General features: G+C 65.0%; 52 protein-coding genes and 3 pseudogenes (1 of these 55 running past the window's edge). 24 read left to right on the top strand and 31 right to left on the bottom strand.

The window, feature by feature from the left end:
* On the bottom strand, positions 1-649 hold the 5' portion of the coding sequence (gene recG, locus ALC15_RS32290) for an ATP-dependent DNA helicase RecG (RefSeq protein WP_050630783.1). Its footprint begins 1,460 nt before the window's first position; 649 of the gene's 2,109 nt are visible here — the first part of the coding sequence; it begins with the start codon at positions 647-649; the stop codon falls past the left edge of the window.
* Between the two features lie 143 nt (positions 650-792).
* On the opposite strand from recG, the gene ALC15_RS32285 reads away from it, so the two are divergent.
* The 4 genes from ALC15_RS32285 (at position 793) to ALC15_RS32270 (ending at position 7,258) form a co-directional block, all read left to right on the top strand.
* A complete protein-coding gene (locus tag ALC15_RS32285) occupies positions 793-1,083 on the top strand; it encodes an FAD assembly factor SdhE (protein ID WP_050630782.1) in 291 nt (96 codons plus the stop codon).
* On the top strand, positions 1,080-4,598 hold the full coding sequence (gene mfd / locus ALC15_RS32280) for a transcription-repair coupling factor (RefSeq protein WP_050630781.1): 3,519 nt from the start codon (positions 1,080-1,082) through the stop codon (positions 4,596-4,598). Before ALC15_RS32285 ends, mfd begins: the two co-directional genes overlap by 4 nt.
* A gap of 285 nt (positions 4,599-4,883) precedes the next feature.
* Positions 4,884-6,593 (top strand): caspase family protein, encoded by a 1,710-nt coding sequence (locus tag ALC15_RS32275; protein ID WP_050630780.1) that lies wholly within the window; start codon positions 4,884-4,886, stop codon positions 6,591-6,593.
* Between the two features lie 278 nt (positions 6,594-6,871).
* Entirely contained in the window at positions 6,872-7,258 is a 387-nt protein-coding gene (locus tag ALC15_RS32270; RefSeq protein WP_050630779.1) for a hypothetical protein, read from the top strand.
* A gap of 103 nt (positions 7,259-7,361) precedes the next feature.
* Here ALC15_RS32270 and ALC15_RS32265 read toward each other — a convergent pair whose 3' ends face one another.
* From ALC15_RS32265 to ALC15_RS32255, 3 genes and pseudogenes are all read right to left on the bottom strand, one after another.
* A complete protein-coding gene (locus ALC15_RS32265; RefSeq protein ID WP_050630778.1) occupies positions 7,362-8,588 on the bottom strand; it encodes a nucleotidyl cyclase domain-containing protein in 1,227 nt (408 codons plus the stop codon).
* Between the two features lie 106 nt (positions 8,589-8,694).
* Complete coding sequence (locus ALC15_RS32260; RefSeq protein ID WP_050630819.1) at positions 8,695-10,206, bottom strand: AMP-binding protein; 1,512 nt, start codon at positions 10,204-10,206, stop codon at positions 8,695-8,697.
* A gap of 58 nt (positions 10,207-10,264) precedes the next feature.
* Positions 10,265-12,000 (bottom strand): annotated as a pseudogene (locus ALC15_RS32255) (extracellular solute-binding protein).
* A gap of 395 nt (positions 12,001-12,395) precedes the next feature.
* Here ALC15_RS32255 and ALC15_RS32250 point away from each other — a divergent pair.
* Together ALC15_RS32250 and ALC15_RS32245 are read left to right on the top strand one after the other, a co-directional pair.
* Positions 12,396-13,232, top strand: coding sequence for an invasion associated locus B family protein (locus ALC15_RS32250; protein ID WP_050630777.1), 837 nt, complete (start codon positions 12,396-12,398; stop codon positions 13,230-13,232).
* Positions 13,233-13,613: 381 nt separating this feature from the next.
* Positions 13,614-14,897 (top strand): MFS transporter, encoded by a 1,284-nt coding sequence (locus ALC15_RS32245; protein WP_200914712.1) that lies wholly within the window; start codon positions 13,614-13,616, stop codon positions 14,895-14,897.
* Positions 14,898-14,926: 29 nt separating this feature from the next.
* Here the strand turns inward: ALC15_RS32245 and hspQ are convergent, their stop codons facing one another.
* The gene (gene hspQ / locus ALC15_RS32240) at positions 14,927-15,259 is read right to left on the bottom strand and encodes a heat shock protein HspQ (RefSeq protein ID WP_050406639.1); all 333 of its coding nucleotides are present in this window, start codon (positions 15,257-15,259) and stop codon (positions 14,927-14,929) included.
* A 121-nt stretch (positions 15,260-15,380) separates the two neighbouring features.
* Between hspQ and ALC15_RS32235 the strand changes: the two genes are divergently transcribed.
* Positions 15,381-16,334, top strand: coding sequence for an AEC family transporter (locus tag ALC15_RS32235; RefSeq protein WP_050630776.1), 954 nt, complete (start codon positions 15,381-15,383; stop codon positions 16,332-16,334).
* 7 nt (positions 16,335-16,341) lie between these two features.
* On the opposite strand, the gene ALC15_RS32230 is transcribed toward ALC15_RS32235, so the two are convergent.
* Positions 16,342-17,526, bottom strand: a complete 1,185-nt coding sequence (locus ALC15_RS32230; protein WP_050630775.1) for a UbiH/UbiF family hydroxylase — start codon at positions 17,524-17,526, stop codon at positions 16,342-16,344.
* 132 nt (positions 17,527-17,658) lie between these two features.
* On the opposite strand from ALC15_RS32230, the gene pcsA reads away from it, so the two are divergent.
* From pcsA to ALC15_RS32215, 3 genes are all read left to right on the top strand, one after another.
* Complete coding sequence (pcsA, locus tag ALC15_RS32225) at positions 17,659-18,387, top strand: phosphatidylcholine synthase (protein ID WP_050630774.1); 729 nt, start codon at positions 17,659-17,661, stop codon at positions 18,385-18,387.
* Positions 18,384-19,109 carry a TerC family protein gene (locus ALC15_RS32220; RefSeq protein ID WP_050630773.1) on the top strand — a complete coding sequence of 242 codons (726 nt, stop codon included), beginning with the start codon at positions 18,384-18,386 and terminating at the stop codon, positions 19,107-19,109. The genes pcsA and ALC15_RS32220 overlap by 4 nt, the downstream gene beginning before the upstream one ends.
* An 81-nt stretch (positions 19,110-19,190) precedes the next feature.
* Positions 19,191-20,165 (top strand): quinone oxidoreductase family protein, encoded by a 975-nt coding sequence (locus tag ALC15_RS32215; RefSeq protein WP_050630772.1) that lies wholly within the window; start codon positions 19,191-19,193, stop codon positions 20,163-20,165.
* 122 nt (positions 20,166-20,287) lie between these two features.
* Here the strand turns inward: ALC15_RS32215 and ALC15_RS32210 are convergent, their stop codons facing one another.
* Positions 20,288-21,484, bottom strand: coding sequence for an acetylornithine transaminase (locus ALC15_RS32210; RefSeq protein ID WP_050630771.1), 1,197 nt, complete (start codon positions 21,482-21,484; stop codon positions 20,288-20,290).
* 310 nt (positions 21,485-21,794) lie between these two features.
* Between ALC15_RS32210 and ALC15_RS32200 the strand changes: the two genes are divergently transcribed.
* Positions 21,795-22,106 carry a hypothetical protein gene (locus tag ALC15_RS32200; protein WP_050630769.1) on the top strand — a complete coding sequence of 104 codons (312 nt, stop codon included), beginning with the start codon at positions 21,795-21,797 and terminating at the stop codon, positions 22,104-22,106.
* Here ALC15_RS32200 and ALC15_RS32195 read toward each other — a convergent pair.
* Together ALC15_RS32195 and rimO are read right to left on the bottom strand one after the other, a co-directional pair.
* On the bottom strand, positions 22,091-23,320 hold the full coding sequence (locus ALC15_RS32195) for a tetratricopeptide repeat protein (RefSeq protein ID WP_210168612.1): 1,230 nt from the start codon (positions 23,318-23,320) through the stop codon (positions 22,091-22,093). The two genes, ALC15_RS32200 and ALC15_RS32195, sit on opposite strands and share 16 nt — an antisense overlap.
* 162 nt (positions 23,321-23,482) lie before the next feature.
* Entirely contained in the window at positions 23,483-24,802 is a 1,320-nt protein-coding gene (gene rimO, locus ALC15_RS32190) for a 30S ribosomal protein S12 methylthiotransferase RimO (protein ID WP_050630767.1), read from the bottom strand.
* 195 nt (positions 24,803-24,997) lie between these two features.
* On the opposite strand from rimO, the gene ALC15_RS32185 reads away from it, so the two are divergent.
* From ALC15_RS32185 to ALC15_RS44955, 4 genes are all read left to right on the top strand, one after another.
* Positions 24,998-25,900 (top strand): hypothetical protein, encoded by a 903-nt coding sequence (locus tag ALC15_RS32185; RefSeq protein ID WP_128089642.1) that lies wholly within the window; start codon positions 24,998-25,000, stop codon positions 25,898-25,900.
* A 169-nt stretch (positions 25,901-26,069) separates the two neighbouring features.
* Positions 26,070-26,660 carry an ANTAR domain-containing response regulator gene (locus ALC15_RS32180; RefSeq protein ID WP_028332037.1) on the top strand — a complete coding sequence of 197 codons (591 nt, stop codon included), beginning with the start codon at positions 26,070-26,072 and terminating at the stop codon, positions 26,658-26,660.
* Positions 26,657-27,814 carry a CmpA/NrtA family ABC transporter substrate-binding protein gene (locus ALC15_RS32175; protein WP_050630765.1) on the top strand — a complete coding sequence of 386 codons (1,158 nt, stop codon included), beginning with the start codon at positions 26,657-26,659 and terminating at the stop codon, positions 27,812-27,814. Before ALC15_RS32180 ends, ALC15_RS32175 begins: the two co-directional genes overlap by 4 nt.
* 264 nt (positions 27,815-28,078) lie before the next feature.
* Positions 28,079-28,231 carry a hypothetical protein gene (locus ALC15_RS44955; RefSeq protein WP_167350185.1) on the top strand — a complete coding sequence of 51 codons (153 nt, stop codon included), beginning with the start codon at positions 28,079-28,081 and terminating at the stop codon, positions 28,229-28,231.
* A gap of 74 nt (positions 28,232-28,305) precedes the next feature.
* On the opposite strand, the gene ALC15_RS32170 is transcribed toward ALC15_RS44955, so the two are convergent.
* From ALC15_RS32170 to pxpB, 4 genes and pseudogenes are all read right to left on the bottom strand, one after another.
* Positions 28,306-28,728: a hypothetical protein gene (locus ALC15_RS32170; protein WP_050630764.1), complete on the bottom strand. Its 423-nt coding sequence runs from the start codon at positions 28,726-28,728 to the stop codon at positions 28,306-28,308.
* Positions 28,729-28,877: 149 nt separating this feature from the next.
* Positions 28,878-29,651: a LamB/YcsF family protein gene (locus ALC15_RS32165; protein WP_050630763.1), complete on the bottom strand. Its 774-nt coding sequence runs from the start codon at positions 29,649-29,651 to the stop codon at positions 28,878-28,880.
* 86 nt (positions 29,652-29,737) lie between these two features.
* Positions 29,738-30,770 (bottom strand): annotated as a pseudogene (locus ALC15_RS32160) (5-oxoprolinase subunit C family protein).
* Positions 30,767-31,498 carry a 5-oxoprolinase subunit PxpB gene (gene pxpB / locus ALC15_RS32155; protein WP_050630762.1) on the bottom strand — a complete coding sequence of 244 codons (732 nt, stop codon included), beginning with the start codon at positions 31,496-31,498 and terminating at the stop codon, positions 30,767-30,769. The pseudogene ALC15_RS32160 and the gene pxpB overlap by 4 nt, the downstream one beginning before the upstream one ends.
* 213 nt (positions 31,499-31,711) lie before the next feature.
* Here pxpB and ALC15_RS32150 point away from each other — a divergent pair, with 213 nt between their 5' ends.
* Together ALC15_RS32150 and ALC15_RS32145 are read left to right on the top strand one after the other, a co-directional pair.
* The gene (locus ALC15_RS32150) at positions 31,712-32,410 is read left to right on the top strand and encodes a ribonuclease activity regulator RraA (protein WP_050630761.1); all 699 of its coding nucleotides are present in this window, start codon (positions 31,712-31,714) and stop codon (positions 32,408-32,410) included.
* Between the two features lie 23 nt (positions 32,411-32,433).
* Entirely contained in the window at positions 32,434-32,838 is a 405-nt protein-coding gene (locus ALC15_RS32145; protein ID WP_029081862.1) for a (R)-mandelonitrile lyase, read from the top strand.
* Between the two features lie 69 nt (positions 32,839-32,907).
* On the opposite strand, the gene ALC15_RS32140 is transcribed toward ALC15_RS32145, so the two are convergent.
* Positions 32,908-33,714, bottom strand: coding sequence for a DUF2147 domain-containing protein (locus ALC15_RS32140; RefSeq protein ID WP_050630760.1), 807 nt, complete (start codon positions 33,712-33,714; stop codon positions 32,908-32,910).
* A 184-nt stretch (positions 33,715-33,898) separates the two neighbouring features.
* Positions 33,899-34,672 (bottom strand): transporter substrate-binding domain-containing protein, encoded by a 774-nt coding sequence (locus ALC15_RS32135; RefSeq protein ID WP_050630759.1) that lies wholly within the window; start codon positions 34,670-34,672, stop codon positions 33,899-33,901.
* A gap of 86 nt (positions 34,673-34,758) precedes the next feature.
* On the opposite strand from ALC15_RS32135, the gene ALC15_RS32130 reads away from it, so the two are divergent.
* Positions 34,759-35,283, top strand: coding sequence for a DUF1993 domain-containing protein (locus ALC15_RS32130; protein ID WP_050630758.1), 525 nt, complete (start codon positions 34,759-34,761; stop codon positions 35,281-35,283).
* Here the strand turns inward: ALC15_RS32130 and ALC15_RS32125 are convergent.
* The 7 genes from ALC15_RS32125 to ALC15_RS32095 all read right to left on the bottom strand — a co-directional run bounded on the left by ALC15_RS32125 (position 35,280) and on the right by ALC15_RS32095 (position 43,147).
* Positions 35,280-35,948 (bottom strand): hypothetical protein, encoded by a 669-nt coding sequence (locus ALC15_RS32125; protein ID WP_050630757.1) that lies wholly within the window; start codon positions 35,946-35,948, stop codon positions 35,280-35,282. The genes ALC15_RS32130 and ALC15_RS32125 overlap by 4 nt on opposite strands.
* Before the next feature lie 168 nt (positions 35,949-36,116).
* A complete protein-coding gene (locus ALC15_RS32120) occupies positions 36,117-37,541 on the bottom strand; it encodes an amidase (RefSeq protein WP_050630756.1) in 1,425 nt (474 codons plus the stop codon).
* A 158-nt stretch (positions 37,542-37,699) separates the two neighbouring features.
* Positions 37,700-38,689 (bottom strand): hydroxyacid dehydrogenase, encoded by a 990-nt coding sequence (locus ALC15_RS32115; protein WP_050630755.1) that lies wholly within the window; start codon positions 38,687-38,689, stop codon positions 37,700-37,702.
* A gap of 29 nt (positions 38,690-38,718) precedes the next feature.
* Positions 38,719-39,819: an ABC transporter ATP-binding protein gene (locus tag ALC15_RS32110; protein WP_050630754.1), complete on the bottom strand. Its 1,101-nt coding sequence runs from the start codon at positions 39,817-39,819 to the stop codon at positions 38,719-38,721.
* A 21-nt stretch (positions 39,820-39,840) separates the two neighbouring features.
* Positions 39,841-40,752, bottom strand: coding sequence for a carbohydrate ABC transporter permease (locus tag ALC15_RS32105; RefSeq protein WP_021082228.1), 912 nt, complete (start codon positions 40,750-40,752; stop codon positions 39,841-39,843).
* Complete coding sequence (locus ALC15_RS32100; protein ID WP_050630753.1) at positions 40,752-41,690, bottom strand: carbohydrate ABC transporter permease; 939 nt, start codon at positions 41,688-41,690, stop codon at positions 40,752-40,754. The genes ALC15_RS32105 and ALC15_RS32100 overlap by 1 nt, the downstream gene beginning before the upstream one ends.
* A 116-nt stretch (positions 41,691-41,806) precedes the next feature.
* The gene (locus tag ALC15_RS32095) at positions 41,807-43,147 is read right to left on the bottom strand and encodes an ABC transporter substrate-binding protein (protein WP_050630752.1); all 1,341 of its coding nucleotides are present in this window, start codon (positions 43,145-43,147) and stop codon (positions 41,807-41,809) included.
* A gap of 452 nt (positions 43,148-43,599) precedes the next feature.
* Here ALC15_RS32095 and ALC15_RS32090 point away from each other — a divergent pair, with 452 nt between their 5' ends.
* Positions 43,600-44,349 (top strand): Spy/CpxP family protein refolding chaperone, encoded by a 750-nt coding sequence (locus tag ALC15_RS32090; RefSeq protein ID WP_050630751.1) that lies wholly within the window; start codon positions 43,600-43,602, stop codon positions 44,347-44,349.
* Positions 44,350-44,597: 248 nt separating this feature from the next.
* On the opposite strand, the gene ALC15_RS32085 is transcribed toward ALC15_RS32090, so the two are convergent.
* The 4 genes from ALC15_RS32085 to ALC15_RS32075 are packed head-to-tail and all read right to left on the bottom strand — an operon-like array spanning position 44,598 to position 47,627.
* Positions 44,598-44,999: a VOC family protein gene (locus tag ALC15_RS32085; protein WP_050630750.1), complete on the bottom strand. Its 402-nt coding sequence runs from the start codon at positions 44,997-44,999 to the stop codon at positions 44,598-44,600.
* A gap of 24 nt (positions 45,000-45,023) precedes the next feature.
* Positions 45,024-45,953, bottom strand: coding sequence for an acyl-CoA dehydrogenase family protein (locus ALC15_RS32080; protein WP_128089641.1), 930 nt, complete (start codon positions 45,951-45,953; stop codon positions 45,024-45,026).
* On the bottom strand, positions 45,946-46,209 hold the full coding sequence (locus ALC15_RS43610; RefSeq protein WP_128089640.1) for a hypothetical protein: 264 nt from the start codon (positions 46,207-46,209) through the stop codon (positions 45,946-45,948). The genes ALC15_RS32080 and ALC15_RS43610 overlap by 8 nt, the downstream gene beginning before the upstream one ends.
* A gap of 11 nt (positions 46,210-46,220) precedes the next feature.
* Positions 46,221-47,627, bottom strand: a complete 1,407-nt coding sequence (locus ALC15_RS32075; RefSeq protein WP_050630748.1) for an MFS transporter — start codon at positions 47,625-47,627, stop codon at positions 46,221-46,223.
* Between the two features lie 267 nt (positions 47,628-47,894).
* Here ALC15_RS32075 and ALC15_RS32070 point away from each other — a divergent pair, with 267 nt between their 5' ends.
* Both ALC15_RS32070 and ALC15_RS32065 read left to right on the top strand, forming a co-directional pair.
* On the top strand, positions 47,895-48,146 hold the full coding sequence (locus ALC15_RS32070) for a PilZ domain-containing protein (protein WP_050630747.1): 252 nt from the start codon (positions 47,895-47,897) through the stop codon (positions 48,144-48,146).
* An 82-nt stretch (positions 48,147-48,228) separates the two neighbouring features.
* Positions 48,229-48,960, top strand: a complete 732-nt coding sequence (locus ALC15_RS32065; RefSeq protein ID WP_050630746.1) for an adenylate/guanylate cyclase domain-containing protein — start codon at positions 48,229-48,231, stop codon at positions 48,958-48,960.
* Between the two features lie 137 nt (positions 48,961-49,097).
* Here the strand turns inward: ALC15_RS32065 and ALC15_RS32060 are convergent.
* A pseudogene (locus tag ALC15_RS32060) lies at positions 49,098-51,166 on the bottom strand (ATP-dependent helicase).
* Between the two features lie 113 nt (positions 51,167-51,279).
* Between ALC15_RS32060 and ALC15_RS32055 the strand changes: the two are divergent.
* Positions 51,280-51,537, top strand: a complete 258-nt coding sequence (locus ALC15_RS32055) for a hypothetical protein (protein ID WP_050630745.1) — start codon at positions 51,280-51,282, stop codon at positions 51,535-51,537.
* 180 nt (positions 51,538-51,717) lie between these two features.
* Here the strand turns inward: ALC15_RS32055 and ALC15_RS32050 are convergent, their stop codons facing one another.
* Positions 51,718-51,972, bottom strand: coding sequence for a hypothetical protein (locus ALC15_RS32050; RefSeq protein WP_021082218.1), 255 nt, complete (start codon positions 51,970-51,972; stop codon positions 51,718-51,720).
* A gap of 110 nt (positions 51,973-52,082) precedes the next feature.
* Positions 52,083-52,283 (bottom strand): DUF3072 domain-containing protein, encoded by a 201-nt coding sequence (locus tag ALC15_RS32045; RefSeq protein WP_050423694.1) that lies wholly within the window; start codon positions 52,281-52,283, stop codon positions 52,083-52,085.
* Between the two features lie 61 nt (positions 52,284-52,344).
* Here ALC15_RS32045 and ALC15_RS32040 point away from each other — a divergent pair, with 61 nt between their 5' ends.
* Positions 52,345-52,665 carry a hypothetical protein gene (locus ALC15_RS32040; protein WP_050630744.1) on the top strand — a complete coding sequence of 107 codons (321 nt, stop codon included), beginning with the start codon at positions 52,345-52,347 and terminating at the stop codon, positions 52,663-52,665.
* Positions 52,666-52,714: 49 nt separating this feature from the next.
* Here the strand turns inward: ALC15_RS32040 and ALC15_RS44295 are convergent, their stop codons facing one another.
* Both ALC15_RS44295 and ALC15_RS32030 read right to left on the bottom strand, forming a co-directional pair.
* On the bottom strand, positions 52,715-52,936 hold the full coding sequence (locus ALC15_RS44295; protein ID WP_157860957.1) for a hypothetical protein: 222 nt from the start codon (positions 52,934-52,936) through the stop codon (positions 52,715-52,717).
* 94 nt (positions 52,937-53,030) lie between these two features.
* Complete coding sequence (locus tag ALC15_RS32030) at positions 53,031-55,019, bottom strand: PAS domain S-box protein (RefSeq protein ID WP_050630742.1); 1,989 nt, start codon at positions 55,017-55,019, stop codon at positions 53,031-53,033.
* Positions 55,020-55,302: 283 nt separating this feature from the next.
* Between ALC15_RS32030 and ALC15_RS32025 the strand changes: the two genes are divergently transcribed.
* On the top strand, positions 55,303-56,360 hold a 1,058-nt coding region (locus ALC15_RS32025; protein WP_430649213.1), incomplete at its 3' end, for a HAMP domain-containing protein.

Raw genomic sequence — 56,360 nt, 5'->3', positions numbered from 1 at the left:
TGTCGCTCAGCTCGACTGGGACATGGACGCGGGTCAGCGCCTCCCGGATCGGCGGGAAGTTGCAGCGGCGCACCACCTCGGGGCTGATCCACTCCGGCAGATCCGGCAGCTTGGCCAGCGCCTGCGCGATCGCGCGGCGGAGCGAGCCGATCGCCAGCCCCTCGGTCAGCGGATAGACCGGATCGATGCCGGAGAGTTTTGCAAAGCCCGCTTCGTCGACCACGCGATCGGGATGCACGATCTGCGGGGTGCCGTCGTACATCGCCAGCGTGCCCGAGACGTAACGCTTCTCGCCGACCGGCAGCAGCTTCTCGACATAGCCGGGCTGGGCGCGGAAGAAGGTCAGCACGACATCGCCGGTGTCGTCGCTGGCATAAACAAGGTAGGGCGCGCGCGAATTGCGCGGCGGCGGCGGGCGATGGCGGTCGACGGAGACCTCCAGCGTCACCATGGTTCCGACCACAGCATCCCGGATCTTCGGCCGGGCACGGCGGTCGATCACGCTCGCCGGCAGATGCAGCAGCAGATCGACCAACCGAGGCGTCTCGCTGCGGTCGAGCAGGTAGCGCAGCAGCCTGTCCTGCTTCGGGCCGACGCCCGAAAGCGTCGTGACCTGGGCAAACAGCGGATTGAGCAAAGCGGGGCGCATCGCAGCCCTTTACACACGACTCACGTCATGCGCGCAAGGAAACCCCAAAACGCAGCGAATGAGGGCTGACATCGGCCGTCGCCGTCGCTATATCAAGCCCGCCCGGCACGTCCGGGCTTTTCGCGTTGAACGGATTTTGGGACATGACGGGATCGACACGATCGAGCCAGGGGCTCGATGACCGCCGCAAGCGGCTACTGTTTCGCTGCTGGCACCGCGGCACCCGGGAGATGGACCTGATCCTCGGCCGGTTCGCAGACGCGACCATTGGCGAGCTGTCCGATCAGGAGCTCGGTGAACTCGAGCAACTGATCGAGGTTCCGGATCCCGACCTCTACGCCGCGCTGACCGGCGACAAAGTGCTGCCGGCGGAATATGCGACCTCGCTGTTTGCTCGCATCAAGGCGTTCCGGGTCGCGGATCCCAGCGCATGAAACAGCCGATGAAATCGCCGGCCGCGATGCTCGCGCCCGGCCGCGTGCTGACCATCGCCAACGTCGCCGAGGGCGCCGAAGGGCTCGTCATTTCCGATCTGGCGCGCGCCATCGCCGCGCAGCCGAAGCGGCCGGCGGTCAGCCTCGCCGTGGTCTGCCGCGACGGCGCGCGGATGCAGCAGCTCGCCCGCGCGCTGGAGTTCTTCGCGCCGGATATCGCTGTCATGCAGATCCCGGCCTGGGACTGCCAGCCCTATGACCGCGTCTCGCCGCATTCCGGCATCCTGGCGCAGCGCCTGACCGCGCTCGCCAAGCTGTCGCGGCTGACGGGCTCCGACAAGCCGCTGATCGTGCTGACCACGGTGAACGCCGTCGTGCAGCGGGTGCCGGCGCGCGACCAGGTCGCCGCCCAGGCGCTGTCGGTCGCACCCGGCAACGTGGTGCCGATGGATTCGGTCGTGGCCTGGCTGGAGCACAATGGCTACACCCGCTCCTCCACGGTGCGCGAGCCCGGCGAATACGCCGTGCGCGGCGGCATCCTCGATTTGTATCCGGCCGGCCTCGACCAGCCGGTGCGCTTCGACTTCTTCGGCGACTCGCTCGAGTCGATCCGCACCTTCGATGCCGAGACCCAGCGCACGCATCTGGACATGCGCGGGCTCGACCTGGTGCCGGTCTCCGAATTCCAGCTCACAACCGAGACCATCCGCCGTTTCCGCATGGGCTATGTCGCGGCCTTCGGCGCGCCCGAGCGCGATGACCAGCTCTATGAAGCGGTCTCCGAGGGACGCCGCCATCCCGGCATGGAGCACTGGCTGCCGCTGTTCCAGGAGCGGATGGACACGCTGTTCGATTATCTCGACGGCGCAACCATCGCGATCGAGCCGCAGGGCGAGGACGCCGCGCGCGAGCGCTTCACGCAGATTGCCGACTACTATGACGCACGGCGGGAGGCGCTGGAGCATCCGGGCAGCGGCGCGATCTACAAGCCGTTGCCGCCGGACAAGCTCTATCTGACCGAAGCCGAATGGACCAAGCTGCTCGGCGACGCGCCGCTGGCGCGGCTGACGCCGTTCGCGGTGCCCGAAGGCACGGCCGACCTGTTCGACGCCGGCGCGCGGCAGGGCCGCAATTTCGCCCCCGAGCGTGCCGACAGCAATGTCAACGTGTTCGAGGCCGTGGTCGGCCATATCGGCGCGCTGCAATCACAGCGCAAGAAGGTCATCGTCGCGCTGTGGAGCGAGGGCTCGCGCGACCGCATGGGCGCGATGCTACGCGACCACAAGCTGCTCAACACGACCAGCGTCAACACCTGGCGGATCGTGCAGGCAACGCCGCGCAACGAGACCATGCTGGCCGTGCTCGGCATGGAGTCCGGCTTCGAGACCGACGAATTTGCCGTCATCAGCGAGCAGGATATTCTCGGCGACCGCCTGGTGAGGCCGCGCAAGGCGAGCCGCAAGCTCGACAATTTCATCTCGGAGGTGACCAGCCTTACGACCGGCGATCTCGTCGTCCATGTCGAGCACGGCATCGGCCGCTTCGTCGGCCTCCAGACGCTGGAAGTGTCCGGCGCGCCGCATGACTGTCTCGAGCTGCACTATGCGGCGGAGACGAAGCTGTTTCTGCCGGTCGAGAACATCGAGCTGCTGTCGCGCTACGGCTCCGATAGCGCCAATGTCGAGCTCGATCGTCTCGGCGGCGGCGGCTGGCAGGCGCGCAAGGCCAAGCTCAAGAACCGCATCCGCGAGATCGCGGGCGAGCTGATCAAGATCGCGGCCGAGCGGCAGCTGCATGAGGCGCCGAAATTCCCGCTGCAGCCGCACGTCTACGACGAGTTCTGCGCGCGTTTCCCCTATGAGGAGACTGAGGACCAGCTGGGGGCCATCACCTCGACCCTGAAGGACCTCGAGATCGGCCGCCCGATGGACCGGCTGATCTGCGGCGACGTCGGCTTCGGCAAGACCGAGGTCGCATTGCGCGCGGCCTTCGCCGTGGCGCTCGAGGGCCGGCAGGTCGCCGTCGTGGTCCCGACTACGCTATTGGCGCGGCAGCATTCGCGCACCTTCACCGAGCGCTTCAAGGGGTTCCCGGTCAATGTCGCGCAAGCGTCGCGGCTGGTGTCGACCAAGGAGTTGAACCAGACCAAGAAGGGGCTCGCCGACGGCAGCGTCGACATCGTCGTCGGCACCCACGCGCTGCTCGGCAAGGCGATCAAGTTCAAGGACCTCGGCCTCTTGATCGTCGACGAAGAGCAGCATTTCGGCGTCAGCCACAAGGAGCGGCTGAAGCAGCTCCGTGCTCAGGTCCACGTGCTGACGCTGTCGGCGACCCCGATCCCGCGCACGCTGCAGCTGGCGCTGACCGGCGTCCGCGAGCTCTCGATCATCGCTTCGCCGCCGGTCGATCGCCTTGCGGTACGCACCTTCGTCGCGCCGCACGATCCCCTGATGATCCGCGAGGCGCTGCTGCGCGAGCGCTATCGCGGCGGGCAGGCATTCTACGTCGTGCCGCGGATCGAGGATCTCGCCGGCGTCAAGGATTTCCTCGACAAGAACGTGCCGGAGATGAAGGTCGCGGTCGCCCACGGCCAGATGCCGCCGACCGTGATCGAGGACATCATGTCGGCGTTCTACGACGGCAAATACGACATCCTGCTGTCGACCACGATCGTCGAGTCCGGTCTCGACATCCCGAATGCCAACACGCTGATCGTGCACCGCGCCGACATGTTCGGCCTCGCCCAGCTCTACCAGCTGCGCGGCCGCGTCGGCCGCTCCAAGCTGCGCGCCTATGCGCTGTTCACGCTGCCGGCGCAGCAGAAGATCACGGCGCAGGCGGAACGGCGGCTCAAGGTGCTGCAGTCACTGGAGACACTGGGCGCGGGCTTCCAGCTTGCATCGCACGACCTCGACATCCGCGGCGCCGGCAATCTCTTGGGCGAGGAGCAGTCAGGCCACATCAAGGAAGTCGGCTTCGAGCTGTACCAGTCGATGCTGGAGGAGGCGATCGTCAACCTCAAGGCCGGCGTCGCCGAGCCCGCCGCCGACCGCTGGTCGCCGCAGATCACGATCGGCATGCCGGTGTTGATCCCCGAGGATTACGTCAACGATCTCAGCGTGCGGCTGTCGCTGTATCGCCGTCTGGCCGACCTCGACACCGACGAGGACATCGATGCCTTCGCCGCCGAGATGCGTGACCGCTTCGGCGTGCTGCCGGATGAGGTGCGCTACCTGTTCAAGGTCGCGGCGATCAAGGCCTATTGCCGCCGCGCCAATGTCGGCAAGGTCGATGCCGGTCCGAAGGGCGCCGTGATCGCATTCCGCGACAACAGCTTTGCGCATCCGGAGCGGCTCGTGACCTTCATCCGCCAGCACGGCCAGGCCGCCAAGGTGCGGCCGGACATGAAGGTGGTGTTCTTCCAGGACTGGGATACGCCGGAAGAGCGGCTCGCCGGCACGACAGAGATCCTGCGCCAGCTCGCCAACCTCGCCGAGAGCAAGAAGGCGGCGTGAGACGTCGCTCGCGGCGCCAACCGGTTTGGCGCACACGCTGGCGCGACTGTGCAGAGATCACACATCGCGTGCTGATCTTGTCATGAGTGAACTGCACGATGCTGTGTGTGCGGTTCCGTGCACACGGCAGCGGTCATCTTCAAGCGCCTTTGGTTTCAACACAACGTCGTGTTGGATCGGGGTTTTGACTGACATGGGTGTTGCCGGTATGGTTTGCATCTCAAAGTCGTTCGCAGTCGGTACTAAAGGCCGCAAGCAAGCACGATGCATCAACTCCTTTGCCGGTTGCTTTTCATCGGGCTTTGCCTTGCGTTGACCATCCTGCCGATCGAGGCCTTCGCCGGCACCCGCCTGGCGCTGGTGCTTGGCAACAGCAAATACCAGGCCGTTCCCGCCCTCGATAATCCCGCCAATGACGCAGCCGATCTCGCGACGGCTTTGCGCGGCATGGGCTTCACCGTGATCGAAGCGCGTGACGGGACCCGGGACGCCATGGCTAACGCAGTACGCGATTTTTCCGCGCGGCTGAGCGGGGCCGACGTCGCGTTGTTCTTCTACGCAGGTCACGGCCTGCAGATGAACGGCGAAAACTATCTGGTCCCGGTCGACGCGAAAATCGAAACGCCGGCGGATGTGCGCTTCAACACCGTGAACCTGACCGACATCCAGCAGGAGATGGAAGGGACGGGGCGGGCCAACATCATCGTCCTCGACGCTTGCCGCAACAATCCCTTTCTCGACAAGCTCGCGCGCGGCAGTCGCGCGGCGCCCAGTCGCGGGCTCGGCCGCGTCGATGCCAGCGGGCAGGGCTCGCTGATCGTCTATTCGACGCAGCCGAACAACGTCGCGCTCGACGGTGCCGGGCGAAATTCGCCATTCACCGCTGCGCTCCTGAAGCATATCGCGACACCCGGCATCGAAGTGCGCCAGATGCTGTCCAGGGTTCGCGGCGACGTGCTCGCGGCAACTGATCAGAAGCAGACGCCCTGGGACAGTTCCTCCCTGGTCGGCGACGTCTATCTGGCGGGAGCGCCGTCTCCGGTCACCACAGCCTCGCCGACTTCCACTCCGGCGCAACCGGCTCCTTCAGCCCTATCGGCGGCAGGCGATGTGGCGCAAGCGACCGCCGGCGCAGCGCCGGTGACGCCACAAGCCGACGCGCAGCGCGTCGCAGCCCAGACACCGCCGCTTGCCGCCGGCGGCCCTGATGGCGACTGCGAGCGCGCGGCCGCACCGGCGCCGCCATTCGCCAGCCCTGAGCAATTGAGAATCGACAACACGCATGATTTCGCGGCCGCGATCCCGATCTGCGAGGCGGCGCTGCGCGCCAATCCCGATCAACCGCGGCTCGAATTTCTGCTCGGCCTCGCCTATGGCGGAACGAAAAACTATCTGGTCGCGCAGCGCTATCTGGCCAAGGCCGCGGATGCCGGCTACGCACCGGCGCAAGGCAAGCTCGGGGTCTATTTCGCGACCGGGCGCGGGGTCGTCAAAGACATGCCGCGCGCTTTCGAGCTGTTCAGCAAGGCGGCCGCAGCGGGAGAGCCGGGCGCGATCAGCAATCTCGGCGCAATGTATTCCAATGGCAATTTCGTCAAGAAGGACGAGGCGAGGGCGCTCGAGCTCTATCAGAAGGCAATCGAGGCGGGTGATCCTTTCGCGCTCGCCCAGACCGGCTTGATGTACTTCTACGGCAAGGGAACGCCGCGCGACTACGGCACGGCCGCGCAATATTTTCAGCAGGCGGCCGATCTCAACGACGGATTTTCTCTCAAATACCTCGCCGTCATGCAGGAGCGGGGATTGCTCGGCGCGCCCGATGCCGCCAAGGCCGCCGAGTTGCGGCGCCGGGCTGTCCAGGTCGATCCGGGCAGCCAGGATCCAAACGTGCCAAAGCAGCTGAATGCGAGCGGGCCGCGACGCGCGTCTGGCGTCCATCACGTGCGCAGGATCTACTACTACCGCTTCGTCGGCTGCAGATGGGCCTGGTGCTGAAGATCGAAACGATCTTCACTTCGCGGATTGGTCTCAGAGTGGAACCGAAGATCCCAGGAGGGCGCGACGGTTCCACAGTGTGAACAACGGGCAGGGAACTTTGAACTTTAAGCCAACTGGATCTTGACGGCTTTTCGACGAATCGTAAGCTGATCGTGTTTTTTATTCAGACCGGCTTTTATATTTTGGATGACGTAGCATCTTGAATCTGGTTCGCGTCTCGCCAGCATTTCAACTGCTCTCCGAAGCTCAATGATCAAGAGTTCGCGCCAAGTGGATTGGCGCGGGCGTGCGGGCTTTTTTCCGCTGCCGGCACGCCGCCGGCCAAGCTCGGCAGCGGGCCAACGGCCGGGCTGGGTTCGACGGGAACGCTGAAGCTCGATAATTCGGCGAGCTTCAACGGCACCGTCGCCGGGATGACGGGTTCGGACGCGATCGATTTCGCGAATATCAGTTTTGCGAACGTTCAAACGCCGAGCTTCAGCGGAACCAGCACGAACGGAACGCTCACGGTGACGGACGGCACCGTCACGGCGAGCATTGCACTGCTGGGCAACTACATGGCCTCGACCTTCACGACCTCGAGCGACGGCCATGGCGGTACCCTGGTTGTCGATCCGCCGGCGACGCAGGTCAGCCAGCTGGCGCAACCGCAGCACGCGTGAGGGCGCGAAGGACAGGCATGCGAAGCCGCCCAGATAAGGCGGCTTCGCCGGCCGGCGATACCTGCGCAGCGATCGCAACAACAGATAGGCGCTAAAGAGCTTGTTACGACGCCGCGCGCTCCGGTGCTGCGAACAGGCGTCCCAGCAGCGACTGGGCGGAATCGGTCGGCAGCAGCGTGGCAACGCTGACGGCCGGCTCGGCCCTGACGTCGCGGCGGCCGTTCTGGGTGTGGCGCATCACGCTCGCGAGGCGCCGCGTGATCGCCTGCGCGTTGCGCAGGTCGGTGCCGGCGAACGCCACGACCAGCGAGCGGTCGTCATAGACAGCGCCAAAATCGGCCTGCCGCATCAGCCGGCTGATGATCCGCGCGCCGTCGAATTGCGCACGCGGTTGCGCGTTGTCGAAGGTGAAGCGGGCCACCGAGATCGCGCCGCCGCGCTCGGCGGTGTGATAGATGGCGGTCGCGAAGTCGCGCTCGAACGCGGCCTTGGTGAGCAGGCCGGTGCGGGGATCGATCAGGCCCTTGGCGTCGATCGCCTTGAGCATGCGGCCGAGCCGCGCCTCGAAGGCATGCTGCCGGATCATCGGCAGCGCCATGTCGGCGACGCGGGTCGGCCCGGCCGTGACGATCTCCAGATTGGGCAGCTCGTAGCGCGGCGTGAGCTCGCCGGATGCGACGATCACGGGCAATGGACGGAAGCGAACGTCCTCGGTCAGCACCGTCAGGAACGCATCCATCACACGCGGCGTGAAGCCCTCGGCCAGCACGATGCCGTCGATGTCGCGGTTGGAGAGATGTTTTGCAGCCGCCTCGATGCTGAGCGCGCCAACCACGCCGGCGCGTTCGCCGAGCGCAACCGACAGCGCCGGATAGGCGCCGCCACGGCCGATCAGGAGCGCCGTGGCCTCTCCGACCGGATCGATATCGGACATTGCGATCGGCGCCGGCGGCACCAGGCGGCGCATCACGGTCGCATGCAGCGCGCGAACGCGTAGGGATGCGTTGAGCCGGGCGACCAGGCGATCCGGCATGCCCTTGTGCTGGAAGAACGCGATCACGGTATCGGGCAGGGTGGTCGCGGGATCGACCGCGATCAGCGGCAGATAGGGCGCGCGGGCGGCGGCGCGCTTGGCAAGGCCCGACAGGGTGACGAAGTCGACGCCCTCGGCGGCCGCGATGATCGCCGCCGGTTTGACCTGCTCGATGGCGCGCCCGACCTCGCTCCAGTCAGTGACGACGACCGGAAACAGCTTGGTCTCATCGAGGACCGCGGCGAACGGCGGCTTTGCCGACGCCGAGACGATGAGAACCGGACCTTGTTGAGACATTCGAACGCTCGAAACCAATGCTTAAGAACAGCAACGGCTGCGATGCTAGTTGGCATGGCTTAATGCGGCGTCAACACAATGCTAAGACTAACGCAATGATAAGATTTTAGGGCGTCCCGGTGCCGCTACGGTCGCGAAACGCCTCGACCATCAACGGGTTAAGCCCAAGTTCTGTGAGGGCGTCGCGGGCCCGGGCATTGTCCTGGGCCCGCCCGGCGAGCCGGTGGCCGCTGAGGCGGTCCGGCAATGCCGTCAACAATGCGCCCTGGCCGAGCCGGCGCGACCATTCCTGCAGTTCCTGGGCAAGGAAACGGTAGCCGCCGACCGTCATGACCCCCGACGGCGGGGCGGTGATGTTGACGGCGCCGGTCACGCGGTCGAGCCGCGCGGCGTATTCGGTGTCGACGTAATCGCGCGGCGGCGGCGCGATCAGGCTGTCGCCCGGAGGTGGCGGCGGCGCATAGGCGGCGACCGGCACCATCGGGCCGCGCAGGCCGAGCGTGCCTTTCGGGGTCAGCAGGATCTCGCCGGCGATCGATGCGCCGGGCGCCTCGCGCGGCGCGCTGTGCGGACCCGGCTTGATCGGCGCCGGCGATCCGTCCTCGGCGCTGCGGCGGGCGCCGAACAGCCCGGCCTCGCCGAACAGATAGACGTCGGTCATGGTCACCCGCCGCGAGGTCCAGTGCGCACTGGAGGCAACCTGCTCCGGCGTGCGCCACAGGCCGATCACATTGCGCAGGGTGGGCAGCCGCTCCGACAGGCCTTGCTCGTCGAGCTTTAGCGCGAGTTGCGCCGGCGCGATCAGCGTGTCGCAGCCGTGATCTTTGAACTGGGCTTCAAACGTCTCCTCGTCGAACGGGTGATGCATGACAAGCGTTCCGCCTGACAGCAGCCAGGTCACCAGCGACGCACAGATGCCCGCAAACGACATCGGCGCGAACGCCGACATGATGGTGGCGCCTTGTGGCAGGTCGCTCTCCAGCGACATCGCGAGCCCGCCTGCGATCAGGCCGAAATGTGCGCGCGGCACCGGACGAAAGCCGTCGCTGGTGACGTCGAACGAGATCAGCGCCGGCTTGCGGCCATCCTCGATCATGCGACGCGTGGTTCGGGAGTCCTGCAGGATCGCCTCGTCGAGCGACGACATGCCTTCAGGCAGATCGGTGCCGAAGCCGCAGACGTGGCGGATGGAGAAGGCTTCGGCCGCAGCGTTCATGGCGATGTCGGCATAGGAGACGCCGTCGATCTTGCCGCAGGTGACGATCGCCCGCGCAGCGGTGCGGTTGAGCACCGACGTCAGCTCGGCCTGCCGCCACAGCAGCGGCAACGGCACCACGACGAGGCCGACCCGGTGGGCAGCGAGGAGTGTCAGGGCGAACTCGACCGTACCGGGAAGCTGAACCGCGATCACCGTATTGGCCGGCAATCCGATCTCGACGAAATGGGCTGCAATCGCGGTGATGGCGCGGTCGGCCTGCGCGTAGGTCAGGCGCTTGCGGGTCTGTCCGGTGATGCGTTGCTTGTTGAGCGGATCGACCAGCGCCAGCGCCTCGGGCTGCCGCGCCAGCGTGCGCTTGAACAGCGTGTCGAGCGTTGGCGAGGTGATCGACTGGTTCAAGGGTTCAACGTCGGTTGCATCGCTTCGATCGGACCAGATCATACGGCGTGCGCTCGCATCATCTGGATTGCGCGCCGGGCTTCTGCCACCAAGTCTCCGGCAGGTAGCCCGTCAGCGCCGTGGTCGAAGGCCGTTCTATCCGATTCCACCGCGCGATCCATTGCTCTCCCAAGTTAAATAGGGGGATAGCGTAGAAGCCCGACGTCAGGGCCCGGTCCAGTGCCCGCACCGCCGAGACGAAGGCCGGCCGCTCCCGCGCCGCCAGCAGCGCCGCGATCATGGCGTCGATCGCGGAATCCTTGGCGCCCATGTAATTCCGGGTGCCCGGCACATCGGCGGCCTGGCTTCCCCAGTAGAACCACTGCTCGTTGCCGGGCGACAGCGACTGGTCCCAGCGGATGGGGATCATGTCGTAGTCATAAGCGACCCTGCGCTGCTCGAATTGCACCGCGTCGACCACCCGCACCGCGGCGTCGATGCCGGCGCGCTTCAGGTCACGCTGGTAGGCGAGGGCGATCCGCTCATGCTCGCGGCTCGTCACCAGGATCTCGATGCGGAGCGGCGTCCCGGTCGAACGCTGCTTCAGCACCGTGCCGTCGAGCGCGTAGCCCGCCTCGGACAACAGCGCGAGCGCATCGCGAAGGATGGTGCGGTCGCGCCCCGAGCCGTCGGTGACGGGGAGGTGATAGCGGCCTCGAGGATGTCAGGCGGAATGTGCGGCAGATAGGGCTTCAGCAGTTCGCGCTCGCGATCGTCGGCGGGGCGACCATAGGCGGACAGTTCCGAACCGGCGAAATAGCCGCCCGAGCGCGAATAGAGTCCGAAATAGTAGTTGCGGTTGATCCATTCGAAATCGAACAGCATCAGCAGGGCCTGCCGCACCCTGACGTCGGCAAATTTCGGCCGCCTGGTGTTGAACACCAGGAATTCAGACGGTTGCGGCGTGCCGATCTTGATGGCCTCGCGGATCACCTCGCCGCTCTTGGCTGCGGGGAAATCGTAGCCATCGTGCCAGCGCAGCGGCTCGGGCTCGGTCCTGAAGTCATAGAGGCCGCGCTTGAACGCCTCGAACTGGCCGTTGGCGTCGCGGTAGTAGTCGAGCCTGATCTCGTCGAAATTCCAGAGGCCCCGATTCACCGGCAAGTCGCGACCCCAGTAATCGGGATTGCGGGTGAAGGTCACGCTGGTGCCGGGCTTCACCGCCGTCACGCGATACGGGCCGGAGCCGATCGGCGGCGCCAAGGTGGTCTCCTCGAATCTGGAGACGTCGGTGGCGTGGCGCGGCAGGATTGGCATCAGGCCGAGGATCATCGGCAACTCGCGATCCGCGACGCCGCCGAAATCGAACCGCACCGTGAGCGGGTCGAGCACCTCGGTCTTTGCGACTTTCGAATAATACTGGTGATGCAGCGGACGGCCGTGATCGCGCAGCAGCTCGAGCGAGAACACCACGTCGTCGGCGGTGACCTCGTGGCCGTCGGAGAAGCGCGCCCGAGGGTCGATATGGAATGTCACATAGCTTCGGGCGTCGTCGGTCTCGACGCTGCGGGCGAGCAGGCCGTAGAGCGTGAATGGCTCGTCATTGTTCCGCACCAGCAGGCTTTCGTAGACATAGCCGCGCTCATAGGCGTAGCCCCTCAGCTGCTGCACGGCGAGGCCCCTGACAATCAAGGGGTTGAGGCTGTCGAAAGTGCCCTCCCGCGGGCTCAGGACCAGCCGGCCGCCCTTGGGGGCGTCTGGATTGGCATAGGGCAAATGGGTGAAGTCGGCCGGCAGCGCGGGTGCACCGTGCATCGCGATCGCCTGGCTCTCGGCGGCCGCCGCGGGGGCCAACGCGCCCGTCAGCAGCGCCGGGACGAATGCCAGGAAGAATGCAAAGGCGAGCCGGATGGCGGCCAGTGCGGCGCGCCCACCGTGCCCGGGAACACGTGCGTGAGGCGCCGGATTTGATTCGCGAAACGTCACGGCCGAGGTTTATCACAGGCCGCTGAAACTCGTCGTCACATAGGCGCAAATGCGCTTGTCGGCATTGATCTTTCCGCGCGCCGCTGTATTGAAGGCGTGCAATTCGAAGGCGGGAACGCCTGTCACGTATCCGCCTCAATTGACTAGGAGACAGCCGCCCAAACGGCTATGTGTCGGCGCCTGCAGCGGTTTCGGGCGCTGCCGTTCAGAAAGGGTTTTCCGCAATGAATTTCCGTATCTTGGCCGCCCCGGTCCGGCCGCATGGGCGAATTGTTGCCCTGATGGCGGCGACGGCATTCTCTGCAGCGCTCCTGGTTCCTGCCGCTCAGGCCCAGCAGCCGGCAGCGCCGGCGCCCGCGGCACCGAAGGCTGCGCCCAAGGCGGCACCCAAGGCAGCTCCGAAGGCGGCTCCGGCGGCCCCGGCGCCCGCAGCCCAGGCACCGGCCGCAGGTGCGCCGCCCGCTGCGGCTGCCGGCCAGCAGCCGCCCCAGGATCAGCAGATCCAGCTCATCTACGCCCCCTGGACCAAGTTCTGTCTGAAGGGCCAGGAAGCCAACGCCAAGCAGGTGTGCTTCACCGGCAAGGACGGCCGCATCGAGTCCGGCCAGCCGGTGATCGCCGCCGTGATCATCGAGCCGGAAGGCGAGCCGAAGAAGATCCTGCGCGTCACGCTGCCGCTCGGCATGCAGCTCGTGCACGGCACCCGCATCATCGTCGACAACAATCCGCCGCAGCAGGCGCCCTACGTGATCTGCTTCCAGAACGGCTGCATGTCCGACTATGAGGCAACGCCCGAGCTGATCGCCAACATGAAGAAGGGCCAGAACCTCGTGGTCCAGGCGATCAATTCGAACGGTGCGCCGCTGACGCTGCCGCTGCCGCTCAACACCGAATTCGCCAAGGCCTTCGACGGCCCTCCGACCGATCCGAAGGTGTTCGAGGAAAACTCGAAGAAGCTGCAGGAAGAGTTGCAGAAGCGCGCCGAAGAGCAGCGCAAGAAGCTGGAAGGCGCCGGCGCTGCTGGTGCGACGCCGGCTCCGGCCAACCCCGCAGCCAAGTAAGCGTTCAAGCGCTCACGACATCGCGAGATCATCGCAAATCAGAAGGCGCCCGCAAGGGCGCCTTCTTTGTCATGCGATACGGACTGGCTGATGGCAGCCTGCAGCGCTGGTGATTGCGCAGGTCGTGTGCGATGGTCGCGTGAGGCAAATCGATCGCGCCAAGCCGCATCACCATTGCCTTGTCCGGACAAGTCCTCGGGCGTCGAAGCACAATCATAAATCCGTCACGGGAGGCCAGGCGAAGCGCGGCAAGCGCGCCTTCGTTGCGCAACCACGCGCGTGGTCTTCCGCGGATCCTGGCCGCTGTGCCGATCGATGATGGCGCGATGCGACCGGACCTCGCCTGGGCCGCAAGCCCGTTCGCAGTCATGGAAGTCGCCAATGTCCCAGCAAGTCAGCAAGCAGCGGCGGGAACCGCTCTCCCGGCCGAAGAACGAGGCTTTGCCGCCGAGCGGCCGCGCTTCGGCCGATGCGGAGAGCCGCCTCGACCAGGACAATGTTCCCGGCGCGTTTCATCCGGGCATCATCCACCTCTCGTTGGCGATGGGCGGCTTCGCGATCGGCATCGCCGAATTCGCGACCATGAGCCTGCTGCCGTTCTTCGCCCACGACCTGCACATCAGTGAGCCCCAGGCCGGCCACGCGATCAGCGCCTATGCGCTCGGCGTCGTGGTGGGCGCGCCCGTGATCGCGGTGCTGTCGGCGCGTATGACGCGGCGGACGCTGCTGATCGCGCTGATGGGCTTCTTCGCGCTGATGAACGGCCTCTCAGGGCTCGCGCCCGACTATCACACCATGCTGGTGCTGCGCTTCCTCGCCGGGCTGCCGCACGGCGCGTATTTCGGCATCGCCATGCTGGTCGCGGCCTCGCTGGTGCCGATGGACAAGCGCACGGCGGCGGTCGGCCGCGTCCTGCTCGGCCTCACCATTGCGACGACGATCGGCGTGCCGCTCGCCAACGGGGTGGGGCAGGCGATCGGCTGGCGCTGGGCGTTTGCGATCGTCGCCGGCCTTGCGCTGCTCACCGCCATCCTGGTCCTGATGTTCGCGCCGCGGGACGTCGCCAACAGCAATGCGAGCCCGCTCCGCGAGCTGTCCGCGCTCGGGCGCAAGCATGTCTGGCTGACCTTGGCGATCGGCGCGACCGGCTTCGGCGGGTTGTTCTCGGTCTACACCTATCTCGCCTCGACCATGCTGGCGGTGACGCACGCCTCTCCGGCGCTGGTGCCGGTGACGCTCTGCGTGTTCGGGGCCGGCCTCACCGCCGGCAACATCATCGTGCCGCGCTTTGCCGACCGCGCGCTGATGGCGACCGCGGGCGGGCTGTTGCTGTGGTCGGCGGCGACGCTGGCGCTGTATCCGCTGGCGGCGTTGAATTTCTGGACGCTGAGTGCGGATGTCTTCCTGATCGGACTCGGCGGCGCGCTCGCCACCGTGCTGCAGACCCGGCTGATGGACGTCGCGGGCGAGGCGCAGAGCCTGGCTGCGTCGCTCAACCATTCCGCATTCAACACCGCAAACGCGCTGGGGCCGTGGCTCGGCGGAATGGCGGTAGCGGCGGGCTATGGCTGGACCTCGACCGGCCTGGTCGGCGCCGGATTGGCGCTGGCGGGGTTCGTGGTCTGGACGATCGCAGCGGCGCTGGCCAAGCGTGACGGGGTATGAGGCGGCCGGCCGGGCCGCGGTGCTGCGGGTCAGTTCAGCGACGGATTGCGCGGACGATAGCCGCCCGACTTGTCCTTGATGAAGATCTCCGCGACCTGCGAGTGCCGGATCGGTTCGCCGGAATCATCGGGCAGCAGGTTCTGCTCCGAGACATAGGCGACATACTCGGTCTCCGAGTTCTCCGCGAGCAGGTGGTAGAACGGCTGGTCCTTGTGGGGCCGCATGTCCTCGGGAATCGACAGCCACCATTCCTCGGTGTTGTTGAACTCCGGGTCGATATCAAAAATCACGCCCCGGAAGGAGAACACCCGGTGACGGACGATCTGCCCGATCTGGAATTTGGCGGTGCGCGCTTTGATCATGGTTCGTCGATAGACCAACATTGTGGCCGATGCTAGGGGCTAAGCTTCGAATTAACCCACGGTTTACCGATTCCAGACCTGCAAAAACGACCCGAAAACCGGCCGAGAAACTACTTTCAGAATGATCGATATCCTCAATCTGGCGTTGCCGTATTTCGGCTTGATCTTCATCGGCTACGCATGCGGAAAAGCCAAGGGTTTGCCCGAGAGCGGGCTCGCCTGGATGAATTTCTTCCTGCTTTACGTTTCGTTGCCAGCGCTGCTGTTCGGGATCATGTCCAAGACCCCGTTCGCGGAGCTGAACAACCCGCCATTCCTGATCGCCACCACGCTCGGAACCGTGATCGCGTTCTTCCTGGCGATGCTCGCAGGCAAGCTGATGGGCCGCCTGTCGCTGCGCGAGGCGACGCTTGCGGGGCTGTCGGGCGCCTACGGCAATATCGGCTATATGGGTCCGGGCCTGGCGCTTGCCGTGCTCGGCGCCAAGGCGGCGGCGCCGACCGCGCTGATCTTCTGCTGCGACAGCATCTTCCTGTTCTCGATCGTGCCGCTGCTGATCGAACTCACCGACCGCGACCATCCCTCGCTGCTGCACGCATTCGGCGTGGTGCTCAAGCAGATCGTGCAGAACCCGCTGATCATGTCGGCGGTGTTCGGCGCGCTGGTCGCCGCGTTTCACGTTCCGATTCCGACGGCGCTCGACCGTACCATCCAGTTCCTGCAGAACGCCGCGGCGCCCATGGCGCTGTTCGCGCTCGGCGTCACCGTGGCGCTGCGGCCGTTCGAGCGGGTGCCGTGGGAGGTGCCGGGCGTGGTTGCGATCAAGCTGCTGATCCATCCGCTGCTGGCATTCGGACTGATGCTGCTGTTCGGTCCGTTCGCCCAGCCCTGGGCGGCGACCGCGGTGCTGATGGCCTCGCTGCCACCGGCGCTCAACGTGTTCGTGATCGCGCGGCAGAACGACACCTGGATCGAGCCGGCATCGGTCGCGGTGCTGATCGGCACCTTCGCCTCGGTGGTCACGCTGACCAGCGTGATGTGGTTCATCCAGAGCGGACGGCTGGTGTTTCCCTAAGCGAACACTACCGCCGCCATGACGGCGCGAGGCCCTCGCGCATCGCCAGCCGCCGCAGCGGGCCGAACGCGCCGAGCACATGCAGGCCAGCGGCGCGCGCGGTCTGCACGCCGAGGAAATCGCTCAGCAGCGAGCGGTTGGCGATGTCGATCGCCCAGGTCCGGCTGGCCACATCGGGGCGCCGCGCGGCCTGATAGCGCGCCAGCACGTTTGGCGCGCCGGGATCCTCGCCGCGGCCGATCGCCTGGCCCGTGATCTCGGCGATATCGGCGGCATCGCGCAGCCCCATGTTGAGGCCCTGCGCGCCGATCGGCGGCAGCACATGGGCGGATTCCCCGACTAGCGCGATCCGGTCCCTGGCGAACTGCCGGGGCCGTTCGATCGCGAGCGGAAACACGTGGCGGCCGCCCTGGACCTCGACGCGGCCGAGAATCGAATGCGATTGCCGCTCGGCCGCTTCAGACAATTCGTCGTCGCTGAGCGCCGTCAGCCGTTCGGCCTCCTTGGGTGTCGAAACCCAGACCACGCTGCTGCGGTTGCCGCTGAGCGGCACGAACACGCAGGGGCCATGCTCGGTGTGAAACTCGGTCGAGATGTTCCGGTGCGGGCGGCTGTGGCTGATGTTGAAGGTGAGGGCGGACTGCCCGAGCGCGCGGCTCGTCACTTCGATGCCGGCAGCCTCGCGGGACAATGAATTGCGCCCGTCGGCACCGACCACGAGCCGTGCCCGCAGCGATTGGCCTTGCCGCGTCACCACGGTGACCCCCGCATCATCCGGCTGCACCGAGGCGGCCTCGTCGTCGAACCGCGTCAGCGCGGCGACCTCGCCGGCGCGGTCCTCGAGCGCTGCGACCAGCGCGCGATTGTCGATGTTGAAGCCGAACTGCTCGCGGCCGATCTCGTCGGAATTGAATCGCACTTCCGGTGCGCGGATCAGGCGGCCGGTGTCGTCGACGAGGCGCATGGTCTTGAGCGCGGCCGCCTTGTCGCTGCAGCGTCGCCAGACGTCGAGCCGCTCCAGGATGTCGGTCGAGGCGCCAAGCAGCGCGGTGGTGCGGTTGTCGGCATAGGGCGTGCGCCGCGCCAACAGCGCGCTCCGCGCGCCGGCGTCGGCAAGGGCGATCGCAGCCGTCAATCCGGCCGGACCACCGCCTATTACGATAACGTCATAATCCAGCGAGCTGTCGGTCATATCAGGACATTTGACATGCTTGGGCCAATTTTCAAGCCATCGGTAACCACTGAAAGTTTCCAACGATTTGCGCGGCCGAACGCCGCAAGACTACATATGCAAAGTGGGCCGATTCCTGATAGCACTCGGCCGATGGAGCCCTCGAGCCAGCCTGATGCGCTGCCAGAACGGATGCGGACCGCCGCATTCTCCGTTCATATTTTCACGGCGCTCGGCGCCGGGGTCGCGCTGCTGGCGATGCTGGAGGCCGTGCGCGAGCACTGGGCCAACATGTTCGCCTGGCTCGGGCTCGCGCTGATCATCGACGGGATCGACGGCCCGCTGGCGCGCCGGCTCGACGTGGTGCGGCTGCAGCCGAACTGGTCGGGCGAGGTGCTCGACCTGGTGGTTGATTTCGTCACCTACGTGTTCGTGCCGGCCTATGCGATCACCGCGAGCGGCATGCTGCTGCCGCTGGCGGCGCCGATCCTCGGCATCGGCATCGTGGTCTCCAGCGCGCTTTATTTCGCCGACCGCCGCATGAAGGCCGACGATAACCATTTCCGCGGCTTCCCGGCGCTGTGGAATGCGGCGGCGTTCTACCTGTTCCTGCTGCATCTGCCGCCGGTGCTGTCGACGGTCGTGGTCGCGCTGCTGATCGCGCTGACCTTTGCGCCGTTCCACGTGCTGCACCCGTTCCGGGTGGTGCGGCTGCGCTGGCTGACGCTGTGGCTGCTCGCCGCCTGGGCGCTGCTCGGCGCCTACACCCTCGCCAACGATTTCGTGGTCGGTCCCTCGATCACCTTCGGTCTCTGCGCCATCGCCGTCTACATCGTCGGCAGTGATACCGTGATCCGCCGGATGAAAGCCTTCAGAGCATGATGCAATTGATTACCAGCCCGGAAGCCTGGGCGGCGCTGTTGACCCTGACCGCGCTCGAGATCGTGCTCGGCATCGACAACGTCATCTTCCTGTCGGTGCTGGTTTCGCGGATTCCGCAACCGCAGGCCAACCGCGCGCGGCAGATCGGCTTGCTGCTGGCGCTGGTGTTCCGCATCATCCTGCTCAGCGTCCTGGTCTGGCTGATCGGGCTGACGCAGCCTGTGATCACCATCTCGAGTGTCGCGCTGTCGTGGCGCGATATCATCCTGATCGGCGGCGGCCTGTTCCTGATCGCGAAAGCGACCCACGAGATCCACGCCGAGGTCGAGGCGCGTGACGTCGAGGAAAACGACAAGCCGAGCCCCAACGCGTTCTTCTGGGTGATCGTGCAGATCATCATCATTGACCTGGTGTTCTCGCTGGATTCGATCATCACCGCGATCGGCATGGCGCAGGACATCGAGATCATGATCGCGGCTGTCGTGATCGCGTGCATCATCATGTACATCTCGTCGGGACCGGTGGCGCGGTTCGTCGCAGAGCACCCGACCACCAAGATGCTGGCACTGGCGTTCCTGGTCCTGATCGGCGTCGCGCTGGTGGCCGACGGATTCCAATTCCACATCCCGCGCGGCTACATCTATTTCGCGATCGCGTTCTCGGCCGCGGTCGAGGCGTTCAACGTCATGGCCAAGCGCAACCGCAAGAAGGTGGCAGGCTAGCCCGGTTCCGGGCCGCTTGGTTGACAAGGCGGCGCCGATGGCATTCGCTCGGGCAAGTCAGTATTTGAGGGGAGCGACGACATGACCAAGGCTGTGCGCGTGCACAAGGTGGGGGGCCCGGAGGTCCTGACCTATGAGGATGTCGAGGTCGGCGCGCCGGGGAACGGCGAGGTCCGGATCCGCCAGCATGCGGTCGGGCTGAACTTCATCGACGTCTATTTCCGCACCGGCCTCTACAAGGCGCCCGGCCTGCCGTTCATCGCCGGCAACGAGGCCGCGGGCGAGGTTTTGGCGGTCGGTCCGGGGGTGACCAATTTCCACCCCGGCGATCGCGTCGCCTACTACTACAACCTCGGCGGTTACGCCTCCGAGCGCGTCATCCCGGCGGACAAACTGGTCAAACTGCCCGACCACATCACCTACGAGCAGGGCGCTGTGCTGATGCTCAAGGGGCTCACGGTCTGGTACCTCTTGCACAAGACCTTCAAGGTCGAGCAGGGCCATCGCGTGCTGATCCACGCCGCGGCCGGCGGCATCGGACTGCTCGCCTGCCAATGGGCGCGCGCGCTCGGCGCGCATGTCATCGGCACCGTGGGCTCGAAGGCGAAGGCCGATCTCGCGCTCGCCAATGGTTGCGACCACGTCATCCTCTACAACGAGGAGAACTTCGTCGAACGCGTCAAGCAGATCAGCCGCGGCGAGCTCTGCGACGTGGTCTATGACGGCGTCGGCAAGACCACCTTCCCGGGATCGCTGTCGTGCCTCAGGCCGCGCGGCCTGTTCGTCTCGTTCGGCAACGCCTCGGGTCCGGTGCCGCCGTTCCCGCTCGCCGAGCTCAACAACCACGGCTCGCTGTTCGCGACGCGGCCCAAGCTCAACGACTATGTCGGCACCCGCAAGGAGCTGCTCGAAGGCGCCGACACGCTGTTCGCCGCCGTGATCAACGGCAAGCTGCACGTGCCGATCAACCACGCCTATGCGCTGAAGGATGCGGCCAAGGCGCATATCGACCTGGAGAGCCGGGCGACCACCGGCGCGGCGATCTTGCGGCCTTAGGCAGATCGCCATTTCGGGGCGATGCGTCAGCATCGAACCTCAGGTGCGCAATTGCGCACCGGGGAATCTCGAGGTTCCGGGTTCATCGCTGTTGCGATGCCCCGGAACGACGAGGTCTCGCCTTACGCCACCCGTCTTGCCGCGCCGATCTTGGTCAGCACGGTATCAAGGCAGTCAATGACAGCGGAAATCTCCTCCCGCGTCACATTGAGCGCCGGCATGAAGCGTAGCGTCTCCGGCTGCGGCGAGTTGACCAGCACGCCGGCCGCGAACGCCTCGGCGACCACGGCCGCGCCGATCGGCATCTTGAGGTCGAGCGCGAGCAGGAGGCCGCGGCCCCTGATCTCACCGAGCCCATGCCGCGCCGACAGCCGCTGCAATTCGCGCTCGAGCAGCAGCCCGGTGTCGGTGACCGATTTCAGGAAATCGGGCTTGCCGATCTGATCGAGCACGACAATCCCCGCGGCGCACATCAGCGGATTGCCGTTGAAGGTGCCGCCCTGATCGCCGTGATCGAAGCACGAGGCATGCTCGGTCGCGAGCAGCGCTGCGAGCGGCACGCCGCCGCCGATGCCCTTGCCGAGCGTCATGATGTCGGGCTCGATCGCGGCGTGCTCATAGCCGAACAATTTTCCGGTCCGGCCCATGCCGGTCTGGATCTCGTCGACGATCAAGAGCAGGCCGCGCTGCTGGGTCAGCGCGCGCAACTCCCGCAGGAATTCATCCGTGGCAGGCCACACGCCGGCTTCACCCTGGATCGGCTCGAGCATGACCGCGACCGTCGACGGGGAGATCAACTTCCGCACCGAGTCGATGTCGTTCAGCCGCGCTTTCCGGAAGCCCGACACCTTCGGCTCGAACAGCGGCTCGAATGCCTTCTTGCCCGAGGCCGACATGGTCGCGAGCGTCCGGCCGTGGAAGCCGCCTTCGAAGGTGATGATCTCGTGCGCTCCGTTCTTGTACTTGGCGCCGAACTTCCGCGCGAGCTTGATCGCGCCTTCGTTGGCTTCCGCGCCGGAATTGGCGAAGAACACCTGATCGAAGCAGCTGCTGTCGACCAACAGCTTCGCCAGTTTCAGGCTCTGCTCGTTGTAGAAGGCCGGGCTCGGCGTCAGCAGCCGCCGGGCCTGCGCGGCCAGTGCGTCGGCCACGATGACCGGCGAATGGCCGAGCGGATTCACGGCCCAGCCCTGCACGAAATCGAGATAGCGGTTGCGGTTGGCGTCCCAGAGGTACGAGCCGGCACCGCGCACGAACACGACCTCCGGGCGGGCGGTGATGTCCATCAGCGCGTCGAACGGAGGGCTAGCGTTGGTCATATCGATCTCCTCTAGGGGCAGTCGTTGGGAAAAAGGGCGGGCCGAAAAGCAAGAAGGCCGCGCTTTGGGGCGCGGCCTTCTCGAAAACCCTGGCTGATATCAGCTAATCAGCGATGGCGTCGGACACGGCGCAGCCCAGCATCGTCGCGGGTGCGACGACGGTTGATGGCGCGGCGGTGGGTCCGGTTCAGCTTCATGGCGGAGGGCCATACAGCCGAAAGGGCGGCGGTGTCAAGCGGGAGGTGATATCGCACGCAATCGGCTCGCGGAGCGTGTTAGGCTGCGACGAGGCAATCCTGGAGGTGGCGCTGTGATCAAGCTGCTGATCGAACGAGATCTTCCGGCCAATTTCGATGTGACTGATGACGCGCAAGCGGCGCGTCATGCGCGGATTGCGCTGGACGCCATCGTTGCGACGCAGGGCAAGATGCACTGGCTGTGCACCTACGCGACCGACGATCGCAAGCTGTTCGGCCTCGTCGTGGTCGAGAGCGAAGAGGTCGTCGATGCCTATGTGCGCAATGCAGGCATCGGCAGCTCGGTCCGTATTCATCGCGTGCTGCGGACGCTCGATCCGGCACTCGCAGCCCCCACGCCGGGCGCGCGTCATTCGATGCCGTAGCGCGCGAATTCCTTTGTGATGTCGGACTGAATCGCCTGGGCGGCAACGATGTCGGCTTGCGCCGCGTCGCTGTCGCCCTTCTTCCGTCGCGCGACGCCGCGGCCATAGAGCGAACTTGCAAGCTTCGGGTTGATCTTCAGGGCAGCGTCAAAATCCGCAATCGCAGCGTCAGGCTCGCCGAGCTTGAGGCGACAGATGCCACGGCTGTCGAGCGTGTAGGGATCGTCCGGGTTCCATTGCAGCGACTGCTCGCAATCCGCCAGTGCCTGCTGAGCTTCGCCCATGATCACCCGCGTCAGGCAACGCGCATTGAGCGCCGCCGCGTATTTCGTATTGAACTTGACCGCGTTGCTGAAGTCGTCGAATGCCCGGGTGTAGTCCTGCCGTTCAAGATAGAGGTTGCCGCGCGCGTAGTAGTCGCGGTAGTCGGCCGCATCGAGCCGCAGCGATTGATCGAAATCGGCCAGCGCCCGATCGACATCGCCGCGATCGCGAAACACCCGGGCGCGGTTGCCGTAGGCCGCCGCGTAGCGAGGATCCAGCCGCAGCGACGTATCGTAGTCGGCCAGCGCGCGTTCAAGATCGTTGCGGCCGCGCCAGGCATTGCCGCGATTGTAATAGGCGAGCGCGAACTTTGGATCGAGACGGATGGCGTGATCATAGTCGGCCATTGCACGATCCGGCTCCTTGGCGTCGATGTAGGAGTTGCCGCGATTGTTGTAGTACCAGGCATCTCCAGGGCTGAGGCGGATGGCCTCATTGTAATCCGCGATGGCGAGACGCGGTTCACCACGGTCGCTGTGGGCGATACCGCGGTTGTACCGAGCGATCTCATCCCGAGGATCAAGCGCAATGGCCTGATCGAGATCGGCGATGGCCGCAACGATATCGCCCTTGCGGCGATAGGCCTCGCCGCGATTGGCCAGTCCCTTGCCACGCATCGGCTCGTATTTGATCACTTCCGTGAAGTCGGCGATCGCGCGATCGAGATCGTTGCTTTCGAGATAGGCGCCGCCACGATTGAGGAAGACGCCGGCGCGTTGCTTGTCGCGCAGTTTTCGTAAGGCAAGGAGAAAGCTGCAGCCGCCGATGCGTTGCGCGGGGTCCTGCTTGCCGAAGCACCAGGTCTGGGCCGTGGCTTCGGAGGACGGCTGCGGCGCGGCGAGCGCAGCCGTGGCGGCGAGCGCCGGCACGAGTTGGATGAGGACGGCCACGGCCAACCGGCCGCGCACCAGCAGTCGCTTCCGTGATTGCCGCAAGACCAGGCTCCATGCGACCCGATGGCCGCCATAGCTTTGTGAGCCCAGACCGCGGCCGGGTTCACAAGAGCGGACGCCGTTCTGCATCCGCGGAACGCCTTGAAATACAGACCGGAGCTAGAATCCCGCGACGCTGCCGTGCAGGTCGTATTCGTCGGAACGCTCGATCTTGGCGGTGACGATCTCGCCGATCTTGAGCGGGCGGCGGCTGGTGAGATAGACGGCGCCGTCGATCTCCGGGGCATCGGCCTTTGACCGACCCTTGGCCACGGTCGGGCCGACTTCGTCGATGATCACCTGCTGGCGGGTGCCGACCTTGCGCTTCAGGCGGCGCGCGGAAATTTTCTGCTGCCGTGCCATCAGCGCATTCCAGCGCTCCTGCTTGACCTCGTCGGGCACCGCATTGGGAATTGCATTCGAGGTGGCGCCGGCGACCGGCTCGTATTTGAAGCAGCCGAGGCGATCGATCCCGGCTTCATCGAGCCAGTCGAGCAGATAGGCGAAATCGGCATCGGTCTCGCCGGGGAAGCCGACGATGAAGGTCGAGCGCAGCGTCAGCTCCGGGCATTGTTCGCGCCACTTCTGGATCCGCGCCAGCGTCTTCTCCTGTGCGGCCGGGCGCTTCATCGCGCGCAACACGTCGGGGCTCGCATGCTGGAACGGGATGTCGAGGTAGGGCAGCACCTTGCCCTCGGTCATCAGGCCGATGACCTCGTCGACATGCGGGTAGGGGTAGACATATTGCAGCCGCACCCAGGCGCCGAGCTCGCCGAGCTCCTTCGCGAGGTCGAAGAATTTCGCGCGGACGCTGCGATCCTGCCACGGGCTCTCGGCATATTTCAGGTCGACGCCATAGGCCGAGGTGTCCTGCGAGATGACCAGCAATTCCTTGACGCCGGCCTTCACCAGCTTCTCAGCCTCGCGCAGCACGTCATTGGCCGGCCGCGACACCAGGTCGCCGCGCAGCTTCGGGATGATGCAGAAGCTGCAACGGTTGTTGCAGCCTTCGGAAATCTTCAAGTACGCGTAGTGCCGGGGCGTCAGCTTGACGCCCTGCGGCGGCACCAGGTCGACATGCGGGTTGTGCGCCGGCGGCAGCGCGCGGTGCACGGCATCCAGCACGCTCTCATATTGCTGCGGCCCGGTGATCGACAGCACGCCGGGATAGGCAGCCTCGATCTGCTCCGGTTCGGCGCCCATGCACCCGGTGACGATCACCTTGCCGTTCTCGGCCATCGCGTCGCCGATCGCGGCCAGCGATTCCTGCTTGGCGCTGTCGAGGAAGCCGCAGGTGTTGACGATGACGATGTCAGCGCCGTCATGCTTGCGCGCGAGCTCATAGCCTTCCGCGCGCAGCCGGGTGATGATGCGCTCGGAATCGACCAGCGCCTTGGGGCAGCCGAGACTGACGAACGAGATATGGGGCGCTCTTTCCATGTGGTCGCCTGGAGCCTGATCTGAACTGTTCGGATATGGCCATCTAACTAGTTGATCGGATAGCGCAATTCAATCCCTTGGCTTCCACAAAGGACAAAATAACGCTCGTAATTATCGAATGAAACCAGTGCCTAAGAGCTGAAAGTTTCCTGACCGATGAAAGTTCGTTCCTGTCGAAGCGTTTCGAGCAGTGCCATGGCCGCTCTATTCGCCTGCGCTGGGTGGACACTCCCGCTGGCTTCGACGGCCGCGGGTGAAGTGCCGAGTCCGTTTGCTGATCCTCCGGGCTATCACCGGCCGGTCACACCACCGGCCCCTGGACCAGCGGACGCGAAGCCGGCGGTCGGTCAGCAAGCGCACGCACGTCCCTGGGTACAGCTGCCGTCGCCGCAACTCGCAGCGCGATTGCAGGGATGGCGTGTCACCTTCGTGCCTGACAAGTCGGTACCTGATCCTGCGAAAGGCGTGTTTGCGTCGTTTTCCTACCTCAGCAACGACTCGACGGTCCGGCTCTTGAAAGGTGGTTTGCCGACTCCGGTCAAACTGACCCCAGTCGCCTGGCGGAAGCGCTTCATTCCAAAATCAGAGAGCCGCACCGATCCGAACGATCAGGTGATGACACAGGAACTGGTGGCTGTGCTTTCGGAGCGCGAGATTGCGCAGTTCATCACCTCGCAGCGGCTTGGCAGTCCGCGCCTGGTTGTTGGACAGAATCTTGCCGTTGCATTGGTGCAGGAGTTCGACGCTGCGCTGAGGACGCCCGGGCACAAGGAGCACATCTGGTCGATCAACTGGCGGGTCGAGACCAACCCCGGCAAGACCGACGACTATGTCGGCTACGAGGCTTGGGGTTTGTTCACGCGAGTCAACGGAGCGTTGAAGCCCTTCCACCTTGCCGCCCGTGAATCATCGTCGAGTGGTGAGAATTCAGACTACTTCTATCTGCTCGCCACCGGCGATCTCGACGGCGATGGAATCGATGAGATGGTGGTGCGGGAAATGATCTTCGAAGCAGAGGAAGACTACGTTCAACTCTGGGCATGGGAGCGCGGCATACCGGTCGCGGTCAGCAAGATTCCTGGCCCGCGCCGCAATTGACGAGATGATCGTCCAGACGACAGCCGCGTTCGGCGCGGCGACCTCTTGCATATCTTGCCAAATCTGCCTGATTGATGGGCAGGAGCTAGTCCCAATTGCCGACAAATACAACCCTTTGCCGGGCCATTTGCCGTGATATGGATGCATCTTGCCGGGTTAAGAGTTGCCGATGAGCGCTGAATCGTCTCCCAAGATCGTCATTGTCGACGAAAGCCCGATCCGGGCGGCCATCCTGGAGGAGGGGCTGCGGGAAGCCGGTTATACGGACGTGGTCCATATCAGCGAGATGCAGAGCCTGCTGTCGCGGATCTACGCGCTCGATCCCGAGATCATCGTCATCGACCTCGAGAACCCCAGCCGCGACGTGCTGGAGCAGATGTTCCAGGTCAGCCGTGCCGTGCGCCGGCCGATCGCGATGTTCGTCGACCAGAGCGACGCCGCATCGATCCAGGCGTCAGTGGAGGCGGGCGTCTCCGCCTATATTGTCGACGGCCTCAAGAAGGAGCGCATGAAGCCGATCCTCGATCTCTGCGTGTCCCGCTTTAATGCTTTCGCCAAATTGCAGGACGAGCTCGACCGCACCAAGCACGCGCTGGAGGAGCGCAAGGTGATCGACCGCGCCAAGGGCATCCTGATGAAGGTGAAGGGGCTGACCGAGGAAGAGGCCTATGTGCTGATGCGCTCGACCGCGATGCGCGAGAAGAAGAAGATCGGAGAGATCGCGCAATCGATCCTGACGGCGTCGGAGCTCTTGAAATGACCACACCCTTGCACGTCGGGTTCATTCCGCTGGTGGACGCAGCCGCCCTGATCGTCGCTGTCGACAAGGGATTTGCCGCAGCCGAAGGCCTCGACGTCGCCCTGGTGCGCGAAGTGTCGTGGTCGAACGTCCGCGACAAGCTCAATATCGGCCTGTTCGATGCCGCCCATCTGCTGGCGCCGGTCGCGATCGCCTCCAGCCTCGGGCTTGGCCACGTCAAGGTGCCGATTGCAGCGCCGTTCAATCTCGGGCTGAACGGCAACGCCATCACGGTGTCGCCGGCGCTGCATGCCGCGCTGATGCAGGAGATCGACGGCGACCGCTTCGACCCGATGGCGACCGCGCAGGCGCTGGCCCGTGTGGTTGCGAAGCGTCGCAAGAGCGGGGCCGAGCCGCTGACCTTCGGCATGACCTTCCCGTTCTCCACCCACAATTATCAATTGCGGTTCTGGATGGCCGCCGGCGGCGTCGATCCCGATGAGGACGTCCAGCTGGTCGTGTTGCCGCCGCCCTACATGGTGGACAGTCTCGCCAGCGGCCACGTCGATGCGTTCTGCGTCGGCGCGCCCTGGAATTCGATCGCGGTCGATCTCGGCATCGGCCACATCCTGCATTTCGTCTCCGACATCCTGCTCAGCGCGGTGGAGAAGGTGCTCGCGGTGCGGCAGGGCTGGTCGGAGAAGAATCCCGGCGTTGTCGCCTCACTGGTGCGCGCGCATCTGCGCGCCGCTGAATTCATCGAGCAACCGGAGAACCGGCCCGAGGTCGCCCGCATCCTCAGCTCACCTGAGCGGCTCGGCGTCGACGCCAGCGTCATCCAGCGCACGCTCGATGGACGATTGAAGATCTCGCCCGACGGCACCATGCGCGAAAGCAATCGCTATCTGCTGGTGGGGCGCGAGGCGGCGGCGCGGCCTGATCCGGCGCAGGCGGCCTGGCTCTATGCGCAGATGGTGCGCTGGGGCCAGACGCCGTACCGCCCGGAGGCACTGAAGGCCGCAATGGCCGTGTTCAGGCCCGACCTCTACGACGCCGCATCCGGACGCCCGGCGGGCGCCTCCAGCGCCATCGGCGCGTTCGCCGGTCCGCCGTTCGATCCGGCCGACATCCCGGGCCATCTGGCGGCGTTCAGGATCGGCCGCTGGAAGCCCTGAATGCGGCGCGGCTGCCGACGCCATCGGGGCGTCCGGCTCCTTTGCATGGGGTTGTTTTCAAGATTTTCAGTTGCCGCGGGACTGGCGCGGGTTCCCGACGCCTCGAATTGCAACGAATAAGATTCTCGGGCGAACCCGTGAGGAAGAAAAATCCTCCGGGAACCGGGTTCCTGGCGGGTGCGGCGTCGCTATTTTTGCCACCCGCTTGAATTGCGGCGCGAACGATATTCCATATGCCCGAGAATGGGGCGTTGGAGATCGACCATGCGCGAGCTATCGGCGGAGGCCCGCCTGCACTTTTACGCGCGACACGTTTCAAGGAAGTCCGGAGCTGGAGTTCACACGGCCGCGCTCTACAGCGCCTTTGCCGTGATCGCGGCGATCGTGTTCGGCACGCTGTCCGTCCACCCGTTCTGAAAGCTTCTCAAAATTCAAAAGCCGCCGTCTGATGCGATCAGGCGGCGGCTTTGTATTGGCTGGATGCGGATCGCTCAGTAGTGGCCGTAACCGTATCCATAGCCGTACCCGTACCCGCGACCGCCGCAGGTGTTGCAGGTCTGCTGAACCGGTGCGTAGTAGGAATAGCCCGGTGAGACCATCTGGGTGCGTTCCTGGGTGGCGTATTGCGGCGGGATGCGCTCATAGGCGACGCCTTCGGGCGCGACCATCACCGTCTTCGGCACCATCACGGTACGATACTGCGCCGGCGTGCGATGCGCGACGACGTGGCCCGGCGCCACCATCACGGTTTCCTGCACCGTGCGGTACTGCGGCGGCACCGTCTGCACCTGATAGCAGGTCGTGCAGGGCTGGGGCGGCGGCGTATAGCAGCTGTAGCAGCCGGCGGAGGCCGCACTGGTGAAAGCGGCCGTGGCAACCGCTGATATTGCGAGGAAGAGGCTGGTGCGGAACATGCTTTGGTACCCAATTTCCTGAGAGGACAATCAAAGGCTCGGAAGCTGCACCTAGCAATCAAACGGCAAGTTTGGGTTTAAGAAGACTCTTAACGGAATCTAAAAGGGTCGGCGCGGTGGCCGGCCCTTGCTGATAGATGCTTCGCGGCTCAGTGCGCGGTGTTGAATGGCGCAACCGCGATGCCGGCCTGCTTCAACGCTGCGCGCAGATCGCGCGCGATCTCGACCGCGCCATGCGTGTCGCCATGGATGCAGACGGTATCGGTCTGCATCTTGATCACCTTGCCGGTGACCGAGACGACCGCGCCATCCTGCACCATCCGCACCACGCGCTCGGCGATCGCCTTGGGATCGTGCAGCACCGCGCCCGGCTTCTTACGCGACACCAGGTTGCCATCATCCTCATAGGCCCGGTCGGCAAACACCTCATGCGCCATCCGTAAGTTGGCGGCTTCGCCGGCGCGCACCAGCTTCGAGTTTGCGAGCACCACGAACACGAGGCTCGGATCGACGGCCTTGATCGCATTGGCGATCGCCCGCGCGGTCATGTCGTCCTCGCAGGCGACATTGGAAATCGCGCCATGCGCCTTCACATGGGTCACCTTGTGGCCGGCCGCGGTTGCGATCGCCTGCAAGGCGCCGATCTGGTAGGCGATCAGGTTCTCGATCTCCGAGGATGTCAGCCCCGGCATCGGACGGCGGCCGAAACCATGCAGGTCGCGATAGCCGGGATGGGCGCCGACGCTGACGCCGCGCGCCTTCGCGAGCTCGACCGTCTTGCGCATGATGTCGGCATCGCCGGCATGAAAGCCGCAGGCGACGTTGACCGAGGTCGCAAGCTCGATCATCGCCGCATCATTGCCCATTTCCCAGGGGCCGAAGCTTTCACCGAGATCGCAATTGAGGTCGACAGTTTTGGTCATGACGATCGATCCGTTTGTTGTTGGTGGCTCTCTTGTTTGAGCATGATCTTGTCGGAAAACCGCTCCGCACCTTTCCGGATCATGCTCTAGGGTACCGCGACTTGCCAGGTCGACACATCGACGGCGCTGACCGCCTGGCCTGCGACATTCGCATCCCGCAGCGCTTCGATGTTGAGGCCAAGATCCTCGATGCCGCGGAGGCGGTCGGGCAGCGAACGCAGCAGCGCGTGGAACTTGATCGCCTCGGCCTGCGCTTCCGCCATCGTCACCGCCTTGAAGCGGAACGCCGCCGGCCGAGATCTGCGCGAAGCGACCGAAATCCGCCGTGATCACGGTCGCGATCTTCGGATAGCCGCCACTGGTGCCGCGGTCCGGCATCAGCACGATCGGCTGGCCGTTGCCGGGCACCTGGATGCTGCCGGTCACGGTGCCGTCGGAGACGATGTTGTGGCCGTCGAGGTGCTTGATGACCGGGCCTTCGAGACGGTAGCCCATGCGGTCGCTGGTGGCCGAGATCTTCCACTCGCTGTCGATGAACAGCTTCTTGTTGTCCTCGGCGAACTCGTCGTCCTGCGGGCCGAACACGATGCGGATCGGCGTTTCGGTCGCGGCCGGCAATTCGATGCGGCGCTCGGCGGCGCCGCTGGCGACCTGCGTCTTCAATTCGTCGCCGCTCTCCAGCGGGCGCGGGTAGGGGCTGCCGAGCCCGGCGCGGGCGTTGACGGCGAGGCTGCCGAACATCGGCTCGCCTTCGATGCCGTGCTCGATCGCGAGATAGCTGAATGAGCCGCCGCGCGCGAAGCCGAGATTGAGCGTCTCGCCCTCGGCGAGCGTCGCCGAGCTGTCGAACGCGACCGGCCGGCCGCCGATGTCAGCATTGCGCGATGCCCCGGCGAGCCCGACGCGCACCGCGCCGCCGCGTGCGGTGAAGGCGGCGCCGAACGGGCCGATTTCGACCGCGGCCGCGAACGGGTCATTGCCGACCAGCGTGTTCGCAGCAGCCAGCGAAAGACGGTCCATCGCGCCGCTCGGCACCAGGCCGTAGCGCTGCGAGCCCGGGCGGCCGCCGTCCTGCACCGAGCTCGCGGGGCCGATCGAGGTGACGACGAGCTTGCTCATGGCGTCACCAGTTCTGCGACGAGCGCGCCCGCCTCGGCGGCGCGGTCCTGTTCGGCAAAGGTCTTGGCGTCGATCGCCGTGAAGGTGATCGCATCGCCCGGCTCCAGCAGGAAGGTCGGATCGCGATGCAATTGATAGGTTCGCACCGGGGTGCGGCCGAGCAGGTGCCAGCCGCTCGGCCCGGCGAGGCACTGCACGCCGGTCTGGATGCCGCCGATCGAGATGGTCCCGGCCGGGGTCAGCAGCCGGGGGTCCTTGCGCCGGGGCATGTGCAGGAATGTCTCCAGCCCGCTGAGATAGGACCAGCCGGGCGTGAAGCCGATCATGGCGACGCGATAGTCACCGGCGACGTGCCGTGCCACGATCTGGTCGGGCGTGGTGTTGAGGCTCTTGGCGACGTCCTCGAGATCGATGCCATGCTCGCCGCCATAGGTGACGGGAATCCGCCAGCGCCGCGCACCGGTCTCGGTCGGCAGCGCCTTGGCGGCGCGCGCGAGCAGCTGCTCGCCGAGCGCGTCGAAGCTGATCTGCACGGGATCGTAATGCACCAGCAGCGAGCGGTAGGTCGGCACGGTCTCGGTGATGCCGGCGATCGGCTCGGCTGCGATCACGCGGTCGAGCGCGAGCACCCGCCGGTTGGCGGCGTCATCGATGGTGCGGCTGAATTCCACCGTGATGGCGCTGTCGCCACTCGGCAAAAGGCGGGGAGGACTTAAGGGTTCGGCCATTTGGATCAAGCGACTTCGTCGGCCATCAAGCTAGCGTGTTTCGATTCAAAACGGAATTCGCTTCGTGCAAAATGATGCAGCAACTTCAATAAATTAATCGGCATGCCGGCGATAAATTTGGCTGATCGCAGCATTTTCGCGCAGCCCTTGACGCACGGCCTTTGCCCGGCAACATGCGCCGGTCTTTTCCTCCCATCGGAGCAAGCTCTCGAGATGTCACTGTCCACTGAGGCGATCACGACGCTGTCGCACGTGTCCACCGCCACCATCACCACGGTCCTGCTCAAGAAGGGCCTGCGCAACATCTGGATGCGCGGCACCAAGCCCTTGAAGCCCGGGCAGAAGCGGCTGGTCGGACCGGCCTTCACACTGCGCTTCGTGCCGGCCCGCGAGGACCTGGCGACGCCGGAATCGTGGTCGTCACCGATCTCGACCCGTACCGCGATCGAGGCGATGCCGGCGGGCTGCATTGCCGTGGTCGATGCCATGGGCATCACCGATGCCGGCATTTTCGGCGACATCCTCTGCGCGCGCATGGTCAAGCGCGGGGTGACGGCGCTGATCACCGACGGCGTGGTGCGCGACCTCGAGGGCGTGCTCGGCACCGGCCTGCCGGTCTGGTGCGACGGCTACGCTGCGCCGCCGTCGGTCGCAGGGCTGACCTTCGTCGGCTGGGGCGAACCGATCGGCTGCGGCGGCGTTGCCGTGTTTCCGAACGACGTGGTGGTGGCGGACCAGGACGGCGCGGTGCTGATCCCGCAGGCATTCCTCGACCACGTGCTGGCCGAAGGGCCAGAGCAGGAACGGATGGAAGCCTGGATCGTCAACGAGGTGAACAACGGCGCCCAGTTGCCCGGCCTTTATCCGATGAATGCCGAGACCAAGGCGCGCTACGCCGCAACCAAGAAATAACGTCAAGAGAGGGAGGTAACCCCATGGATATCCACGTTTCCGGCTCGCGGCCGACCCGCCGCGCGCCGAAGGAGAATTTCACCGGCAGCGTGCTGCAGGACCCGATCAACATGGCCCCGGCGCCGGCCCGGCTGAACGCCTCGCGGGTGTCGTTCGAGCCCGGTGCCCGCACCGCCTGGCACACCCATCCGCTCGGGCAGACGCTTTACGTGATCTCGGGCATCGGCCGCGTGCAGGCCAAGGGCGGGCCGATCCGTGAAATCCGGCCCGGTGACGTCGTCTGGATTCCGCCGAACGAGAAGCACTGGCACGGCGCTTCGCCCGGCAACAGCATGACCCATATCGCCATGCAGGAGGCGCTCGACGGCGTGTTCTCGACGTGGATGGAGCATGTCACCGACGAGGAATACAACGGCAAGCTTGGCTGAGCGCTCGTTGCTGGCCAAGTCAGAAAGCCCCGCTCGTGAGCGGGGCTTTTACTTTTCCGATGCAGGCAATCAATTCACCCGCGTCCATGTCTGGCCGCCGCAGAACATCCCGCCGAACGCGCAGCCCTGCACGCGCAGCGTGTCGGGGCTCTTCAGCGCGATGGTGGAATCGTAGGTGCTGCCGCTGTTCGGATCGAAGATGCGGCCGCTCCACTTGTCCTTGCCCGGCTTCATGTTGATCAGAACCTGTTCGCCGTTGGCGTTCGACTTCCTGTCGACCGAGTAACCGCAGAGATTGGCGCCACATTGCTCGATGCGGACCTTGCCTTCCTTTTCTTCAGTCAACCAGACGCCGAGCGGCGAGTTGGCTGCCTGCACGGGGTTCGCTGCAGGCTTCGGTGCAGGTGAGGCGGCGCCGACCGTGGGCGCCGGGATCGGACTCGCCGCCGGCGCCGCGCTTTGCTGAACAGCCGGTGGCGCCGGTGGTGGTGGCGGAGCGGTCGCTGCCGTAGCTGGAGGTGGCGCGACGCTCGTGTTCGCGGGCTCGGTCGTTGCGGCTGTCGGCGGCGCTGCCGGGGCAGCTGCCTGATCAACCGCGGCCGGTGAGGGTGATGCAGTGGCCGCGGGTGGCGTGACGGGCGTGGACGGAGAATCCGTCCTGGCGTCCTTCGGCGCCGTCTCGCGCTTCTGCTCGGCGTCCCTGTGCTTGGCGCGTTTGGAACTGCGGCCGGTGTTGTCATAGACGCCGGGGATCGAAACCGTTCCACGATCCGGATCGATGCGAATGGTGCGGCCGCCGTAATCGAATGTGTATTGGGCCTGCGCTGTCGCCGTGCTCGCCAGCACGAGCGTGGCGATCGCCAGAAGCTTCTTCATCTCGACCTCCGGTGCAGGGAATCCCGTTCGCAAGGCTATCTGGTCGCCGCCTCGTTAAACGTGTCCCAGATCACGGTCAGAACATGAGTCGTGTCCTCGCGGCTTAGGTTCAAAGCATTGGATTGCGGTTCGGTTTCAGGCCGTGCGAATCAATTCTTGGGAATGCCGGCCTGACGCTACAGGTTTATTCGAACCACGCAGCGTAGATCTTCGCGTAGCTGCCGTCTTCGTGCGAGATGTGCAGCCATTGGTCGACGAATGCCTTTAAGGCGACGTCGCGCTGCATCCAGTAGGCCTTCTCCGCGAAGTCGAATGGCTTGTCGGGATGCACGGCACAGAGCACGCCGGGGTGCAGCTTCTGCTGATAGCGTGTCTCGGACGCGTCGGTCATCATCAGGTCGGCGTCGCCCTTGGCGATCTCGTCGAAGATCCTGGTGTTGTCGTTGAAGACGCGGATGTCAGCGGTCTTCACATTGGCGCGCGCAAAGCGCTCGTTGGTACCGCCGGGGTTGACGATGACGCGGGTGCCAGGCTTGTCGATCTCGGCGAGCGTCTCGAACTTGCCCTTGTCGGCGCAGCGTGCGATCGGCGTCTTGCCCTCGCGCATGATCGGCGTCGAGAACAGGCCCTTCTTCTGCCGATCGTAGGTGATGGAGACGCCGCCCATCGCGATGTCGAAATCGTCGGCCTCGAAATCTTTCATCATTTGAGGCCACGATGTCGGCACGAACTCGACCTTGACGCCGAGCGCCTTGCCGAGCGATTGCGCCATGTCGACGTCGAAGCCGCGAAACGTCTTGGTCTCCTTGTCGAGTGCCGTGAAGGGAAGATAGTCGCCGGTCATGCCGACGCGCAGCGTGCCGCGCTTGACGATCTCGTCGAGCCGCGATGGCGCCGGCTGCGCATGCGCGGCAGACAGGAGCAACACGAGAGCGAGACCGGCCAGCGCGCGAAACATCAAATTTCTCCGTCAATTCCGATGACATGTCGTTGCGGAGCATTTAGACCAGATGGGACGATCGAGCCAGCATCGCGGGCGCAAAAGTGACCATCTCGCTCCATGAAGCATCCGTCGGCATCTATGTGCCGTATCTGCGCAATCTTTCCGCGCTGCTCGATCATGCCGAGGCTCACGCGATCGATCGCGGGTTCGGCACCGACGTGTTGCTCGGAATGCGGCTCGCGCCGAACATGTACAGCCTTCGCCAGCAGATCGGAGAAGCGAACCGGCACGTCGTCTTGAGCTGCGCGTTGCTGGCGGGGTGCGCGCCGCTTGCCTTCGCAGCGGCGGAGCCCGACATCGCCGAGTTGAGGGCGCGGATTGCCGCGACGATTGATTTTGCGCTGGGTTTGCCGCGCGAGGTGATCGACGACGCCGCCGACCGCGACGTCGTATTCACGTTCCGAAGCGGCGCGACCAGGCCATTCACCGGCAAATCGCTGATCCTGACCTTCAGCGTTCCGCAGTTCTTCTTCCATGTCGCGACCGCCTACGACATCCTGCGCCATGCCGGCGTCGATCTCGCGAAGAAGGATTTTCTGGGACCGCCGAGGCTGCCGCAGGGTTAGGCCTCGTTGCTGTCCCGGCTCATCCGCAGGGCGGCAGCAGTGCGGCTGGCGATCTCGTGTTTGAAATGCTCGAAACGCCGTCGCGCTTCGGCCTCGCGGTCGTCGACGAATTTGATCGCGGCATCCCGGTCCATCGGCCCGTTGACCAGCGGGGCCGATCCTTCGCCGACGGTCTCGTCGACATAGTACTGAGCGCCGTCCTGGCGCACCGTCCAGTGGAAGCGCAGCGCGGCCATCGGGCCTGGTCCGGACTTCGAATAGCCGTTGGCCTCGATCGGCTGGGGCGGCTGGATCGGCTCCGGCTCCGGCGCGCTCGGCTCGGGCTCACTCGTCGGCGGCTCACTGGGCTCAGCCTGTGCGACCGGCTGAGGCGGTTCGATCGGCGGCGGCTCCTCGATCGGCGCTGGCTCGACAGCCGCCGCTTCGACAGCCGCCGGTTCGGCGGGCGCGGCCTCGATGGTCACGGTCTGGATGGATACGGTCTCGACGGTAACGACTTCGACCGACGTGGGCAGGGGCGGCGGCATCGCGATGGAGACCGGCGGAGTCGGCTCAGCTGCCTTGTCGGTCTTGTCGTCGGGCGACTTGGCCTTCTCGGGAGGTATCTTGGTCTGATCGAGAATGCTCGCGATCGCGGCAAGCGCATTGTCGGTCGGGTCGCTCACTGTTCGGTCTCCCAGGCACGACGCCGGCGGAATCGTGCCGACGCCCTTCCTATCTACCTGATCTGACTGCCCTTTGTCAGCCCGTAGCTGCGGCGAGGCCGAAGCTGCGGGTTCAATCGGATGCGTTTTCCAGACGCAAACCGCCACCCATTTTGCTTGAAAACGCTCCTAAGCACAAACCGGCGGACGGCGGTCCTTCCAGGGACGCACCTGTTCGAGCTGGCCGGCCAGGCGGAACAGCAGTCCTTCCTCGCCGAGCTTGGCCGCGAACATCATGCCGAGCGGCAGTCCGGCCTCGTTCCAGGCCAGCGGCACCGACATCGCCGGCTGCCCGGACATGTTGAACATCGAGGTGCCCGGCATGTAGCGGCGCAGCACCGGCGCGATGTGGCTCAGATCCTCGGACATCGTGTTCAGCTCGCCGAGACGAAGTGGCGGCGCGCACAGGGTCGGGCTCAGGAAGATGTCGCAGCCCTCGAAGAAGGTCGCGAGCCCGCGCGAGATCTGGAATGCCGCAAGCTGCGCCGCGACATAGTCGGCCGGCGTCATCTTGACCGAGTTCTGGCCGCTGGCGAGCGTCAGCCGCTCGACGTCGTCGGACGTCAGCGTGCGCCCCACCCGCTGCTCAAGCAGGCGGATGGTCAGCGCCGTGTTGCCGCCGACGATCGTGGTCATGAGCGCGGCCGGATCGGCCGCAAGCGACGGCGCGCGCTCCTCGACGTGATGGCCGAGGCCGGCCAGCAGCTTGGCGGTGTCGCGGACCGCCGCTGATATCTCCGGATCAATCGCATCGCCATAGGGCGACTTGTCGGTGAAGCTGATGCGCAACTGACCGGGGTCGCGGCCGACTTCCTGCGAGAACGGCCGCTCCGGCGGCGGCGCGACGTAGAGGCTCGACGGCTCAGGACCGTGGATCGCATCCATCATGACGGCGCTGTCGCGGACGCTGATGCTGAGCACATGGCCGACCGAGAAGCCGCCCCAGCCTTCGCCGCGATCGGGACCGCAGGGATTGCGGGCGCGCGTCGGCTTCATGCCGAACACGCCGGAGGCGGAGGCGGGAATCCGGATCGAGCCGCCGCCGTCGCTGGCATGCGCGACCGGCAGGATGCGCGCCGCGACCGCAGCCCCGGCGCCGCCCGATGAGCCGCCGGAGGAATGCTCCAGATTCCAGGGATTGCGGGTCGGGCCGAACAGACGGGATTCCGTCGTCGGCATCAGGCCGAATTCCGGGCTCGCGCTCTTGCCGAAGATCGCAAGACCCGCATCCAGGAAGCGCTGGGTCAGCGTCCCGTTGTGGTCGGCGACGAAATCCTTCAGCAGGCTGGCGCCCGACGTGGTGCGGGTGCCCTCGAGCAGATCGAGGTCTTTCAACAGGAACGGAACGCCGGTGAACGGGCCGTCAGGCAGGCCCTTGGCGATCTGGCGCTCGGCGTAGTCGTAGTGCTTGACGACGACCGCGTTGATCTTCGGGTCGACGGCGGTGGTGCGCGCGATCGCCTCGTCGAGCAGTTCCTTTGGCGTCACCTCTTTCTTGCGGACGAGCTCGGCGAGACCGACCGCATCGTAGTTGCCGAATTCCTTGAAAGCCATGTGCATGCTCCGCATCGCCGGGCCGACCTCGCAAGGTCGGCCACAGCGCGACTAGAGCACGATCCGGAAAAGTGTGAAGCGATTTTTCCGAAAGGATCGTGCTCAAACAACAAACGAAAGCGCGATGACGTCATCGCGCCTTTGGGAAGGCTGAAGGTTCAGCCGAGGACGTCCTGGTTGATCACATTCTGGCGCAGCGGATTGCCGTCCAGCACGCTCAGGATATTGCGCGCGGTCTGCTCGCTCATGCGATCGACGGCCTCGACGGTCACGCCGGCCACATGCGGTGCCATGATCACGTTCGGCAAAGCGTGCAGCGGTTGGCCGACCGGCGGCGGTTCGACCTCGAACACGTCGAGACCGGCGCCGGCGAGCTTGCCCGACACCAGCGCATCGTGCAGCGCCTTCTCGTCGACGATGCCGCCGCGAGCGGTGTTGATGAGATAGGCGGTCGGCTTCATCAGCCCGATCCGCGCCGCGTTGAACAGGCCGACCGTTTCCGGATTCTTCGGGCAATGGATGGTGACGAAATCGGCCCGCGGCAGCGCCGCTTCGAGGCTCGACACGGCCTCGCAGCCGGCCGCGGTGATCTCGCTGGCGGGCTTGTAGGGATCGTAAACCAGCACGTTCATTTCCATCGCAAGGCAACGCTTGGCGGTGCGAGTGCCGATCCGGCCGAAGCCGACGATCAGGACGGTCTTGCCGTAGAGGTCGAAGGGCAATACGCCGAGCCGGCTCGCCCAGGTGCCGTCCTTGACCATCGTGTGCATTTCCTGCGCGCGCTTGGCCAGCGTCAGCATCATGAACAGGGCCTGCTCCGCGACCGACGGCGAGTTCGCGGTGCCTGCGACCATCAGCGGCACCTTGCGGCGGGACAGTGCCGGCACATCGACAGCGTCATAGCCGACGCCAATCCGGGTCACCACCAGCATGCCCTTGGAGGCTTCGAGCTCCGCCTCGCCGAAGCGGGTCGCGCCGAGTGCCACGCCATGGACCGGCGCGTGCTGCTCCAGCATCGCCTGGAAGTCCTTGGCCGTGATCAGGTTGGGAAATTCGATGAGTTCGACGTCGTCCCGCTCGTTGAGGAGCACCCGTGCCCCCGGCGACAGAGTCTGGGTGATGAAAATCTTCTTCTTGTTGGTGGCCATTTCCCGCCCTTGAGGTTTCTTGTGCGCCGTCAAAGGACGGCGCCGGTCACCTCGTTTAGCAAATGCATATTGTTGAGGTCCACAGCCAATCGGAGCGGGCTGCCATCCTGCGCGCCGGCATTGGGACTGACCCGGCCGCAGACCTGGGTGCCTTCGAGCGTGAAATAGACCAGGGTCTCCATGCCCATCGGCTCGGTGACGTCGAGCACCGCGTCGAACGGCTCGACGCCCGGCTCGGCATGCGGCCGCGCATCCATCACATGCTCGGGCCGGATGCCGAGCAGCAGCTTGTCGGTGCGCGAGAGGGCCTGGTAGCGGGCGGCGCGCGCCGGCGGCAGGGCGAAAGCCAGGCGATCGGTCAGCCGCACGTTGAGCTTGCCGCCGACGTCCTCGAGCCGGCACGGCACGAAGTTCATGGCGGGCGAGCCGATGAAGCTCGCGACGAAGCGGGTCGCAGGCTTGTGGTAGAGTTCGTTCGGCGTGCCGATCTGCTCGATCCTGCCGTGGTTCATCACCACCACGCGGTCGGCCAGCGTCATCGCCTCGACCTGGTCGTGGGTGACGTAGACGGTCGTGGTGCGGACCTTCTGATGCACCTTCTTGATCTCGATCCGCATCTGCACACGCAGCTTGGCGTCGAGGTTGGACAGCGGCTCGTCGAACAGGAACACCTTCGGATTGCGCACGATGGCGCGTCCCATCGCGACGCGCTGGCGCTGGCCCCCGGAGAGCTGCTTTGGCTTGCGGTCGATCAGGTCGGTGATGTCGAGCATCCGGGCCGCTTCCGTGACCCGGCTCTTGATCTCGGCCTTGGGATAGTGCTTCAGCCGCAGTCCGAACGACATGTTCTCCGCGACCGTCATGTGCGGATACAGCGCATAGTTCTGGAACACCATCGCGATGTCGCGGTCCTTCGGCGGCACGTCGTTGACGACGTCGCCGCCGATCATGATGTCGCCGTCGGAAATGTCTTCGAGGCCGGCGATCATCCGCAGCGTCGTCGACTTGCCGCAGCCGCTCGGCCCGACCAGCACCACGAACTCATGGTCGGCGATATCGAGGTCGATGCCGCGCACCGCCTCGACCTCGTCGTAACGCTTCACCACCTTGCGCAAACTAACGTCGGCCATGAATTCCTACCCTTGTCGCGTTCAACCCTTTGTCGCACCGGCCGTCAGGCCGGCAATGTAGTAGTCCATCAGGAAGGCGTAGATGATCAGCGGCGGCGCGGCGCCGAGCAGGGCGCCGGTCATGATCTGCCCCCAGTTGAAGACATCACCCTTGATCAGGGTGGTGATGATGCCGACCGGCAGCACAAGCTGATCGGTCGAGGTCGTGAACACCAGGGGATAGAGGAACTGAGCCCAGGAGACCGTGAAGGCAAAGATGGTCGCCGCGATCAGGCCGGGCAGGGCAACCGGGATGAAGATCCGGGTCAGCGTCTGGAACCAGCTCGCGCCGTCGATGATCGCGGCCTCGTCGAGCTCCTTAGGGATCGAGGCGAAATAGCCGATCATGATCCAGGTGCAGAACGGCACCGTCAGCGTCGGATAGATGAACAGCAGCACGTACCAGCGATTGACCAGCTGGATTCCGGTCCAGTCGCCGAACACGGCAAACATCTTGAACAGCGGGATGAACAGCAGGCTGTCCGGGATAAGGTAGGTGAGGAACACGCCGGTCGCGAGCGTCGCCGAGCCCCAGAACTTCATCCGCGCCAGCGCAAAGGCGGCCGGCACGCTGATCAGCATCGTGATGGTGACCACGATGATCGAGACCCAGGCCGAATTCCAGAAGAAGCGCAGGAACTGGTTCGAGGTCAAGAGCTGGACGTAGTTCTCGAGTGTGGGCTGGTGCACCCACCACGGGTTGGTCGCCGCCGAAATCTCGGCACTGCCCTTCAGCGACGTGATCAGCATGTAGAACGGCGGCGTCAGCGAGAAGATCGCGAACAGCGTCAGGAAGAAGTAGGACCAGCGCAGCGCCCAGGTCCGGTCGCGGCTCATGCTGCCGTATTTGACCTTGCGCGTCGGTCCTGCCTTGTCGATCGTCACTGTGCTCATCAGGATTCGTTCCCGCGTTTGGTGATGTCGCGCAGGATGAAGATCGCCGCGACCGCGAGGATCGGCACCATGAACAGCGAGACGCTGGCGCCGAGCGGAATGTCGCTGCCCTCGATGCCGACGCGGAACGCCCAGGTCGCGAAGATGTGGGTGTGGTCGAGCGGCCCGCCGGCGGTCAGGATGCGCACGATGTCGAAATTGGCGAAGGTCACGATCAGCGAGAACAGCGTCGTGATCGCGATGATGTTGCGCATCATCGGCAGGGTCACGTACCAGATGCGCTGCCACCAATTGGCGCCGTCGATTGCCGCCGCCTCATAGAGCTGCTCGGGCACCGATTTCAGCGCCGCCAGATACATGATCATGAAGAACGGCGCGCCGTACCAGACGTTGACGAGGATCACCGAGAAGCGCGCCCACATCGCATCGCCGGTCCACGGGATCGGTCCGATGCCGAAGAAGGACAGCGTGTAGTTGAAGGCGCTGTAGGACGGGTCGAACAGCCAGAGCCAGGCCAGTGTGCTCATCGCCGGCGGGATCACCCACGGAACGAGCAGCATGCCGCGCCATTTGCGCTGCTTGTTGGCGGGCACGTTGTGCACGAAATGCGCGACGATGAAGCCGATCAGCGCTTTGAAGACCACCGCGGAGATCGCGAAAATGCAGGACTGCTTGACCACCAGCCAGAAGGTGTCGCGCTTGAACAGGAACTCGAAATTGCCGAAGCCGACGAACTTCGTCATCGCCTTGTTCAGCGTCGCAAGGTGCAGCGAATAGAACGCCGGATAGATCACCAGCACGGCGATCAGAAGGATCAACGGCAGCGTCATCAGGAACGCGGACATCGACTTGCGACGGAGCGCGTTGCGCAGGCCGACGCGCCGTCGACCCGACTGGGCTGCGGCCGCACGGTTGGGTTGGAATGCGACATCAACCATAACGCAGGTCCCTCGCGCGGGTTGGTTGCAGGTCTTGCCGGCTTTGCGGCTGGGATGTTGAGGCGAGAGCCCGCGCGGCCGGCACGATCGGCCGGCCGTGCGGGGCTCGCATCTCGTCAGCTTCGCATGAAGCCTTCACACTCGCCCTCGGCCCAGGCGAGCGTCTTTTCCATCGCTTCACCCTGGTAGTACCGCAGGCACATCTTGGTCAGGGTGGCCTGGAAGTAGATCTGCTGCGCGACCTTGGGCGGCGCGGGCGAGGCCGCGATCGACAGCGTCTGGTGCTTGTAGGGGTTCGGGTAATGATAGAGCGTGCCCTTGGGCGGGCCTTGCTCTTCCCAGACCTTCAATGTCGTGAGCTTCTCGTAAGCCGGTAGATCATAGCCGCCGCTCGCGATCACCATCTTCTCGATCGATGCCGGCTGCGACAGGAACGTCAGCAGGCTCTTGGCCGCTTCCTTGTTCTTCGAGAACGACCAGATCGACCAGAAGAACGGCAGATAGGGCGCGAACCGTCCCTTCGGGCCGGCCGGGAACCCGTGCGTCCAGCATTGTTCGGCGACCTGCGGCGCATCGCGCTTGGCGACCGCCCACGCGCTCGGCGGGTTCATGATCATCGCGCCCTTGCCCGCGACCAGCCACTTGTTGTTGGAGGCATCGTCCCATGCGGCAACGTCCGGCGGCAGGAAGGCGAGCAGCTTCTTGTAGAATTCCAGCGCCTGGCGCACCGCGTCGGTCTTGACGGTGAGGTTGCCCTTGGCGTCGACCAGATGCGCGCCGTACGACTGGAAGATCGCGCCGGCGGTGTCGACATTGTCGCTGGTCTCGCCGAGGCCGATGCCGAACGGGAAGCCGGCCTTGTGGCAAGCTTCGGCCGCCTTCAGGAACGTGTCGAGAGTCCAGTTGTCCGCCTTCGGCGGGCTTCCGGCCGGATACATCTCCTGGACGTCGATGCCAGCGTATTTCTTCATCAGGTCGATGCGCGAGCAGGGGCCCTTGATCTGACTGCCGACGCTGGCGGGAACCCCGAGCCATTTGCCGTCGGCCTGGCCGAGATACTTCACCGTGCCGTTGACCTCGCCGTTCAGCTTGACGAGCGGATCCATGATGTCGTTGACCGGCTCGAGCAGCTCGGCATTGGCCTGCGGCCACCAGGTCGGCATCTGGAAGATATCGTGACCGGATTTCGCCTGCGCCTCGGCAGCGATGGTGACGATGTTCTTGTTGCCCTGGCTGGTGATGTAGTCGATCTGGACCTCGACCTTTTCCTTGGCGGCCCATTCGTTGACGAGCTCGGTGGAGGCACTGTTCGCGCCCGGCACCCAGTGATCCCAGAAGCCCATCGAGAGCTTGCCGGCTGCGTAGGCGCCACGCACGTAGGGGGCTGTGATGAGCGCCGCCGATGACAGCGCTGTCGCCGCAACGAATTCTCGGCGCGAAAGCTTCTTCCGTGACATGGCATTCCCTCCCTGGTCGCCAACGGACAAAAGACTTTTTCGAATCCCGTTGTTGTTTTGTGCGTCGCGTTCGCGCGACGTCGCGGGATTTCGTTCATGCCGATCAGAACAGAATTGCCGGCGGCTGTCGAGAAACGAGATGCCTGTGCCACGTAGTACTAACGTTGTGGTCAAATCGCAGGCAGCGTCATCAGCATCACAGCGATTGCCGGCGGTTTGACGCGCTTCCCGCCATCATGCTGCGACGCACGCGGAGATTGGCGAAGCCGTGATCGGGGACGCTGCGCGGTTGAGCCGCAGCTTGTTCAGCCGAGCCTGATCCAACCGTGTTCCGTCATGTTGATGCCCAGCCCGGCCGATAGACTTGCCGAAGGCGGAGACGATAAGGTCGGATTCGTCGACCTACCCGCGCTTCCATTCTGCAATCCACCATCGATCACGGAGACCCGATCATGCTCATCCCGGTAGCGAAGCTGCGAGCACAATGGAGATTGTGCGCCGCGGTTGGGGCCGCCACCGTCACGCTGCTTGCAGTGCCTCATATGGTCGATGCGCAGATCGTGCAGGGCGTGGAGCAGGGCGCGCGCGAAGGCAACAAGGCCGCCGGACCGGTTGGCGGGGTTCTCGGCGGAGCCATCGGCGGCGTGGTCGGGGTTGTGACCGGCGTGACCGGGGTGTTGACCGGCAACAACGGCAATCCCAATGCCGGCAACGGCAAGAACGCGCAGGCTCCAGCGTCCGGTGACAAGCAGGGCGCCAAGGCCGCCAAATCGGCCAAGGCCGCCGCCAAGGACAAGGGCGCCAAGCAAGCGCCGACGGTGCTGACCCAGGCCGGCGCACCGCAGCTCACGGCCGAACAGATCGTCGCCAATAGCGACGCCAATATCGAGCGGATCAAGAAGGAGCTCAACCTGACGCCGGAGCAGGAGAAGAACTGGGCCGGCTTCAACAGTGCGATGCACTATCTCGGGCATAACGGCGCCGACCGGCTCAACCTGCGCATTGCACGCGCGCAGCGCGATCCGCCTGACGACATCATCGAGCAGATGCGCAACGAGGCCCAGTTCCTCAATGATCGCGCGGTCGATCAGCGCGGCGTCGCCGACGCTGCCGAGCCGCTTTACGCCAGCCTCGACGACAAGCAGAAACAAATCTTCATCAATGAAATGGTCCGCCTCAGCCACGAGCGCGGGCTCGACTAGCGAGCGTCCGGCGGCGAAGTGGGGACGAATAGCCGGGCTACCATGCCCTGGGGTAGGTTAAAGGCGCAGCACCCGGCTATTCTGCCGCAGCGGCGCGGCTCGGTTAATTCGTCATTCAATGTTGAAGAAAAACGGACGGGATCACGCCCGAGTGATGGCCGAGTCAGGGCCTTGTCGGGAACCGGTTTTGCGGTGGGAAATATTGGCCGACGCTTGCATCGGCCATTTGTCGAGCAAGGTAATCCGCTTCAGCTCTTGGGGAAGTTCAGCTCCACGCCGACGCCATCGGGATCGTAGAGGAAGATCTGGGTGTCGCCGGTGCGCGGCACGATCTGCTCGCGGAAGCTGACATTGTTCGCCTGGAGGCGCTTGCGTACGCCGTCAACGTCGGTCGCGGCAAAGGCGATATGGTCGAGGCGGCCGGTATCCTCATATTTCTTCTCCGTCCCACGCACGACGATGCCGTCGCGCGGCTTGCGGGTGCCCATTAAATGGACGGTGGCCTGACCGCCGGAATAGAGCCAGTAGCCCGGAAAATCGAGCGGCGGCCGATCGCCATTCTCGAGCCCGAGCACATCGCAATAGAACGCCTTGGTCTTTTCCAAATCCTGCGGTTCGATGGTGAAATGCTGCAGTCCGCCCAATGGCATGGTCGTTCTCCCTGAGAATTCAGATCAGACGAAGCTGAGGTCGGCGTCGACGCCGAGCATCCAGGCGCCGACGGTCTCGAAATGACTGAAGCGGCCCTGCAGTTGCTGGGTCACTGTGTGGATGTCGCGAAAGCGCCGCTCCAGCGGATGGCCGTCGAAGATCGCGGTCGCGCCGGCCGTGCTATAGGCGAAATCCACAGCTTCCCGCGCCTTGTGGATGGCGTGGGTCGCCGCCATCCGGATCGTCATGCGCTGCGCGACCGTGATGCTGTGGCCGGCGACCAGGTCCTTCCAGATGTCCGCCATCGATTGCAGCAGGAAGGCGCGGGCGGCGCGCAGATTGACCTCGGCCTGGGCGAGGCCGGACTGCACCACGGCATTGTCGCGCAGCGTCTTCTTCATGCCGCGCGGCACCTTGTTGCGGGCAACGTCGACGAAATTGTCCAGCGCACTGCGGGCGATGCCGCAGGCGACCCCGGCGAAGCCGACCTGGTAGCAGGTGTGGTTGCTCATCCGGTACAGCGGACCATTCTCGCGGCACTCGCGCTCGAATTCGCGGGTGATCGAATGGTCCGCGCGAACGAAGAAGTCGTCGAGCGCGAACTGGTCGCTGGCGGTGCCGCGCAGCCCGACCGTGTTCCAGATGTCGGTCCATTCGACGTCCTCGGTTCGCACCAGCATGGTGCGTTCGAGCTGCTCGCCATTGGCGTCGCGGCGCGGCGAGGCGTCCGCGGCATAGATCGGGCAATGGGCGCCGAGCCAGGTGGCGTGCCGGCCGCCTGACGCGAACGACCAGACCCCGGTGACCCGGTAGCCGCCCTCGCATTCGATCGCCTTGACCTTGGGGCCGGGGCCCCAGCCAGCACCGCGCGCGGGTCGGCAAACATCTCCTGCGCGACCGGCAGGTCGAGATAGGCCGCCGACATCGCACAGCCGCCGGCCTGGCTCAGGCACCACGCCGTCGAGGCATCGGCCTTGGCGATGGTCTCGATGGCATGGAAGAAGGTGACGGGATCGGTCTCGATCCCGTCGGTCGACGCGGCAACAGCAGGCGGAACAGCCGCGCCTCGTGCAGCCGGTCGAGCAAATCGGGCGGCAGGCGGCGAGTTGTTTCGATCTCGTCGGCGGCGGCCGCAACTGCGTCCCTGATCGACTCGGCGCGGGCGATCACGTCACGATCGCCCGCAAGATCTGCTGAAGTCACGCTCATATTCGCCTCCCTCAGGCGCGCCGGATGGTGGCGGAGGCCGCGACGTCAGCGGCCGCGTTGAGCTCCCTGTCAATCTGCTCGATCGACTTGCCCCGGGTCTCGAGCCCGAAGAACAGATAGACGGCGCCCGCCATCAGGAACCAGCAGCCGAGATAGACGAAGGCGGTCGGGATCTGGGTCAGCGGCACGTCCGGCTTGAGATAGTTGTTCGAACCGACGATCAGTGCGAGGCCGACCGGCCCGATGATCTTGCCGATGCCGCCGAAACCGTAGGCCGAGCCCATGCCAGTGGTGCGCAGATGCGACGGCCAGACCTCCGCCGCATAGGGCCCGACGATCGCAAAGCCGCCGTCGGCGAAGAAGAAGGCGGCGCCGAGCAGCAGCCAGAACGCCGACATGCCGAACAGCGTCGCGTCGTAGTGATAGCCGGCAATGATGGTCAGCGCGCCGGCGCCGAGGCCGAGCAGGCCGCCGGCGATGCGCCGTCCCAGCAACTCCGAGAACCAGGAGAACGAGATGCGGCCGAGGAATCCGGTGACGCTGAGCAGGATCATCATCTTGGCGGCTTCCTGCGGCGTGACCTTCAGCAGCAGCACGAACAGTGCGGGCGCCCACAGCGTGATGCCGTAGACGCCGGTCTGCGCGCCGGCGTTGCCGAGCCAGGAGACGATCAGGCTGCGCGGATATTTGAACAGGTCGAACCAGCTGGTCGTGACGATCGGCCCGGCGTCGGCCGCGCTCGGCAGCGGCAGCTCCGATGGCGGCACCTGCAGGGCCCAGGCGAGCGACTTGCGGGCCTCGTCATAGCGCCCTTGCCGGCACAGCCAGCGTGGCGACTCCGGCACCCAGAGCCGGACCAGCAGCACGAGGACCGCCGGCAGTACGCCGATCGCAAACAAAAGCCGCCACTGATCGGTGCCCATGATCGCGCCCAGCACTGCGCCAAGGCCGACGCCGAGCGGGATCACGCAGGTGACGAGCCCGCCGACCCAGCCGCGCTTGTGCGAGGGCATGAACTCCTGCACCAGCGGCAGGTCGACGCAATACAGGCCGCCGACGCCGGTGCCGACGAAGAAGCGCAGGATTGCGAGGTAAACCCAGCCATTGTCGGGCGTGAAATAGAGCAGGCCGGTCGCGATCGAGAAGTTCAGCACCGTGCCGATGAAGACGATGCGGCGCCCGACCCGGTCGGCGAGCCAGCCCCAGAGATAGGCGCCGATGATGGCGCCGATGCCGGAACTCATCAGGACGGTGGCCGATTGGCCGAAGGTGAGCTTCCACGGCCCGATCAGGAAGGCGAGCACGAAGCCGATCAGGAAGTAATCGAAGAATTCCAGCGCATCGCCGATGATGGCTGCCGCAAGGATCTTGATCTGGTTGCCGGTCAGAGTCGTCCGGCGATCGAGGATCTCGAACATGGCGCGTCTCCCCTTGGCGCCTGTTCGTTGTTGTTGCGAGCGTGCGTTGCGCCGGCGCATCGCTCATAAGATGAGGCTATCCTCGTGCTGTCGCGAACGGCAAGCCCGCACCGGCGCGGGGCTCGTCTGCACGAACGCGATATGCAATTCGGCTTGCCGCTGCGCACAAATCATGGTGCGAAAGCCTGATGTGAGCCGTGCCAGCCGTTGACTCCTGCGATCCCGATCGCCCACGTTTGTGGCAAGAGAGCGGGGGAGACAGGCCGGGTGGACGAGAAGCGCAGGCATCCACGAACCGAGGTCAATGAACCCGGCTATGTCTCGTCGGGCGGTTCGGTCATGCACTGCACGATCGTCAACATCTCGGCGGAAGGCGCAGCCATCGAGGTCGAGAATCCGGCATTCGTCCCGCATAGATTCCGCCTGATGATGGCCCGCGACGCCTCGGTGGTCTATGAGTGCCAGGTGATCTGGAGCAAGAAGACGCGGATTGGAGTGAGTTTCGTGACGACCGCCTGAGCGCGGCAATCTCGCAGGACACCATGACCGACCGTGCCAGGCTGGAATGGGTTTCGTCGCTGGAACAGCCGGTGGAACGCCGATGACTCCGGAACCCGCAACGATCTGCCTCGGCTGCTGGCAAAATCTGCATATGCCGATCCCGCTGCGCGGCCCCTTGTCGGCGCCGTTCCGCCTGTTCGGCGTCCGGCCGAGCCGCATGAACCCGAACACCTGCACGATCTGCGAGATGGCCTTCTCGAAGATCATGAAGGCGCGCGCCGTGACCATCGACGCCACCATCCTGTTCGCCGATCTGCGCGGCTACACCACTTTGACGCAGACCATCGCGCAGGACGGGCTGACGTCGCTGCTCGACGCGTTCTACGACGACTGCGCCGCCGCGATCTGGCGCTATGACGGCATCCTCAACAAGACGATCGGCGATGCCGTGTTCGCGATCTTCAATTTCCCGGTACGGCGGGACGATCACGCCGTGCAGGCCCTGCTGGCGGCGCGCGAGATCCAGCGCCGCTTCAAGGACAGGCACGATACGCTAGTAAAGGCGATCGGCGCCGGCGACATCGAACTCGGAATCGGCATCGGGATGGACAGCGGCGACACCAATTTCGGTGAGTTCGGCCAAACCCATCGTGACCTGACGGCGGTCGGCACGGTGGTCAATCGCGCGGCCCGGGCCCAAGCGATCGCGAAGTCCGGCGAGATCCTGGTCACATCAGCCGTGCGGGATCGAACCGCAAGCATGATCACGGCGACCGGTTCCGACTATACGCTGAAGGGCTTCGACCAGCCGGTTACACTGTTTTCGGCGTGAATTGACGCGGCGCAACAAAAAGACGGCTCCAGCGCGGAGCACCGCGCCGAAGCCGTCGGGGATGGTCGTTTGCCGATTACGAACACCGCGCTAACGCGAGGCCGGTGGCTTCGTTCCGGGAGCGGAGGGGATTTTCGTCAGCGCCACATGCCGCGCATCCGCGCGCGATATCGATCGGCGGCGCACGGCTGGGGGAGGAGGCTTGCGCGGCGGCTGCGCGCGGCCATGTGGTCCGCTCGAACATCGGCAGCAGTCGTTCCGGGATGAAGCGGGTGCGCGAGGCGTACATATGGCGGTCGCCCTTGGCGGCCTGGCCGTGGACGAAGAAGCGCTGCGGCACCATGAGATGCAGATCGTCCTTGGCGCGGGTCATGGCGACATAGAGCAGGCGGCGCTCCTCCTCGAGTTCGGCCGAGGTGCCGGCGCCGAGGTCGGAGGGCATGCAGCCGTCGACGACGTTGAGCACGTAGACCGACTTCCACTCCTGCCCCTTGGCGGAATGGATGGTCGACAGGATCAGGTAATCCTCGTCGAGCAACGGCACGCCGGCCTGGTCGCTGGTCGCGTCGGGCGGATCGAGCGTGAGCTCGGTGAGGAAGCGTTCGCGCGACGGGTAGCCGGCGGCGATCTGCTCGAGCTGGATGAGGTCGGCGCGGCGGACCTCGCTGTCCTCGTGGATGCGATCAAGATGCGGCTCGTACCACAGCCGTGCGCGCTCGATGTCGACCGGCCATTCCGAGAAGCGCAGGTTTTCGATCGTCTCGACGAACAACCTCCAGTCCGCGCCTGCGCGGGGCGGCGCCGGCAGCGCTGCGAGCGCGGCGATTGGATCGGCGGCTTCGGCCATGCGGTCGAGCACGCGCTGTGCCGAGGCCGGCCCGACGCCGGGCAACAGATGCAGGATGCGAAAGCCGGCGACCCGGTCGCGCGGATTGGCGGTGAAACGCAGCAGGGCCAGCATGTCCTTGACGTGCGCGGCGTCGAGGAATTTGAGGCCGCCGAATTTCACGAACGGAATGTTGCGGCGGGTCAGCTCGACCTCCAGCGGTCCGCTGTGCGAGGAGGTGCGGAACAGCACCGCCTGCTGCTTCAGCAGCGCACCTTCCTCGCGATTGGCCAGCACCTGCTCGACGATGTAGCGCGCCTGGTCGGCCTCGTCGCGGACCGTGACCAGCAGCGGATTGCGGGTCGAGGTCCGGTCGGTCCACAGGTTCTTGGTGAAGCGTTCCTTGGCCAGCGAGATCACGCCGTTGGCGGCCGACAGGATCGGCTGGGTCGAGCGATAGTTTCGGTCGAGCGTGACAATCTCGGCGGCGGGGCTGAACTGGCTCGGGAAGTCGAGAATGTTGCGCACGGTGGCGGCGCGGAACGAATAGATCGATTGCGCGTCGTCGCCGACCACTGTGAGCCCGCGCCCGGTCGGCTTGAGCGCGAGCAGGATGGAGGACTGCAGGCGGTTGGTGTCCTGATATTCGTCGACCATCACGTGGTCGAAGCGGCCGCCGATCTCCTCGGCCAGCGCGGTGTCTGTCACCATCTGCGCCCAGTAGAGCAGGAGGTCGTCGTAATCGAGCACGTTCTGCCGCTGCTTGGCTTCGACATAGGCTGCGAACAGCTGCTTCAATTCACCGGCCCAGCCGGAGCACCACGGGAAGAACTGGCCGAGCACGGCCTCGATCGGCATTTCCGCATTCACGCAGCGCGAATAGATCGCAAGGCAGGTGCCCTTGGTGGGGAACCGGCTTTCGGTACGGGAGAAACCGAGATCGTGACGGACCAGGTTGATCAGATCGGCGGAGTCTTCGCGATCGTGGATCGTGAAGGCCGGGTCGAGCGCGATACGCTCGGCGAATTCGCGGAGCAGCCGCGCGCCGATGCCATGGAACGTGCCGGCCCAGTTCAGCGCATCGGTCATGACGGAGGCGCGGTCGCCGAGCACGCGGCGTGCGATGCGCTCGACGCGGCCGGCCATTTCCGCCGCAGCACGCCGCGAGAAGGTCATCAACAGGATGCGGCGCGGATCGGCGCCGGCGACGATCAGGTGCGCAACGCGATGGGCGAGTGTGTTGGTCTTGCCCGAGCCCGCGCCCGCGATCACCAGCAGCGGGGCGCCGACGATGCAATCCTTGCCGACCCCATGCTCGACGGCGCGTCGCTGCTCGGAATTGAGCGCATCGAGATAGGCTGTGTTGGCAAGATCAGGCACGAATCACCCCCTGGGAAACGCTAACAGACATTGCGATTCAGCGGGGCCGGCACAGCTGCGCGGAAGCAGAGAAATTAGATTGACATTAACGCGCCGCGGCGCACAACCGCGCCATGGGTGACACTTCCAAATCCGACACGCCGCTGAAGGCGACATTCAAGGTGCGGCTGAACGGCGAGACAGTGACGCTCGCGACCGTCGGCCAGGCCTACCGCTTCATCAGCAATCTCAGCGCCGTCGAATGGATGGAGTTCCGCTCGCTCCATGACGAGGCGCTGGTTGCGCTGGAGCGGGCGGCCGGCAACGCCATGCTGACAGTGCAGGCGACCAACGCACTGCGGACGCTGTTCGTCCGTGCAAAACTGCTTTGAAAAGACAAGATTGGTTTGAAAAGAAATGGGCCGCCTTGGCCCTCCCTGGCGGCCCTAGAGTGCGGCCGAAGTGCATTGCACTCCCTGCCGTCGCGTGTACCGCCGTTACCTTGTTTGCGGCCATAACGAACACGGCCGTACGCAACCGCCGCCGATTCGGCTGTAGCTGCCGCGCCACAATCAGGAGCCGGCGTCGTCGACGAGACGGTCATACACAAGCGCAGAGCGCATGTTGATCGTTGCGATCCTCAGGTAGCTGGGTTCGCGCATCGCGTTGTTGAACATCAGGATCGCCGTCTTCCAATAGCCGCGCTCGCGCTGGTCGGCGTTCAGTGCTGACAGATAGTCCGCCGCGTCGCCGACGGTCGCGAGTATTCGCCCGTCTTTCAGCGTGATCGGGAACGCAAGCGGCGACCGCTTCTCCAGCTCCAGCACGAAAGGCTCTCCCAAAGGTCAGGCAGCGGCAAGCTGCCATAACAGAACAGACCTAGCTGCGCCGCTATATCAAAGCCTTAAGGGAGTGTCCGGCTCGACCGGGCAGGGGCTTAGAACGAGTCCGCCAGCGCAATCTCCGCCCGTAGGGCATCGATGCGCCGTTCGGCTTCCTCTGACGTCAAGTCGCGCGCGTACTGGTTCGGCTGATAGGCCTCCTCGGCCAGGCTCCTCAACCGCAGCGCCTGGGCACGCGACATCAGCCCGCCAAGCCGGTCCGCAACCCCACCAAATTTTACCGCTGCCATGCTCATCGTCCACCTCACTTGCCGGATCGTGACTTGACAATATGTTCTATTTTTGTTCTAACAAGCCATGGACAACAAGATCAATGAAATTCGTCGCAGGATCAGCACTTTGCGGGCTGAGATGACCTTGGTCGAGGCATCGATCCGGGATCAGGTCAATCGCGATCTGGATTGCAGCGAAGGGTCGTACCGGCTGATGGCGATGCGCGCCGAAGTTGCCGAGTTGATAGTTCGTTGGAAGGCCGCTGGTGGCGGCGAGCGGCTCCCGACCGTTCGGGAGCGGCTGAGCCGAAGCTATGCGGACCGTCCAACAGCGGCGGCCAAGGCAGACAAGGCCAGAGCGGACAAGCCAAAGGCCAAGCCGGGCCACAGTAACGCCAGGGTGTGATCCGGCCGCGCGATCGTACGAGGGGCTGACACACCGTCTTGAGCCCAAATCAGGTTTCCGGGCGGGAACCTGAACCGCGGGATCGGCATTTTCTTGTGGTGAGAGCCAACACCATAGCATCGCCCAGCGCCATGATCGCCGATCCGACCGCGCCTCCGCGGGCATCGATGAATGACGATCGCAGCCCGCTGCTGACGCTGATCTCCTGCATCAGCTGCGTCAGAACGATGCGGCTTGAGAGCAGCTCTCCGGGAAGCGAGGGCAGGGACATCCTTCAGTACCGCTGCGAGCAATGCAGCCGCATCGAGCGGGTGCAATTGGTGCGGCGAACCTGGCCGGCGGATCGCTAGCTCCTTGATCCCGAACTAGCAGCGGGCTTTGGCCTTTGGCCTCTCCACACTATCACGTGTGGCAGAATCGAACCCGCTCGGCGCATCTGCCGATGCGCCGCTGGTCGCGTCGCCTGAGCCTTGCCCTGTCAACCTGGAGAGTTCGCGGCTGAGATCGTGAATGTGGTACGGCTTGCGCAGCACCGGAAAGTCGGACCTCACGTCACGCGCGCCCTCGCTGTAGCCCGTCGTCAGCAGGATCGGCAGCTCGGGTTTCATGTCCCGGATCGTGCGCGCCAGCTTCAGCCCATCCATCCGGCCGGGCATCACGATGTCACTGAACACCACATCGATCCCGTTGGCGTCGATTTCCGACAAGGCCGCCTCTGCGTTGGACGCCCAGCGCACGGTGTAGCCGAGTTGTTCGAGCAGGCCGGTGCTCGCATCGGCGACGGCCGGATTGTCCTCGATCAACAGGACCGTCGCCGATGCGTGCATGGCGTGGTCGGCACGCGAGCGCGTTGCGGCCACGGTCCCGCGCGGCAGGAAGATGGAAACCGTCGTGCCCTTGCCGAGCGTGCTTGCGATCTCGACCCGGCCATCGGCCTGATGCGCGAACCCGTGGACCTGGGACAGCCCGAGGCCGGTCCCTTTGCCGACCGGTTTGGTGGTGAAGAACGGATCGAAGACCTTGCTCAGCACATCGTCCGGAATGCCTTCGCCCGTATCGGTCACGCTGACGGCCACCTGGGCTTGGGCAGGAATGTTGCGCGCCGCGATGGTCAGCGTGCCTCCGTCGCGCATCGCATCCCGCGCATTGACGACAAGATTGATCAGCGCGGTCTCGAATTCGCTCGGGTCGACGAAGACCGACCAGACATCCGGCTGGATGTCCATCTCGAGCTTGACCAGGCCGCCAAGTGCGCTGGTCAGGACCGCACGCAGCGCGCGGATCCTGTCGGCGACATCGATAGTCTGCGGGTTGACACTCTGGCGGCGCGCGAAGGTGAGCAACTGGCTGGTGAGGGATGCCGCCCGTTCGGACGCGGTTTCGATCGCGCTCAGTGCAAGCCTGCCGCGTTCGCTCATCACCTCGCGCCTGATCCGGTGCAGATTGCCCGAGATGATCATCAGCAGGTTATTGAAGTCGTGCGCGACGCCGCCGGTCAATTGGCCGAGCGCATCCATCTTCTGCGATTCCGCCAGCTGTCGCTGCACCTGTTCGAGCTTCTGCTGCGCCTCGCGCCGCTCGGAAATGTCCCGCGTGATCTTGGCAAAGCCGATCAGGCTGCCGTCGCTGTCGCGGATCGGATCGATCACGACGCTTGCCCAGAAGAACGAGCCGTCCTTGCGGACCCGCCAGCCATCCTCCTCGTAGTGCCCGGTCTCTTCCGCGATCTTGAGCGCACGTGCCGGTTTGCCGGCGGCCTGATCGGCCGGAGTATAAAATCGCGCAAAGCTCTGGCCGATGATTTCGCGGGGCGAATAGCCCTTGATGCGCTCGCCGCCGGCGTTCCAGTTGGCGACGATGCCGGCCGGCGTCAGCATGTACAGCGCGTAATCGGTGACGTTGCTCACGAGCAGTCGGAATTGGCTTTCGCTGGCCTCGAGATCCACGCGCGCCTGCCGCCGCTCGGTCACGTCGCGGGTCACCATGGCGTAGCCGACCAACTTGCGCTTCTCGTAGATCGGATCGATGACCACCGAAGCGTAGAATTGCGATCCGTCCTTGCGGATGCACCAGCCCTCGGCCTCGGCGTGTTTTTCCTTCCGCGCCATCAGCAACGCCTTCGCGGGAAGGCCCGATGCGCGATCCTCCTCAGGATAGAAGATCGAGAAGTGCTTGCCGAGGATTGCCTTGGCCGGATAGCCGGTGATGCGCTCGGCGCCCTTGTTCCAGTGGATTATCCGTCCATCGGGCGCGAGCGTGCAAATCGCATAGTCAATCGCCCCTCCGGCCAACAGCCGGAATCTTCGCTCACTCTCGAGAATGTCCCGCTTGAGCGTGTCTGATTTCTTAACCATCACCAATCCTGCCAATCCCCGAAACGCTCCGGGGAGGCCAATGTTCCAATGCAATCACATGCGTCCATGAGGACCAAACAAGACGAATGGCTTACGCCAGTCCGGGAAAAGTTCCAACGCGCAGTGGAACTTTTGGTTCCATCCGCGATTAAGCTACTCGGTTTGCGTCACAAATCGTGGTTTTGGCGTTTTCCCGCTTGAATAGATCCAAGGCAGTCATTCTTATGGTCACACTGGCTTTTCCGAGTCCCTGGATTCGCGGCCAGCGCGTAGGGGAAATTCCATGACCGATCTCGGTTCGCCGCCTCGTCCCCGTGCTGAAACACGCCGCGCCCAATCATCGAATGGAAGTCTCGATTCCTCGCACGATCTGCTGCAGTCCTTGCAGGCGATGCGCGGCGGCGACTTCTCGGTCCGGATGCGTGGCGATTATCTCGGCATCGACGGCAAGATCGCGGACGCCTTCAACGAAATCGCAGCCGCCAACGAGCGCATGGCGCAGCAATTGGCGCGCGTCGGGCAGGTCGTCGGTCGCGAGGGGCAGACCCGTCAGCGCGTCAATTTCGGCCTCGCCAGCGGCGCCTGGGCCGATATGGAGAGCTCGGTCAACACGCTGATCGACGATCTGCTGTGGCCGACCCGCGAGGTCACCCGCGCGGTCGCCGCGGTGGCGCAGGGCGACCTGCTGCAGACCGTGCAGCTCGACGTCGAGGGCAGGCCGCTGCGCGGCGAATTCCTGCAGTCGGCGAACATCGTCAACACGATGATCAAGCAGCTCTCGGTGTTCACCTCGGAGGTCACGCGCGTCGCCCGCGAAGTCGGCACCGAGGGCAAGCTCGGCGGCCAGGCCCAGGTGCCGGAGGTGACCGGCGTCTGGAAGGACCTGACCGAGAGCGTCAACTCAATGGCCAACAATCTGACCGGCCAGGTCCGCAACATCGCCGAGGTGACGATCGCGGTCGCCAACGGCGACTTGTCCAAGAAGATCACGGTCGACGTTCGCGGCGAGATCCTGCAGCTGAAGGAGGCCATCAACACGATGGTCGATCAGCTGCGCTCGTTTGCGTCGGAAGTGACGCGCGTGGCGCGCGAGGTGGGTACCGAAGGCAAGCTCGGCGGCCAGGCCCAGGTGCCCGGCGTCGCCGGCACCTGGAAGGATTTGACCGACAACGTCAACTTCATGGCGTCGAACCTGACGGCGCAGGTCCGCAACATCGCCGACGTCGCGACCGCGATTGCGGGCGGCGACCTGTCGAAGAAGATCACGGTGAACGTGTCGGGCGAGATCCTTCAGTTGAAGGAAACGCTCAACACGATGGTCGACCAGCTCAACCGCTTCGC

Source organism: Bradyrhizobium viridifuturi, from assembly GCF_001238275.1.
In the GTDB taxonomy this organism is placed as follows: domain Bacteria; phylum Pseudomonadota; class Alphaproteobacteria; order Rhizobiales; family Xanthobacteraceae; genus Bradyrhizobium; species Bradyrhizobium viridifuturi.
This window is presented reverse-complemented; position numbering and strand designations above follow the sequence as displayed.

Excerpts from the sequence above, each read along its gene's own strand:
- ALC15_RS32285 (WP_050630782.1), top strand. The coding sequence starts at position 793 with ATGACGGGATCGACACGATCGAGCCAGGGGCTCGATGACCGCCGCAAG.
- mfd (WP_050630781.1), top strand. The coding sequence starts at position 1,080 with ATGAAACAGCCGATGAAATCGCCGGCCGCGATGCTCGCGCCCGGCCGC.
- ALC15_RS32265 (WP_050630778.1), bottom strand. The coding sequence starts at position 8,588 with ATGTCTCAACAAGGTCCGGTTCTCATCGTCTCGGCGTCGGCAAAGCCG.
- ALC15_RS32250 (WP_050630777.1), top strand. The coding sequence starts at position 12,396 with ATGAATTTCCGTATCTTGGCCGCCCCGGTCCGGCCGCATGGGCGAATT.
- ALC15_RS32245 (WP_200914712.1), top strand. The coding sequence starts at position 13,614 with ATGTCCCAGCAAGTCAGCAAGCAGCGGCGGGAACCGCTCTCCCGGCCG.
- hspQ (WP_050406639.1), bottom strand. The coding sequence starts at position 15,259 with ATGATCAAAGCGCGCACCGCCAAATTCCAGATCGGGCAGATCGTCCGT.
- ALC15_RS32235 (WP_050630776.1), top strand. The coding sequence starts at position 15,381 with ATGATCGATATCCTCAATCTGGCGTTGCCGTATTTCGGCTTGATCTTC.
- ALC15_RS32230 (WP_050630775.1), bottom strand. The coding sequence starts at position 17,526 with ATGACCGACAGCTCGCTGGATTATGACGTTATCGTAATAGGCGGTGGT.
- pcsA (WP_050630774.1), top strand. The coding sequence starts at position 17,659 with ATGGAGCCCTCGAGCCAGCCTGATGCGCTGCCAGAACGGATGCGGACC.
- ALC15_RS32220 (WP_050630773.1), top strand. The coding sequence starts at position 18,384 with ATGATGCAATTGATTACCAGCCCGGAAGCCTGGGCGGCGCTGTTGACC.
- ALC15_RS32215 (WP_050630772.1), top strand. The coding sequence starts at position 19,191 with ATGACCAAGGCTGTGCGCGTGCACAAGGTGGGGGGCCCGGAGGTCCTG.
- ALC15_RS32210 (WP_050630771.1), bottom strand. The coding sequence starts at position 21,484 with ATGACCAACGCTAGCCCTCCGTTCGACGCGCTGATGGACATCACCGCC.
- rimO (WP_050630767.1), bottom strand. The coding sequence starts at position 24,802 with ATGGAAAGAGCGCCCCATATCTCGTTCGTCAGTCTCGGCTGCCCCAAG.
- ALC15_RS32185 (WP_128089642.1), top strand. The coding sequence starts at position 24,998 with ATGGCCGCTCTATTCGCCTGCGCTGGGTGGACACTCCCGCTGGCTTCG.
- ALC15_RS32180 (WP_028332037.1), top strand. The coding sequence starts at position 26,070 with ATGAGCGCTGAATCGTCTCCCAAGATCGTCATTGTCGACGAAAGCCCG.
- ALC15_RS32175 (WP_050630765.1), top strand. The coding sequence starts at position 26,657 with ATGACCACACCCTTGCACGTCGGGTTCATTCCGCTGGTGGACGCAGCC.
- ALC15_RS44955 (WP_167350185.1), top strand. The coding sequence starts at position 28,079 with ATGCGCGAGCTATCGGCGGAGGCCCGCCTGCACTTTTACGCGCGACAC.
- ALC15_RS32170 (WP_050630764.1), bottom strand. The coding sequence starts at position 28,728 with ATGTTCCGCACCAGCCTCTTCCTCGCAATATCAGCGGTTGCCACGGCC.
- ALC15_RS32165 (WP_050630763.1), bottom strand. The coding sequence starts at position 29,651 with ATGACCAAAACTGTCGACCTCAATTGCGATCTCGGTGAAAGCTTCGGC.
- pxpB (WP_050630762.1), bottom strand. The coding sequence starts at position 31,498 with ATGGCCGAACCCTTAAGTCCTCCCCGCCTTTTGCCGAGTGGCGACAGC.
- ALC15_RS32150 (WP_050630761.1), top strand. The coding sequence starts at position 31,712 with ATGTCACTGTCCACTGAGGCGATCACGACGCTGTCGCACGTGTCCACC.
- ALC15_RS32145 (WP_029081862.1), top strand. The coding sequence starts at position 32,434 with ATGGATATCCACGTTTCCGGCTCGCGGCCGACCCGCCGCGCGCCGAAG.
- ALC15_RS32140 (WP_050630760.1), bottom strand. The coding sequence starts at position 33,714 with ATGAAGAAGCTTCTGGCGATCGCCACGCTCGTGCTGGCGAGCACGGCG.
- ALC15_RS32135 (WP_050630759.1), bottom strand. The coding sequence starts at position 34,672 with ATGTTTCGCGCGCTGGCCGGTCTCGCTCTCGTGTTGCTCCTGTCTGCC.
- ALC15_RS32120 (WP_050630756.1), bottom strand. The coding sequence starts at position 37,541 with ATGGCTTTCAAGGAATTCGGCAACTACGATGCGGTCGGTCTCGCCGAG.
- ALC15_RS32115 (WP_050630755.1), bottom strand. The coding sequence starts at position 38,689 with ATGGCCACCAACAAGAAGAAGATTTTCATCACCCAGACTCTGTCGCCG.
- ALC15_RS32110 (WP_050630754.1), bottom strand. The coding sequence starts at position 39,819 with ATGGCCGACGTTAGTTTGCGCAAGGTGGTGAAGCGTTACGACGAGGTC.
- ALC15_RS32105 (WP_021082228.1), bottom strand. The coding sequence starts at position 40,752 with ATGAGCACAGTGACGATCGACAAGGCAGGACCGACGCGCAAGGTCAAA.
- ALC15_RS32100 (WP_050630753.1), bottom strand. The coding sequence starts at position 41,690 with ATGGTTGATGTCGCATTCCAACCCAACCGTGCGGCCGCAGCCCAGTCG.
- ALC15_RS32095 (WP_050630752.1), bottom strand. The coding sequence starts at position 43,147 with ATGTCACGGAAGAAGCTTTCGCGCCGAGAATTCGTTGCGGCGACAGCG.
- ALC15_RS32090 (WP_050630751.1), top strand. The coding sequence starts at position 43,600 with ATGCTCATCCCGGTAGCGAAGCTGCGAGCACAATGGAGATTGTGCGCC.
- ALC15_RS32085 (WP_050630750.1), bottom strand. The coding sequence starts at position 44,999 with ATGCCATTGGGCGGACTGCAGCATTTCACCATCGAACCGCAGGATTTG.
- ALC15_RS43610 (WP_128089640.1), bottom strand. The coding sequence starts at position 46,209 with ATGAGCGTGACTTCAGCAGATCTTGCGGGCGATCGTGACGTGATCGCC.
- ALC15_RS32075 (WP_050630748.1), bottom strand. The coding sequence starts at position 47,627 with ATGTTCGAGATCCTCGATCGCCGGACGACTCTGACCGGCAACCAGATC.
- ALC15_RS32065 (WP_050630746.1), top strand. The coding sequence starts at position 48,229 with ATGACTCCGGAACCCGCAACGATCTGCCTCGGCTGCTGGCAAAATCTG.
- ALC15_RS32055 (WP_050630745.1), top strand. The coding sequence starts at position 51,280 with ATGGGTGACACTTCCAAATCCGACACGCCGCTGAAGGCGACATTCAAG.
- ALC15_RS32045 (WP_050423694.1), bottom strand. The coding sequence starts at position 52,283 with ATGAGCATGGCAGCGGTAAAATTTGGTGGGGTTGCGGACCGGCTTGGC.
- ALC15_RS32040 (WP_050630744.1), top strand. The coding sequence starts at position 52,345 with ATGGACAACAAGATCAATGAAATTCGTCGCAGGATCAGCACTTTGCGG.
- ALC15_RS44295 (WP_157860957.1), bottom strand. The coding sequence starts at position 52,936 with ATGTCCCTGCCCTCGCTTCCCGGAGAGCTGCTCTCAAGCCGCATCGTT.
- ALC15_RS32030 (WP_050630742.1), bottom strand. The coding sequence starts at position 55,019 with ATGGTTAAGAAATCAGACACGCTCAAGCGGGACATTCTCGAGAGTGAG.